Annotated in this window: 52 protein-coding genes, 2 tRNA genes and 2 pseudogenes (1 of these 56 cut by a window edge); 33 read left to right on the plus strand and 23 right to left on the minus strand. The window is 66.4% G+C overall.

Translation table 11 applies throughout. The features are described 5' to 3' along the window. Position 1: 1 nt before the first annotated feature. The 6 genes from DRB19_RS10565 to hemC all read right to left on the minus strand — a co-directional run bounded on the left by DRB19_RS10565 (position 2) and on the right by hemC (position 5,487). Positions 2-77, minus strand: a tRNA-Ala gene (locus DRB19_RS10565). A gap of 139 nt (positions 78-216) precedes the next feature. Beyond that, positions 217-292, minus strand: a tRNA-Thr gene (locus tag DRB19_RS10570). Positions 293-378: 86 nt separating this feature from the next. Then, complete coding sequence (locus tag DRB19_RS10575) at positions 379-2,019, minus strand: heme biosynthesis protein HemY (protein ID WP_114186011.1); 1,641 nt, start codon at positions 2,017-2,019, stop codon at positions 379-381. A gap of 17 nt (positions 2,020-2,036) precedes the next feature. Continuing rightward, on the minus strand, positions 2,037-3,671 hold the full coding sequence (locus tag DRB19_RS10580; protein WP_114186012.1) for a COG4223 family protein: 1,635 nt from the start codon (positions 3,669-3,671) through the stop codon (positions 2,037-2,039). Positions 3,672-3,862: 191 nt separating this feature from the next. Continuing rightward, positions 3,863-4,561, minus strand: a complete 699-nt coding sequence (locus DRB19_RS10585; RefSeq protein WP_114186013.1) for a uroporphyrinogen-III synthase — start codon at positions 4,559-4,561, stop codon at positions 3,863-3,865. Beyond that, positions 4,561-5,487 (minus strand): hydroxymethylbilane synthase, encoded by a 927-nt coding sequence (gene hemC / locus DRB19_RS10590; RefSeq protein WP_114186014.1) that lies wholly within the window; start codon positions 5,485-5,487, stop codon positions 4,561-4,563. The genes DRB19_RS10585 and hemC overlap by 1 nt, the downstream gene beginning before the upstream one ends. Positions 5,488-5,612: 125 nt before the next feature. Between hemC and tsaD the strand changes: the two genes are divergently transcribed. The 8 genes from tsaD to DRB19_RS31080 all read left to right on the plus strand — a co-directional run bounded on the left by tsaD (position 5,613) and on the right by DRB19_RS31080 (position 13,386). Beyond that, positions 5,613-6,668, plus strand: a complete 1,056-nt coding sequence (gene tsaD / locus DRB19_RS10595; protein WP_114186015.1) for a tRNA (adenosine(37)-N6)-threonylcarbamoyltransferase complex transferase subunit TsaD — start codon at positions 5,613-5,615, stop codon at positions 6,666-6,668. Then, positions 6,668-7,663 (plus strand): NAD(P)H-dependent glycerol-3-phosphate dehydrogenase, encoded by a 996-nt coding sequence (locus DRB19_RS10600; protein ID WP_114186016.1) that lies wholly within the window; start codon positions 6,668-6,670, stop codon positions 7,661-7,663. The genes tsaD and DRB19_RS10600 overlap by 1 nt, the downstream gene beginning before the upstream one ends. Positions 7,664-7,673: 10 nt before the next feature. Continuing rightward, the gene (locus DRB19_RS10605) at positions 7,674-8,087 is read left to right on the plus strand and encodes an EVE domain-containing protein (protein ID WP_114186017.1); all 414 of its coding nucleotides are present in this window, start codon (positions 7,674-7,676) and stop codon (positions 8,085-8,087) included. A 184-nt stretch (positions 8,088-8,271) separates the two neighbouring features. Then, positions 8,272-10,230: an acetate--CoA ligase gene (gene acs, locus DRB19_RS10610; RefSeq protein ID WP_114186018.1), complete on the plus strand. Its 1,959-nt coding sequence runs from the start codon at positions 8,272-8,274 to the stop codon at positions 10,228-10,230. Positions 10,231-10,461: 231 nt separating this feature from the next. After that, entirely contained in the window at positions 10,462-10,728 is a 267-nt protein-coding gene (locus tag DRB19_RS10615) for a DUF6356 family protein (protein WP_114186019.1), read from the plus strand. Between the two features lie 73 nt (positions 10,729-10,801). After that, a complete protein-coding gene (locus DRB19_RS10620) occupies positions 10,802-11,305 on the plus strand; it encodes a L,D-transpeptidase (RefSeq protein ID WP_114186020.1) in 504 nt (167 codons plus the stop codon). Between the two features lie 90 nt (positions 11,306-11,395). Then, positions 11,396-12,670: a HAMP domain-containing protein gene (locus DRB19_RS10625; RefSeq protein WP_114186021.1), complete on the plus strand. Its 1,275-nt coding sequence runs from the start codon at positions 11,396-11,398 to the stop codon at positions 12,668-12,670. A 146-nt stretch (positions 12,671-12,816) separates the two neighbouring features. Beyond that, positions 12,817-13,386 carry a methyl-accepting chemotaxis protein gene (locus DRB19_RS31080; RefSeq protein ID WP_245439410.1) on the plus strand — a complete coding sequence of 190 codons (570 nt, stop codon included), beginning with the start codon at positions 12,817-12,819 and terminating at the stop codon, positions 13,384-13,386. An 11-nt stretch (positions 13,387-13,397) separates the two neighbouring features. On the opposite strand, the gene DRB19_RS10635 is transcribed toward DRB19_RS31080, so the two are convergent. Beyond that, positions 13,398-14,414: a GlxA family transcriptional regulator gene (locus DRB19_RS10635; protein ID WP_114186023.1), complete on the minus strand. Its 1,017-nt coding sequence runs from the start codon at positions 14,412-14,414 to the stop codon at positions 13,398-13,400. Between the two features lie 152 nt (positions 14,415-14,566). Between DRB19_RS10635 and DRB19_RS10640 the strand changes: the two are divergent. After that, a pseudogene (locus DRB19_RS10640) lies at positions 14,567-15,618 on the plus strand (class I SAM-dependent methyltransferase). Positions 15,619-15,642: 24 nt separating this feature from the next. On the opposite strand, the gene DRB19_RS10645 reads toward DRB19_RS10640, so the two are convergent. Together DRB19_RS10645 and DRB19_RS10650 are read right to left on the minus strand one after the other, a co-directional pair. Further along, complete coding sequence (locus DRB19_RS10645) at positions 15,643-16,923, minus strand: class I SAM-dependent methyltransferase (RefSeq protein ID WP_114186024.1); 1,281 nt, start codon at positions 16,921-16,923, stop codon at positions 15,643-15,645. 100 nt (positions 16,924-17,023) lie between these two features. Beyond that, positions 17,024-17,260: a DUF1674 domain-containing protein gene (locus DRB19_RS10650; RefSeq protein ID WP_114186110.1), complete on the minus strand. Its 237-nt coding sequence runs from the start codon at positions 17,258-17,260 to the stop codon at positions 17,024-17,026. Positions 17,261-17,399: 139 nt separating this feature from the next. On the opposite strand from DRB19_RS10650, the gene htpX reads away from it, so the two are divergent. The 5 genes from htpX (at position 17,400) to DRB19_RS10675 (ending at position 23,935) form a co-directional block, all read left to right on the plus strand. Next, positions 17,400-18,323, plus strand: a complete 924-nt coding sequence (gene htpX / locus DRB19_RS10655) for a zinc metalloprotease HtpX (RefSeq protein WP_114186111.1) — start codon at positions 17,400-17,402, stop codon at positions 18,321-18,323. Between the two features lie 2 nt (positions 18,324-18,325). Beyond that, positions 18,326-19,639: an RsmB/NOP family class I SAM-dependent RNA methyltransferase gene (locus DRB19_RS10660; protein WP_245439394.1), complete on the plus strand. Its 1,314-nt coding sequence runs from the start codon at positions 18,326-18,328 to the stop codon at positions 19,637-19,639. 94 nt (positions 19,640-19,733) lie between these two features. After that, entirely contained in the window at positions 19,734-21,494 is a 1,761-nt protein-coding gene (locus tag DRB19_RS10665; RefSeq protein ID WP_114186025.1) for a heparinase II/III family protein, read from the plus strand. Positions 21,495-21,582: 88 nt separating this feature from the next. Beyond that, entirely contained in the window at positions 21,583-23,175 is a 1,593-nt protein-coding gene (gene purH / locus DRB19_RS10670) for a bifunctional phosphoribosylaminoimidazolecarboxamide formyltransferase/IMP cyclohydrolase (protein WP_114186026.1), read from the plus strand. Between the two features lie 439 nt (positions 23,176-23,614). Further along, positions 23,615-23,935, plus strand: coding sequence for a heavy metal-binding domain-containing protein (locus tag DRB19_RS10675; protein ID WP_114186027.1), 321 nt, complete (start codon positions 23,615-23,617; stop codon positions 23,933-23,935). 73 nt (positions 23,936-24,008) lie between these two features. On the opposite strand, the gene DRB19_RS10680 is transcribed toward DRB19_RS10675, so the two are convergent. Further along, positions 24,009-25,418, minus strand: coding sequence for an MFS transporter (locus DRB19_RS10680; RefSeq protein WP_114186028.1), 1,410 nt, complete (start codon positions 25,416-25,418; stop codon positions 24,009-24,011). 82 nt (positions 25,419-25,500) lie between these two features. Next, positions 25,501-30,321, minus strand: a complete 4,821-nt coding sequence (locus tag DRB19_RS10685) for an NAD-glutamate dehydrogenase (protein ID WP_114186029.1) — start codon at positions 30,319-30,321, stop codon at positions 25,501-25,503. Positions 30,322-30,799: 478 nt separating this feature from the next. Between DRB19_RS10685 and DRB19_RS10690 the strand changes: the two genes are divergently transcribed. Further along, positions 30,800-31,180 carry a DUF2794 domain-containing protein gene (locus DRB19_RS10690; protein ID WP_114186030.1) on the plus strand — a complete coding sequence of 127 codons (381 nt, stop codon included), beginning with the start codon at positions 30,800-30,802 and terminating at the stop codon, positions 31,178-31,180. Positions 31,181-31,225: 45 nt separating this feature from the next. Here DRB19_RS10690 and DRB19_RS10695 read toward each other — a convergent pair whose 3' ends face one another. The 4 genes from DRB19_RS10695 to DRB19_RS10710 form a co-directional block, all read right to left on the minus strand. Further along, on the minus strand, positions 31,226-31,762 hold the full coding sequence (locus tag DRB19_RS10695) for a GNAT family N-acetyltransferase (RefSeq protein WP_114186031.1): 537 nt from the start codon (positions 31,760-31,762) through the stop codon (positions 31,226-31,228). A 98-nt stretch (positions 31,763-31,860) separates the two neighbouring features. Next, a complete protein-coding gene (locus DRB19_RS10700) occupies positions 31,861-32,643 on the minus strand; it encodes a Bax inhibitor-1/YccA family protein (RefSeq protein ID WP_114186032.1) in 783 nt (260 codons plus the stop codon). Between the two features lie 227 nt (positions 32,644-32,870). Further along, the gene (locus DRB19_RS10705; protein ID WP_114186033.1) at positions 32,871-35,459 is read right to left on the minus strand and encodes an ABC transporter permease; all 2,589 of its coding nucleotides are present in this window, start codon (positions 35,457-35,459) and stop codon (positions 32,871-32,873) included. Between the two features lie 13 nt (positions 35,460-35,472). Further along, entirely contained in the window at positions 35,473-36,165 is a 693-nt protein-coding gene (locus tag DRB19_RS10710) for an ABC transporter ATP-binding protein (RefSeq protein WP_114186034.1), read from the minus strand. Between the two features lie 78 nt (positions 36,166-36,243). On the opposite strand from DRB19_RS10710, the gene DRB19_RS10715 reads away from it, so the two are divergent. The 7 genes and pseudogenes from DRB19_RS10715 (at position 36,244) to DRB19_RS10745 (ending at position 41,497) form a co-directional block, all read left to right on the plus strand. Next, on the plus strand, positions 36,244-36,906 hold the full coding sequence (locus tag DRB19_RS10715) for an arylesterase (protein WP_114186035.1): 663 nt from the start codon (positions 36,244-36,246) through the stop codon (positions 36,904-36,906). Positions 36,907-36,969: 63 nt separating this feature from the next. Next, the gene (locus DRB19_RS10720; RefSeq protein ID WP_114186036.1) at positions 36,970-38,016 is read left to right on the plus strand and encodes an NADP(H)-dependent aldo-keto reductase; all 1,047 of its coding nucleotides are present in this window, start codon (positions 36,970-36,972) and stop codon (positions 38,014-38,016) included. Positions 38,017-38,258: 242 nt separating this feature from the next. Next, entirely contained in the window at positions 38,259-38,795 is a 537-nt protein-coding gene (gene thpR, locus DRB19_RS10725; protein ID WP_114186037.1) for an RNA 2',3'-cyclic phosphodiesterase, read from the plus strand. Positions 38,796-38,832: 37 nt separating this feature from the next. Next, a complete protein-coding gene (locus DRB19_RS10730) occupies positions 38,833-39,432 on the plus strand; it encodes a histidine phosphatase family protein (protein ID WP_114186038.1) in 600 nt (199 codons plus the stop codon). 286 nt (positions 39,433-39,718) lie between these two features. Then, positions 39,719-40,728 (plus strand): annotated as a pseudogene (locus DRB19_RS10735) (YeiH family protein). A 33-nt stretch (positions 40,729-40,761) separates the two neighbouring features. Further along, positions 40,762-41,094 carry a 4a-hydroxytetrahydrobiopterin dehydratase gene (locus DRB19_RS10740; RefSeq protein ID WP_114186039.1) on the plus strand — a complete coding sequence of 111 codons (333 nt, stop codon included), beginning with the start codon at positions 40,762-40,764 and terminating at the stop codon, positions 41,092-41,094. Beyond that, positions 41,087-41,497: a GFA family protein gene (locus DRB19_RS10745; protein ID WP_114186040.1), complete on the plus strand. Its 411-nt coding sequence runs from the start codon at positions 41,087-41,089 to the stop codon at positions 41,495-41,497. The genes DRB19_RS10740 and DRB19_RS10745 overlap by 8 nt, the downstream gene beginning before the upstream one ends. A gap of 3 nt (positions 41,498-41,500) precedes the next feature. On the opposite strand, the gene DRB19_RS10750 is transcribed toward DRB19_RS10745, so the two are convergent. Further along, entirely contained in the window at positions 41,501-42,286 is a 786-nt protein-coding gene (locus DRB19_RS10750; protein WP_114186041.1) for an SDR family NAD(P)-dependent oxidoreductase, read from the minus strand. Between the two features lie 123 nt (positions 42,287-42,409). Here DRB19_RS10750 and DRB19_RS10755 point away from each other — a divergent pair, with 123 nt between their 5' ends. The 8 genes from DRB19_RS10755 to DRB19_RS10790 all read left to right on the plus strand — a co-directional run bounded on the left by DRB19_RS10755 (position 42,410) and on the right by DRB19_RS10790 (position 48,037). Then, entirely contained in the window at positions 42,410-42,754 is a 345-nt protein-coding gene (locus DRB19_RS10755) for a YkvA family protein (protein WP_245439411.1), read from the plus strand. 98 nt (positions 42,755-42,852) lie between these two features. Further along, positions 42,853-43,533 (plus strand): invasion associated locus B family protein, encoded by a 681-nt coding sequence (locus tag DRB19_RS10760; RefSeq protein WP_245439400.1) that lies wholly within the window; start codon positions 42,853-42,855, stop codon positions 43,531-43,533. A gap of 172 nt (positions 43,534-43,705) precedes the next feature. Continuing rightward, the gene (rlmN, locus tag DRB19_RS10765; protein ID WP_245439402.1) at positions 43,706-45,040 is read left to right on the plus strand and encodes a dual-specificity RNA methyltransferase RlmN; all 1,335 of its coding nucleotides are present in this window, start codon (positions 43,706-43,708) and stop codon (positions 45,038-45,040) included. A gap of 81 nt (positions 45,041-45,121) precedes the next feature. Next, positions 45,122-45,583 carry a hypothetical protein gene (locus DRB19_RS10770; protein WP_114186044.1) on the plus strand — a complete coding sequence of 154 codons (462 nt, stop codon included), beginning with the start codon at positions 45,122-45,124 and terminating at the stop codon, positions 45,581-45,583. After that, positions 45,580-45,993: a hypothetical protein gene (locus DRB19_RS10775; RefSeq protein WP_114186045.1), complete on the plus strand. Its 414-nt coding sequence runs from the start codon at positions 45,580-45,582 to the stop codon at positions 45,991-45,993. Before DRB19_RS10770 ends, DRB19_RS10775 begins: the two co-directional genes overlap by 4 nt. A gap of 104 nt (positions 45,994-46,097) precedes the next feature. Beyond that, a complete protein-coding gene (locus tag DRB19_RS10780; protein WP_114186046.1) occupies positions 46,098-47,024 on the plus strand; it encodes a DUF3829 domain-containing protein in 927 nt (308 codons plus the stop codon). A 96-nt stretch (positions 47,025-47,120) separates the two neighbouring features. Continuing rightward, positions 47,121-47,546 carry a hypothetical protein gene (locus tag DRB19_RS10785; RefSeq protein WP_114186047.1) on the plus strand — a complete coding sequence of 142 codons (426 nt, stop codon included), beginning with the start codon at positions 47,121-47,123 and terminating at the stop codon, positions 47,544-47,546. A 5-nt stretch (positions 47,547-47,551) separates the two neighbouring features. After that, on the plus strand, positions 47,552-48,037 hold the full coding sequence (locus tag DRB19_RS10790; protein ID WP_114186048.1) for a hypothetical protein: 486 nt from the start codon (positions 47,552-47,554) through the stop codon (positions 48,035-48,037). 157 nt (positions 48,038-48,194) lie between these two features. Here the strand turns inward: DRB19_RS10790 and DRB19_RS10795 are convergent, their stop codons facing one another. Further along, positions 48,195-48,836, minus strand: a complete 642-nt coding sequence (locus DRB19_RS10795; protein ID WP_114186049.1) for a LysE family translocator — start codon at positions 48,834-48,836, stop codon at positions 48,195-48,197. A 135-nt stretch (positions 48,837-48,971) separates the two neighbouring features. Here DRB19_RS10795 and DRB19_RS10800 point away from each other — a divergent pair, with 135 nt between their 5' ends. From DRB19_RS10800 to DRB19_RS10810, 3 genes are read left to right on the plus strand one after another with little or no spacing between them, the layout of a single operon-like run. Next, the gene (locus tag DRB19_RS10800) at positions 48,972-49,577 is read left to right on the plus strand and encodes a LemA family protein (protein ID WP_114186050.1); all 606 of its coding nucleotides are present in this window, start codon (positions 48,972-48,974) and stop codon (positions 49,575-49,577) included. A 4-nt stretch (positions 49,578-49,581) separates the two neighbouring features. Next, on the plus strand, positions 49,582-50,370 hold the full coding sequence (locus DRB19_RS10805; RefSeq protein WP_114186051.1) for a TPM domain-containing protein: 789 nt from the start codon (positions 49,582-49,584) through the stop codon (positions 50,368-50,370). A 4-nt stretch (positions 50,371-50,374) separates the two neighbouring features. After that, positions 50,375-50,983 (plus strand): TPM domain-containing protein, encoded by a 609-nt coding sequence (locus tag DRB19_RS10810; protein ID WP_114186052.1) that lies wholly within the window; start codon positions 50,375-50,377, stop codon positions 50,981-50,983. A 25-nt stretch (positions 50,984-51,008) separates the two neighbouring features. Here DRB19_RS10810 and DRB19_RS10815 read toward each other — a convergent pair whose 3' ends face one another. The 6 genes from DRB19_RS10815 to DRB19_RS10840 all read right to left on the minus strand — a co-directional run. Beyond that, on the minus strand, positions 51,009-51,764 hold the full coding sequence (locus tag DRB19_RS10815) for a DUF1223 domain-containing protein (RefSeq protein WP_114186053.1): 756 nt from the start codon (positions 51,762-51,764) through the stop codon (positions 51,009-51,011). Between the two features lie 9 nt (positions 51,765-51,773). Continuing rightward, the gene (locus DRB19_RS10820; protein ID WP_114186054.1) at positions 51,774-52,667 is read right to left on the minus strand and encodes a lipid A biosynthesis lauroyl acyltransferase; all 894 of its coding nucleotides are present in this window, start codon (positions 52,665-52,667) and stop codon (positions 51,774-51,776) included. A gap of 160 nt (positions 52,668-52,827) precedes the next feature. Then, the gene (locus tag DRB19_RS10825) at positions 52,828-53,850 is read right to left on the minus strand and encodes a zinc-binding dehydrogenase (protein ID WP_114186055.1); all 1,023 of its coding nucleotides are present in this window, start codon (positions 53,848-53,850) and stop codon (positions 52,828-52,830) included. Positions 53,851-54,166: 316 nt separating this feature from the next. Continuing rightward, entirely contained in the window at positions 54,167-54,913 is a 747-nt protein-coding gene (locus DRB19_RS10830; protein WP_114186056.1) for an SDR family NAD(P)-dependent oxidoreductase, read from the minus strand. After that, positions 54,910-56,184, minus strand: a complete 1,275-nt coding sequence (locus DRB19_RS10835; protein WP_114186057.1) for a beta-ketoacyl-ACP synthase — start codon at positions 56,182-56,184, stop codon at positions 54,910-54,912. The genes DRB19_RS10830 and DRB19_RS10835 overlap by 4 nt, the downstream gene beginning before the upstream one ends. Before the next feature lie 11 nt (positions 56,185-56,195). Beyond that, positions 56,196-56,320 carry the final stretch of a beta-ketoacyl-ACP synthase gene (locus DRB19_RS10840; RefSeq protein WP_114186058.1) on the minus strand. 1,000 nt of this gene lie beyond the right edge of the window, so only the last 125 of its 1,125 coding nucleotides appear in the window; its start codon lies off the right edge, out of view; it ends in the stop codon at positions 56,196-56,198.

The raw sequence follows: 56,320 nt of genomic DNA on the forward strand, positions 1-56,320 counted from the left end.
TTGGTGGAGCCAGGCGGAATCGAACCGCCGACCTCTTGAATGCCATTCAAGCGCTCTCCCAACTGAGCTATGGCCCCAACCTGGACAGAGCCGACTCAAATCTGAGTCGAACCTGTTTCTCTTCGTCGTGGTCACCTGGTGGTCACCGGAAGACTTGGCAAGCCTAAGGGACTTGTCTGATCGACGCTCAAATCCTTGTTTTGCAAGGAAAGTGAGTGGTGCCGCAAGAGGGATTCGAACCCCCGACCCCCTCATTACGAATGAGGTGCTCTACCAGCTGAGCTATTGCGGCATTGCGATCATGCGATCGAAGAGGGCGACCTCATAACCCCAAGCCCGGCGCATTGCAAGGGATGCCAGGCAGAAGACTCGCCGGGCTCATCGAAAAAGTCCGCGCCGGACCGGGGTCGCTTCCTCGAGCTTGGGGACGTCGGGCGGCGTGGCCGGAAAGACGACGGCGCCGCGCCGCGGCGCGCCTGTCGCATCCGTCGTCTCCCTCGCGCCCTGGCTGTCCTTGACGGCTTCATTCGCAGCCTCGGGCGGCATCCCGCTCGCCATGGCCTCGGTCAAGGCCTCCTTCTGGGGCTCGGGCTCCGCCAGGACCTCCGGCTCGTCGGGAGGCGGCGCGACGGTTGCGGCCGGTTCGATTCCGGGGGGCAACGTCACCGGCAAAATCTTCTGATCGTCGTCGACGTCCCCTGTGACATCATCGCTCATGGCGAGTTCCGGGGCCACGAGCACGTCCGGCGGGGCCTGCCAGACGAAGGCGTCGAGACGGCCCGTGACGGGCGACACAGGAGCCCATTTGTCGGACACCACCCCATCGGCAATCCAGGCGGGGTCACGCGGGGCGCGGGTCGCACGGGCGAGCCATTCGCGTCCGCGCCCGGTCGAGCCATGCTCCGCCTGTTCGAGGTCGGACATGAGCAGACAGACCCGCATGGTCGGGCGATCCGCCAGCAGCGGCTCGAGGGCGTCGCGGGCGCGGTCGAACTCACGCGCTTCGAGGGCGGCTCTCGCCACCGCGAGCCGCCCCTCGGGCGCGCCGTTTGAAAGCCGCATGAGCGTTTCGGCGCGCTTGAGCCGGTCGAGGCCCGAATCGCCCGGTCGCAGATTGAGATAAACGTCGGCTAGATCCGGATGCGGCTGGCTGCGCCACGCGGCCTCGACCACCTTGGCGGCCCGGCGCAGGTCGCCCCGATGGGACAGGTAGCGTCCGACGAGGGCCGCGGCCGGAACGAGATCGGGCGCGTACCTGACCGCATCCTGACCGCTTCTGAGAGCACCGTCCGGATCGCGCTCGGCCCGGTCGAGGGCATCGGCGGTGAGGAGCACCGCCCGGTGGCGCTTGGCCGTGGCCTTGTCGAGCAGCCCGAGGGACGCTCGGCGGTCGATGGATTCGAGCGCGCCGCGCCAATCCCGCTCGGCGCAACGCGCCTCGAGAACGGCATCGCTGGCCCAGGCGGCCGCCGGGGCGATCCGGACGGCCTCCGAGGCATATTCCCGCGCCGCCGTCGCGTCGCCGCGCCGGCGCGCCTCGACGAACAGGCCGCGAAGCCCGAGCACCCGGGTCTCGTTTTCGTCCATCATCTGGGAGAAGGCGGCTTCCGCCGCGGCGCGATTGCCTGAGACTTGGGCGGCCTGAGCCTTGAGAAGAAGCGTCAGCGGCTCGTGGCCCAGCAGGCGCTCGGCCTCGTTGGCATAGCGGCGCGCCGCGATGGGATCGCCCGCGCCGACCGCGATCATGCCACGCGATACCGCCTGATAGCCGCGGGAGCGGCGGCGCGCGCGATTCGCGAAGGTCAGCCGCGACGGGAGGCCCATGATGCCGGTCACCGCCGCCCACATCATGGCCAGCGCCAGGGCGATGCCCACGAGGGCGACGGCCGCCACGGCCACCGAGGTCCGCAGTTCATAGCCGCCGAAGGTCACCAGCACGGTGCCGGGCTGGTCGGCCAGCCAGACTGCGCCGAAAGCTGCTACGCACAGAAGACCGATAAAGACGAGAGCGCGCCACATCCTGGCCTGATCCTTACTTACTGCGTCGTACGGTTGAGAGCGGACAGGGCATCGGCCGCGATGGCCTGCGCGGCCGCATCGGCGTCTGCCCGGGCCTTGGCCTGGCGGCCCCAGTCCTCGGACATGCGCCGCGCCGGTTCCGGTAGGGCCTCCCAGGCCTTGGCCGCGTCGCCCACGTCGCCCCGCGCCAGCGCCTGCTCGATGCGCGCCACGAGACCTGAGGCGCTGGTGGAATCCGGCGCGTTCACGGGCCGGATCGTCACCACCTTGTCGGCCATGCGCAGCAGCCGGTCCGTCCAGTCGCCGGAGGCGGTGCGCTCGTCCCGCAACATGGCGGCGCTCAAGGGCTCGAAGCTTTGCGCAAGCTCCGCCGCGGTGGGCGCGCCTTGCTGCGCGAACGGCTCGATGGCCGTGACCCGCCCAGGATCAGCCTGCGCACCTCGCAGAGCCGCCAGAACCTCCGGGTAAGGCTCGCCGTCGCGCAGGGCGTCGCCGAGCCGCTCGGCCAGAACGACCCGCACGGTGGGACGGCCCGCTTCTGCACGCTCCGCAGCCTGCCGGGACAGGTCCTCAAGGCGCTTCTCCTGCTCGGAGGCGCGGCGGTCCTGATCCGCAAGACGACGGTCGAGTTCCGCCACCCGACCCTCGGACGCCTGCCGGGCTCCGGCGGCGGCCTGAATGTCGGACCGGATCTGCTGCAGGTCGGCCTGAAGCTGCTGCACCTGCTGAAGTCCTGTCTGGAGTTGCTGGACCTGCTGAAGGCTCGCCTGAACCTGATTGTCCAAGCCGGTGACGCGCTCCGTGAGCTGGCCCACGGCCGGATCGGTCTGCGGCCCGGCTGCCGGGGCCGGCCGGTTCAGCGCCTCCTCGGCTCGGGCGGTGGCCTGCTCGGCTGCTGCTTGCGCCGCCTGAACGCGCTGGTCGACGGAAGCCTGCGCGGTCTCGAGCGTCCTGATCCGCTGGTCGAGAGGCTGGATATTGACGCTGCCCTGGCCGCCGCCCTGCTGGCTCACGGCCGCGACGCGCTGCTCCAGCTGCGCAAGGCGTGAATCGTCCTGCGTTCGAGACGCTGGCCGCGCCTGCTGCAACCCATACATCAGCCCAGCCCCGACCAGCCCCCCGAGAAGTCCGGAGCCGATCATCGCCCCGACGCTGCTGCGGCGGGCCGGCTGCGCGGGAGGCGGGACGGGATTTTGCGCGGCGTCATGGCGGAACGCCTCCTCGGGAGGCGGCGGCTCCTGGGGCGGAGCGTCGTGGGACGTGGCGTCGCTCATGGAGATGCCCGGCGCAGGAATGTCCTGCGGCGGGGCGTCCTGCGCAAGGGTGTCGTCCTTCGGGAGATTGTCGTCCGTCGAAAGGGTATCTCGGAACGGGGTATCTAGCGGCGGGGGGCTCTGCGGCGAACCATCTTCCGGGAGGGTGCCGGCCGCAATCGAATCCGTGCCCAGCCCCGAATCGACAGAAACAGCCGGCTCCGCCGCGCCCGCCTCGGCGGCCCGCTCGGCTCCGGCGACTGGCGGATCCTCAGAGGCCGGGACGTCCGGCTTGGCTCCGGCATCGACCACCGTCGCCTTCAGGTCGATCGTCGCCGGCTCACGTGCGGATTTCTTGCGGGAGGACTTCGGAGCTTTGGGATCGGATGGATTCGTCACGGGTCACTCTTGGCGGATCGTTCTGGGGAAGGTCACCTTGGAAGGTCACATGGAATGCAAATGAGGCAAGCTTGGGCGCGGCGTTTCGTTCCCTCGGTCAGGCTGGTCCCTAAAAGCCGGCTGCTCGACTCAAAGCCCGGATCAGCAAAATCATCTTCGGGCAGGGATCGTAGCCGATGCGAACCCAAGCGTCACGGGAGACCGTCAAGCAGGTCGAGCAACGCCTCCTCGTCCGGCCTGCGGGACGGCACGGTCGTCACGCCAAGGCCCGCGAAGGCTGCCGCGACATCGGCCGACAGGCACAGATGCGGAAAATTTCCGACGGACGATGTCAATCCGGCCTCCCCTGCCAGCTGAAGAAAGATATCTGCGCTCCGGCGGGAATAATGGAGCGCGGCGCCGATTTGGCCAGTCCGGATCGCCTCAATGGCCTCAGGAACGAGGCAATCCAGCCCTTTGGCCTCATAGGCTTCCCATGAGACGACATGGAAGCCGGCATTGCGCAAAGACTCCGCAGGCTCGGCCTTGTGATGCCGGCCCGTCACGTGAAGAATCCTTCGGCCGATGCCGGGCAGGCCTCGAATCAGGCCGGACAGGGATCTTGCATCCCCGTCGGCTGCCGCGACGGTGCGGAACCCAGCCCGCTGCGCCGCCAAGGCCGTATGGGGTCCAACGACGAAAACGGGCCAGTGCTTATGTGCCATCGCGGTCAAAGCCTCGGCCGCATGAGCGCTGGTCACGATTAAGGCATCGAAGGGTCCGGCCGGCTGTGGCTCGCCTGTCGGAACGATACGGGTGGTAGGCGCGACGAGCGCCTCGTGGCCTCGTTGTGCGAGACGCTTGGCCGTGCGCTCCGAATCGTCCTGTGAGCGTGTGACGAGAACCCGCATCAGGCGTCTAGAAATCCAGGCGGCATGCGGGTGCGCAGTTCCGTTCCGGCCTCGCGCCCGAGGGACACGGCCTCCGACACGGCCCCGCGTCGGGAGACCTCCAACCGCTCAGAGCCGTCGGGACGCAACACGAGACCGCGAAACACCAACTCGTCACCGACAAGGTGGGCGTGGCCTGCAATGGGCGTGCGGCACGAACCGTCGAGGATCGTCAGGAAGGCCCTCTCGGCCGCGAGTGCATGACCGGTGGGCGCGTCGAGAATCGGCTCCACCGCCCGCATCACCCGCTCGTCGTCGGCCCGGACCGTAATGGCGATCGCGCCCTGCCCCACGGCCGGGAGAAAATCCTCCGTCTCGAGAACGGCGGTCACGTGCTCGGTCAGCCCCAGCCGCCGCAGGCCCGCCATGGCGAGCAGCGTCGCGTCCACCTCTCCGCGCTCGAGCTTGGCGAGCCGCGTCTGCACGTTGCCGCGCAAGAGCGTCACGTTGAGGTCGGGCCGCAGGCGCCGCAGCTCCGCCTGGCGCCGGAGCGACGCGGAGCCGACCACCGCGCCGCTCGGCAGATCGTGCAGGCCCTTGAAGCGGCGGCTGATGAAGGCGTCGCGCACATCCTCGCGCGGCAGGTAACCGGCGATCATGATGCCCTCGGGCAGGGTGGTCGGCAGGTCCTTGGCCGAGTGCACCGCGAGATCGATCGCACCTTCGAGAAGCGCGATGTCGAGCTCCTTGGTGAACAAGCCCTTGCCGCCGGCCTCCGAGAGGGGGCGGTCCTGAATGGCGTCGCCGGTCGTCTTGATCACGGCGAGCGGCAGTTGGTCGGGCGTCCACCCGTGAGACTTGGCGAAACGCTCCTGCGTCTCGTGGGCCTGGGCCAGCGCCAAGGGGCTGCCCCGCGTGCCGATGACCAGGGTGGATGTGTCGGCCATTCGGGCTGGGTTTCCTTTCAAAACGACAGAACGGTGTTTGATCTTGTGCGGCGGGGCGGACTATAGGGGGAGGACATGCGGGCCGTGAAGCCCGAAAGATCAGCCTTAAGGACGCCGCCACGATCATGCGCATTCTCGGCATTGAGACGACCTGTGACGAAACCGCCGCCGCCGTGGTGGGCGTTGGGTTCGACGGCAAGGGCGAAATCCTGTCCAACGAGGTGCTGAGCCAGATCGCCGAACACGCCCGCTACGGCGGCGTGGTGCCGGAAATCGCCGCCCGCGCCCATGTGGAGGTGATCGACCGGCTCGTGGCGCGGGCCCTGAAGAACGCCGGCTGCAGCATCCGGGACATCGACGGCATCGCGGCCGCCGCGGGTCCCGGCCTCATCGGCGGCGTGCTGATCGGCCTGACGACCGCCAAATCCCTGTCGCTGGTGACCCGCAAGCCCCTCATGGCGGTGAACCACCTGGAGGCCCATGCGCTCACCGCGCGCCTCACGGACGGGATCGGTTTCCCGTACCTCCTGCTGCTCGCATCCGGCGGCCACACCCAGCTCGTCGCCGTGCGCGGCGTCGGCGACTACGTGCGCCTCGGCACCACCATCGACGACGCCATCGGCGAGGCCTTCGACAAGGTCGCGAAGCTTCTCGGGCTTTCTTATCCAGGCGGGCCGCATGTGGAGCAGGAAGCTCAAAAGGGCAATCCGGAGCGTTTCAACCTGCCCCGGCCCATGCAGGGAAGACCTGAGCCGAACTTCTCCCTGTCAGGCCTGAAAACCGCCGTTCGCCTGGAGGCGGAGCGGATCGCGCCCCTGACCCAGAGCGACGTGTCGGATCTCTGCGCCAGCTTCCAGGCCGCCGTGGTCGACGTGGTGGTGGACCGCACCCGCGTGGCCCTGCGAGCCTTCCGCGAAACCGCCGGTCATCCCACCGCCCTCGTGGTGGCCGGAGGCGTGGCGGCCAACCAGGCCATGCGCCAGGCCCTTCAGCGGCTTGCGGTCGAGACGGGCCTGCGCCTCGTGGCGCCACCCCTGGCTCTCTGCGGCGACAACGGCGCGATGATCGCCTGGGCGGGTCTGGAGCGGATGCGACTCGGCCTCATCGACGACATTTCGGCCCCTGCCCGCGCCCGCTGGCCCCTCGATACGAGCCGCGACGAGGCCGGAGCCAAGGCCTGATGCCAGCACGAGCCGGTTTGATCGGCGTCGTCGGCGCCGGCGCGTGGGGAACCGCGCTTGCCAACGCGGCCGCCCTCGCCGGCAACGACGTGGTCCTGTGGATGCGCAGCTCCGAACAGGCCGAACGTCTTGCGGCCACCCGCGAGAACGAGCGTTTCCTGCCCGGAATTCGGCTCCATGACCACATCGAGCCGACGATCGATCTGTCCGATCTGGCGAAAGCCGATTTCGTGCTTCTCGTCACGCCGGCCCAGACGACCCGGGACATGGCCGCGGCGCTTGCGGCGGTGCTGCCGCCGAAAACCCCACTCGTCTTGTGCGCCAAGGGCATTGAGCGCCAGACCGGCTCCTTCCTGTGCGATGTGGTGGAGACCGTTCGTCCGGCCTCCCCGGCCGCCATTCTGTCCGGCCCGAGCTTCGCCCATGACGTGGCCCGGGGCCTGCCCACCGCCGTGACGCTGGCCTGCGGGGATCCGGCGCTCGCGGAAGACATCGCCACGGCGCTTTCTGGACCGACTTTGCGGGTTTATCACCGCACCGACGTGCGCGGCGTGGAGATCGGCGGCGCGGCCAAGAACGTGCTCGCCATCGCGTGCGGGGCCGTCGTGGGCCGCGGCCTCGGAGAGAGCGCTAAGGCGGCCCTGATCGCGCGCGGCTTCGCGGAACTGCTGCGGTTTGCCCGCGCCTACGGGGGCGAGGCCGAAACCCTGATGGGGCTCTCAGGCCTCGGCGATCTCGTTCTGACATGCTCGTCGGCGCAATCGCGCAACTTCGCCTTCGGGTTGAGGCTTGGCCAAGGTCTTTCTCCCGAAGAAGCCGCCGGCGGCAAGCTCGTGGAGGGCGCAACCACCGCCAGCGCCCTCGTGGCGCTCGCCCGCGCCGAGCACGTCGACATGCCGATCGCGCAAGCCGTCGAGCAGGTCCTCAGCGGCGCTTTTTCCATCGACCAGGCGGTCGATGCCCTCATGAACCGTCCCATCAAGTCAGAACACTGAGCAACCACCGATGGCCCATTGGCTCTACAAGTCCGAACCTTCCGTCTGGTCCTGGGACAACCAGGTCGCACAAGGCGCCCAGGGCACTTTCTGGAACGGCGTGCGCAACCACGTGGCCAAGCAGAACCTGATGGCGATGAAAATCGGCGAGCAGGGCTTCTTCTATCATTCCAACGAGGGCAAGGCGGTGGTCGGCATCGTGGAGGTGATCCGGGAATACTATCCGGACCACACGGACGAGACGGGCAAGTTCGGCATGGTGGACATCAAGGCCGTGAAGGCCTTGCCGAACCCGGTGACGCTCGATGCCATCAAGGGCGAGCCCGGGCTCAAGGACATGATCCTCGTCAACAACTCCCGGCTGTCGGTGCAGCCAGTCACCGAGGAGGAATGGGCCATCGTCTGCCGCATGGGCGGGCTTTGATGTGACGTGAGGGGAACGGAAGAGCGCCATCCTCCATACCAATCGCCTTTGGATCCGGGATCACGGTTCCGCGAACTCCTCCGAAAGCATCAACGACCAAAGTGCGAGCCCGAACCGCTTCCCGCCGCCGCCGTCTTTCCGTAAATCTAGAGACAACTAGTTACAAAGCTCTGGGAGAAGCGCCATGCAAGACAAGATCTACGACGTGTCACCGGAATGGAGCCGCCGCGCGCTTCTGGACGATGCGGGCTACCGGGCCAAGTACGAAGCCTCGGTGAAGGATCCGGACGCCTTTTGGGCCGAGGAAGCCAAGCGCATTCACTGGTTCAAGCAGCCCACCCGGATCAAGAACACCAATTTCGGCCCGGGCACCGTCGCCATCCGGTGGTTCGAGGACGGCACCACGAACGTGGCCTATAACTGCGTCGACCGGCACCTCGACACCCGGGGCGATCAGGTCGCCATCATCTGGGAAGGCGACGATCCGTCGGAGTCGAAGAGCATCACCTACCGCGAGTTGCACGACGAAGTGTGCCGCATGGCCAACGTCATGCGCAACCGCGGCGTCGAGAGGGGCGACCGGGTCACCATCTACATGCCGATGATTCCGGAAGCCGCCTATGCCATGCTGGCCTGCGCCCGGCTCGGCGCGGTCCACTCGGTGGTGTTCGGGGGCTTCTCGCCGGATTCGCTCGCCGGCCGCATTGAGGACGCGCAATCCAAATTCGTCATCACGGCGGACGAAGGCCTGCGCGGCGGCCGCAAGGTTCCCCTGAAGGTGAACGTGGACGCGGCCCTCGATCGCATCGGCTCCAAGCTGGTGGATCACGTGCTCGTGGTGCGCCGCACCGGAGCGGCCGTCAACATGGAGCCCGGCCGGGACGTCTATTACGACGAGGCGGCCGCCATGGTGTCGGGCGACTGCCCGGTCGAGGAGATGAATGCGGAGGATCCGCTCTTCATCCTCTACACCTCCGGCTCCACCGGAAAGCCCAAAGGCGTGATGCACACCACGGGCGGCTATCTGGTCTATACGTCGCTCACGCATCAATACGTGTTCGACTACCATGACGGCGACGTCTACTGGTGCACCGCCGACGTGGGCTGGGTGACGGGCCATTCCTACCTGCTCTACGGGCCGCTGGCGAACGGCGCGACCACCCTCATGTTCGAGGGCGTGCCCACCTATCCGTCGATCTCCCGCTTCTGGGAGGTGATCGACAAGCACAATGTGAGCATCTTCTACACGGCCCCCACGGCGATCCGCTCCCTGATGCAGGCGGGCGAGGACCCGGTGAAGAAGACCTCGCGCCGATCCTTGCGCATCCTGGGTTCGGTGGGCGAGCCCATCAACCCGGAAGCCTGGGAATGGTACTACCGGGTGGTGGGCGACGGCCGCTGCCCCATCGTTGACACCTGGTGGCAGACCGAGACCGGCGGCATCCTGATCACGCCGCTTCCCGGCGCGACCAAGCTCAAGCCCGGCTCCGCCACGCGGCCGTTCTTCGGCGTCAAGCCGCAGGTGGTGGATGCGGACGGCAAGGTGCTGGAGGGCAAGGCCGAGGGCAACCTGGTGATCGCCGATTCCTGGCCCGGGCAGATGCGCACGGTCTACGGCGACCATGAGCGCTTCGTGCAGACCTACTTCTCGACCTATCCGGGCAAGTACTTCACGGGCGACGGCTGCCGCCGGGACGAGGACGGCTATTACTGGATCACCGGCCGCGTCGACGACGTGCTCAACGTGTCTGGCCACCGCATGGGCACGGCGGAGGTGGAATCGGCCCTGGTGGCGCACCCGAAGGTGTCGGAAGCCGCCGTGGTCGGCTACCCGCACGACATCAAGGGCCAGGGCATCTACGCCTATGTCACCCTGATGGCGGGCGAGGAGCCCTCGGAGGAGTTGCGCAAGGAACTGGTCGCCTGGGTGCGCCGCGAGATCGGCCCGATCGCCTCGCCGGACCTGATCCAGTTCGCGCCGGGCCTGCCCAAGACCCGCTCGGGGAAAATCATGCGCCGCATCCTGCGCAAGATCGCCGAAGACGAAGCTGGCAATCTCGGCGACACCTCGACCCTCGCCGATCCAACCGTCGTCGACGACCTCGTCACCAACCGCCAGAACAAGCGCGTTCAGGCCGCCTGAGGACGTTGGCCTCATCCGCTTCGCGTCATGGCCGCACTTGTTGCGGCCATCCACGTCTTTGAGCCGAGCGCAAAAAAGGCGTGGATGCCCGGCACTAGGCCGGGCATGACGGTGGACGATTTCGAGATAAGGCGCTGACGAAGTTTGCCCGGCCTCCTCAGGTGGTGCCGCGGCGCACTTGAGCCACCTGGGCTTCACGCCTAACATGCGGGCCCTCAGATGGAGGGTTCCATGTCGTTGAAGCGGCTGTTCACCGAGCATCCCGAGTCGGTTGGCGAATCCTATTTCGAGCATATGGGCGTGGCCCTGAGTTTCGCTGGTCCTCTCATCAAGGCAGGACTTGCGGCCCTCGTTCACGCGTTCCTGCCGTTCCTGTGCACGAGCACCGCGAGCAGCACCGTGAAACAGCTCTACGCCCGCATGGTGAACCGCGTGCCCCGTTCCGCGCCGCAGTCCGCAGTCCTGGATGGCATGCCGTCCTGGGATCCGGTGATCTGAGGCCTCCCGCCGGAACCTTAGCGTTTCCTTTCGCGTCTCACTCCTGCGCAGCTTGGGTCAGGAGAGACGACACATGGGCCGGCGGGTACTCTTAGCGATCGCAATGAACGTCATCGCGGCGTGGGCCACAGGCGCGTCCGCCCGTGAGATTGTGCCTTTTCAGGCGGGCGTCACGCCCGGGACCATCGTCATCCGGACGGCGGAGCGGCGGCTCTATTACGTGCGCGGCGACGGAACCGCGCTGAGCTACCGGGTCGCCGTCGGAAAGCCCGGCAAGCAGTGGTTCGGCGAGGCGCGTATCGACGGCAAGTACGTGAGGCCCGCTTGGTCGCCACCCGCGGAGGTGAAACGAGACAACCCGCAGCTGCCCAACGTCATTCCCGGCGGCGCGCCCAACAACCCGATGGGCGCGCGGGCCCTGACCCTCGACCTCGACGAATACGCCATCCACGGCACCAACCGCCCAGGCTCCATAGGCACTTACGCGTCCTACGGCTGCATCCGCATGCTGAACGAGGACATCGTGGATCTTTACGATCAGGTCAGCGTGGGAACCCGCGTGGTGGTGACGCCCTGACAAAGGAATGAATCCCTGTTGACGCTAAGTCATCGTTAACAGGTTTGGCGACATTGTGCCCGCCTGTCGTAAAGGAAGGGATTCGGCACGATGTCGTTTTTTGCTCGGTTGCGATGGCCGTCCGTTCGGGTTCGCGTTGCCGCGCTGAGCGGCGTGATGGTGCTTGGCTTCGCGGTCATCGGTGGAGTCTTCCACGCGGGCCGAGGCGACGTGGAACGCGCCCTGGACACCCAGCAGATTTACAACGCATTGGCCGAGAAGGCCTATCAGTTCCGGGTTCAAGCCGATGCCCTGAAGGTCACCGCCCGCGAATGGACCGCCAGCCGCCTGGCCCATCACGGCCAGGCCTTCATGGACCAGCACCGTGCCCTCGCGGCCCAACTTGACCAGATGAACGCCGCGCCGGGCGCCGACCTGATCGCTGCGGACATCAAGGCACTCGGCCTGCGGTCAACGGCCCTCAGCGAGCAGGCGGCGGCTCTCGACAAGCTCTATAAGCAGGTTGGCTATCAGGCCGAGGACGGCGCGCGCGGAGCCCTGCTGTCGACCGCCGCTTCCCTTGAGAAGCTCGTCAGACCCCTTGCCAGTGGCGGCGAGCCGGATCCGCTGCGCCTCTGGGCCGCGACGCTGGGCATGTTCAACCAGGAGGCCCGCGCGCGCATCCTGATCGAAGACACCATCCTGGGCGCCTTCGAGGTCGAGCAGGGCCGCTTCACGCGCGCCGTGGGCCGCCTTGGCGGCGACACCGCCGAAGCGAAGCCCGCCATCCTGGCCGCCGGCGAAGCCTATCAGGCAGCGTTCAACACCTGGGCGGAGGTGGAAAAGAAGGTCTCCGGCGAGGGTGAGCGCTTGACGGGCCAGTTCGATCTTCTCGTGCCGGCCCTGGAACAGCTCCTCGCCAAGGTCCGGGCGGAGGCGCAGGCCACCAACACGCATCTGATCGCGTCGCAGCAGCATACCTTCACGCTCATCCTGTGGGCGATGGGCGGCGCCCTCGCGCTCGGCCTCGCCCTGACCCTGCTGGTCGGGCGCTCCATCGCGCTGCCGCTCACCCGGCTCCAACGGGCCATGCAGCGCCTCGCCGACGGGGACGCATCCACGGAAATCCCATCCACCAAAGAGTCCGACGAGATCGGCGCCATGGCCCGCACGGTGCTGGTGTTCCGCGACAATGCCCGCGAACGGGAACGGCTCACCGGGAGCGGGAGGGAATGGCCGCCCTGGAGACGGAGCGCGCCGGCACGATCGGCCGCGCCATCAGCGCCTTCGGAGCGACCGTCGACCAGATTCTGTCCGAGGTCCGGCAGGCCTCGGGCGACCTCGCGGCGGCGTCAGGCCAGCTCGAGGGCTCGGCCCATCACGTGACGCAGCAGGCGCAGGCCGCGGGCGACGCTTCGAGCCGGGCGTCCCTGAACGTCTCGACGGTGGCAAGCGCCGCCGAGGAACTCGATGCCTCGATCGCGGCGGTGGCCGCGCAGACGAGCGCCTCGGCCAAGGCTTCCGAGCGTGCAGTGGCGGAGGCCAGGGGGGCCTCGAGCAGCATGTCGAGCCTGTCGGCCGCGACGGCCCAGATCGGCGAGGTGGCGGGCCTGATCCGCTCCATCGCCGAGCAGACCAACCTGCTGGCGCTCAACGCCACCATCGAGGCCGCCCGCGCCGGCGAAGCCGGCAAGGGCTTTGCGGTCGTGGCGACCGAGGTCAAGGCGCTGGCGAACCAGACCACCCGGGCAACGGAAGACATCGCCCGGCAGATCGAGGCCGTGCAGGCAGCCTCCCGCGACACCCTGGGAGCCCTGCGCTCCGTACAGGGGACCGTCGAGCATCTGGCAGGGGCAGTCTCCACCGTGGCGGCCGCCGTTGAACAGCAGACCGCCGCCGTATCGGACATTGCCCGCAGCATCGCCCAGGTGTCGGACGAGGCTCAGGCAGGCGCATCGGCCATCCAGACCACGGGAACGGTCGCCACCCGTTCCCTCGAGACCGCCCAGGTCGTGGCCGATCTCTCGGTCGCGCTCGACCGGCAGGCGGAGCGTCTGGGGGCTGAAATCGGCCGATTCCTCGACAGCGTCAGGGCTGCCTAGGACTGAAAGGCTTACAGGAACGCAGGCAGGTGGAACTTGCGACGGTATTCGGCCGGCGTCATGGCGGTGAGCCGCTTGAAGAGACGGTGGAACGAGGTCGGATCGCTGTAGCCGATCTCGGCCCCGATGGCGTCCACGGCCATCTCCGTGGTCTCGAGCATCTGCTTGGCCTCCTCGATGCGCAGGGCCTGCACGTAGGCAATGGACGTGTAACCGGTCGCCGCCTTGAAACGACGGGCGAAGCTGCGGCACGGCAGGCCGGAGCGACGGGTGATTTCCGCCACGATGTGCGGACGCTCGTAATGACTTGCGACCCATGCCTGCTGGTTGCGGATGACGGCGTCGTTGTGCGTCACGTTCTGGATCATGGACGCGTAGGGAAGCTGTCCATCCCTGTGCCACTGATAGAGGAAAATCCGGGAGAGGCGGATCGCCTCCTGCGTGCCCACGTGCTTCGCCACGAGGTAGAGCACGAGATCCTGCCAGGAGGATGCCCCTCCGGACGAAACGATCCGGTGACCGGGGCCGGCCTGCACCAGGATGCGGTCCGCGCATAGGCGCACCTCCGGAAAAGCCTTTCTGAAGAGATCCGCGTAGCCCCAATGGGTCGTGGCCTCGCGCCCGTCGAGCAACCCGGCCTCTGCCAGCACCAGGGAGCCGCCGCACGCCGCATAGACGTGGGCTCCGCTGTCGTACATGCGGCACAACCACTCGATCAGCCCGCGGTCGAGACGCCTCAGGGCCGCCGGTGAATCGACCATCACGTTGGGCACGAAGACGAGATCCGTCGCCGTCACGTCCTCGGCGGCGTCCTGCGCCAGGATGGTGACCCCTGTCACGAGTTCGATTGGGCCCGCCTTGGCGGCCACGAGGCGCGGCAGGAACAGGGGCGCGTTGGGCGGCGGCTCTCCGGTCATGGCGTTCCACACCCGACCGGCCGCCCAGAGCGTGTCGAAGATGCCGTAGAAGATCGACGGATCCGATTCCGGAAACACCGTCAGGCTGACGCGAATGGGCTCGTTCCGCATGACCAGAACCCCGTTGGCAGAATCGCCTGCTCCTTGGCCGTTCCAGCCCTCAACGGCAGGGGAGAGTCGCCTGTAGATATCGAGGCATCAGTGCCTTCGGGTCAAGCCGGTGGAGCGTGGGCTCCCGGCCGGAGGTCATGCGGGAGGATGCAATGAACATCAACGAGGACAGGCTGAATGCTCTTCTGGGCACCGTAGTGACCGAGCTCGGGGCGGCGGCGACCTCGGCGCTGGTTCTGATCGGCGACAAGCTCAACCTCTACCGGGCTCTTGCGCAGGCTCCCGACGGCATGAGCGCGGCCGAACTCGCCGCGAAGACGGGCACCCACGAGCGTTATATCCGGGAATGGCTTTCGGCCCAGGCCGCCTCGGGCTACGTGACCTATGAGAAGGACACCCAGCGCTTTTCCCTGACGCCGGAGCAGGCTGCCGTTTTCGCCGACGAGGAAAGTCCGGTCTTCATGGCGGGCGGCTTCCAATCCATCTCGGCCATCTTCGCCGACGAGCCGCGTCACACGGACGCCTTCCGGTCGGGCCGCGGCATCGGTTGGGGCGAGCACTGCAACTGCCTGTTCTGCGGCACGGAGCGCTTCTTCCGGCCGGGCTACAAGGCGCATCTGGTGCCCGAGTGGCTGCCCGCCCTCGACGGCGTGGTGGAGCGTCTTGAGCGCGGAATTCGCGTGGCCGACGTGGGCTGCGGCCACGGCGCTTCGACGGCCATCATGGCGGAGGCCTTCCCGAATTCCGAATTCATCGGCTTCGACTTCCACGACGCGTCCATCGAGGCCGCCCGGACGAAAACGCGCGGAATTTCGAACGTCCGGTTCGAGGTGGCGCGGGCGCAGGACTTCGCAGGAGACGATTTCGGTCTCGTGACCATCTTCGATGCCCTTCACGACATGGGCGATCCGGTTGGGCCGCTTCCCACATCCGCAGCGCCCTCTCGGACGACGGCACCTTGATGGTGGTGGAGCCCATGGCGGGCGACAGCCTGGCCGAGAACCTTCATCCGGTGGGGCGGATCTACTACGCGTTTTCCACGAGCATCTGCGTTCCGGCCTCCCTGGGTCAGGAGGTGGGCGCGGCCTTGGGGGCGCAGGCCGGCGAAGCGCGCCTGCGGGACGTCATGCTCCAGGGCGGCTTTTCGAAGTTCCGCAAGGCGACCGCGACGCCCTTCAACATGGTGCTGGAGGCGCGGCCCTGAGGCGGGAGTGGAGAGCCGGCCGCGTCAGCCTTCTCGATACAGGTCGGCCCTGGATGGCGGCAGGCCCGATGGGCCGCGGTTGCGCTTCGACACCAGCGTCTGGTTGACGCCCACGGCCGCGCGCTCGAAGGCGAGCGAGCAGCCGGCGAGGTAGAGAAGCCACATGCGGGTCTTTTCCGGCCCCACCAGGGCCTCAGCCTCCTTCTGGCGAGCGTTGAGGTTCTCCCACCACAAGCGCGTGGTGCGCTGGTAATGCTCGCGCCACGCTTCCACGTCGTGCACCTCGAACCCGAAGCGTTCGAGATTTGCAACCGACATGCCCAGATGATCGAGTTCACCGCCAGGGAAGATGTAGCGGGTGAGCGCCTTGTACTCGGCCTTGCGCTTGCGGAACGCCCGGTCCGACCGCTTGGCGCGTCGGGCGATGGTGTGATGGAGATAGAGGCCGCGCGGCCGCAGGAGGCGGTGCACGGCGCGGAAGTATGTTGGGTGGTTGGCGATGCCCACATGCTCGAACATGCCGATGGATGAAATCTTGTCGAACTCGCCCTCCATCTGGGTGAAATCCTTCACCACCACCTCGACGCGGTCCTGCAAGCCTAAGCGCGCGATTTTCTGCCGCGCCAGGGCCGCCTGCTCCTCGGCGAGCGTGACGCCGGTGGCCTTCACGCCGTAATGCTGCGCCGCGTGGCAGATGAGAGCCCCCCAGCCGCAGCCGATGTCGAGAAGGCGCTCATTGGGTTTGAGCCGCAGCTTGCGGCAGATCATGTCGAGCTTGTCGGTCTGCGCGCGGGCAAGGTCGTCGTGCCATTCGGTGAAGTAGGCGCAGGTATAGACCATCTCCGGGTCGAGGAAGAGCCGGTAGAAGTCGTTCGACACGTCGTAATGATAAGCGACGTTCTGCTTGTTGGTGTTGGGATTCCCGTCGCGGGCATTGGGCTTGTCCTTCACGGGATCGAGCGGGCGCGGCATGTCGGCCGGGGCCCGGAAGAACTGGAAGGCGGTTTTCAGCGCCTTGAATTTGCTCACACCCTTAAGGCGCCGGCCTATCTTGCCCTGGGGGCGCTGCGCCGCGAGGTCGAAGATGGTGCCGTTCTTGAGATCGATCAGCCCCGCCACATAGGCGTTGAGGACCGTGTCGAGGGTCGGACGCCGGATCAGTCGTGCGATTACGCTCTCGCGGCGGATGGCGAGCCGCATTTCATAGGACGGAAGATCCTTTGGAATCGTCGAGCCGTCCCACAGCTCGAATCCGAATTGGAGATCGAGCGCCTTGTGCGCCTCGGTCAACAGATCCCGAAACATCTCCAGACGTACAGCCCCGCTCAACCGGCCCTCCCGTTTTGCGCGAGACTAAGCGGGGCCGGACAGGGACACAACCGTTAATGGCGGAAGTTGGAACAGGCTAGAAGTCGCTCGCGAGGCCCTTCACCTCCCAGTCCTCGTATCGGACCGGTTCCAGGCCGCCCCGGCCCCGGTGCTCCTTCTGCTTGGCGAGTTCGGCGGCGCGGGCGTCGATCTCTCGGCGGCGCTGAGCCGCCTCCTCGAGGGCGCGCTGGGCGGCTGGGGAAAGGGTTTTGCCGGGGGCCGCGCCCTCGGTTCCGTCGGGCAGGCTCGTGTCGGGTGTGTCGTTCGTGCTCATGAGGCGCCTTATGCCAGTTCCCAGGGCTTCGTTCGAGACCTTGGGCAAAACCTGAACCATTCCCACATAGAAGGTTGGCGGATAGATGCATCCGCGGCGGATGGTTTCATCCGCGAATGCTTACGAGGTGGAGACCCTGATGAACACCGTCAAGACCGCAATGCTGCTGGCGGCCCTGACTGCGCTCTTCGGCGTCGTCGGCTACATGCTCGGCGGCGCGACCGGCATGATGATCGCCCTTGGGCTGGGCGTGGTCACGAACCTTTTCGCGTATTGGAATTCTGACCGGCTCGCCCTGGCCGCGCACCACGCCGTCGAGGTGGACGAGCGAACGGCTCCCGAACTAGTCGGCATGGTGCGGGACTTGTCCCACCGGGCCGGCCTTCCGATGCCTCGGGTGTATCTCATCAACAATCCGCAGCCGAACGCCTTTGCGACCGGCCGCAACCCGGAGAACGCCGCCGTCGCGGCGACAACGGGCATTCTTCACATGCTCACCTACGACGAGCTTGCGGGCGTGATGGCGCACGAACTGGCGCACATCAAGAACCGCGACACCCTGATCATGACCGTGAGCGCCACCATCGCTGGCGCAATCACGACGCTGGCTCAGTTCGGCTTCCTGTTCGGGGGCCGGGGCGACGACAGGCCGAGCCCGGTCGCGATGCTGCTCACGGCCATCGTGGCTCCGCTGGCGGCCATGATCATCCAGATGGCGATCAGCCGCTCGCGGGAATACGACGCCGACCGGATGGGCGCGGAAATCTGCGGCCAACCCATGGCCCTGGCCTCCGCGCTGGCCAAGATCGCGGGCGGCGTCGCGCACATTCCCAACGGGGATGCGGAGCGCCACCCCGCCACCGCGTCGCTGTTCATCATCAATCCCCTGTCGGGCCATGGCATGGACAACCTGTTCTCGACCCATCCGGCGACGGAAAACCGCATCGCGGCCCTGCAGTCGCTGGCGCAGCAGATGGGCGCGCCTGCGAGAAGCGGCTTTGCTTCGCGGCCGGCATCGGGTAGCCCGTGGGGAACTGCTCCCCGCCGGGGGCCTTGGGGTTAAATGTGAATCAGACAGACTCAAATGCGGGCCTCGGGCCCCGCCGACTCGCCTGGAATGCCGTCACCGAGACCCTCAAGCGGCGCGTCCCCCTGGACGACATGCTGGACGAATACGCGCCGGCGGAGCAGCTGTCCGGGCGCGACGAGGCCCTTGCCCGGGCCATCGCCATCGTGACCATGCGCCGTCTCGGCACCATCGGCTGGGCCCTGCGCGAGCGCTTGGATAAGGGCCTGCGCGACGATCGCCTGCTGAATCTCCTGGCCATCGGGGCGGCGCAGATCCTGTTTCTCGACATTCCGGACCACGCGGCGGTCGACACCGCCGTGCAGCTGGCCCAGCAGGAACATAGGATCAAGCACGCAGGCGGCCTCATCAACGCGGTTTTGCGGCGTGTGGCGCGCGAGCGCAACGCGATTCTTAACGGCGCCGAGCCCTGGCTCGACACCCCCGATTGGCTCGAGGAGCGCTGGATCGCCCAGTATGGTGAGGGGATTGCCACCGAAATCGTGAAGGCGCACCGGTCCATGGCGTCCGTCGACCTGACCGTGAAGGAAGACCCGGGTGCCTGGGCGGAGCGTCTGGGCGGCGTTCTCCTGCCGACAGGCAGCGTGCGCCTCACGGAGCGCACGTCGATCCGGGATCTGCCGGGCTACGACGAAGGAGCCTGGTGGGTGCAGGACGCGGCCGCGTCCCTGCCGGCGCGCCTGCTCCATGCGAAGCCCGGCGAGCGGATCGCGGATCTGTGCGCCGCGCCCGGCGGCAAGACCGCCCAGCTGGCGGCGGCCGGCGCCGATGTGCTGGCGGTGGACCGTTCGGCGAAACGTCTGAAGCGTCTGAAGGAAAACCTCGCGCGCCTCGACCTGTCGGCCACGACCCGCGCCATCGACGCGGAAAAACTCGACGAGCCGCCCTTCGACGCCATCCTGCTCGATGCGCCGTGCTCGGCCACGGGCACGATCCGCCGGCATCCCGACGTGGTCTGGACCAAGAGCGGCGAGGACGTGCGGAAGCTCACGGGCCTTCAGGCGCGTCTTCTCGACAAGGCCGCGGCCCTGCTGAAACCCGGCGGCCGTCTGGTCTACTGCACCTGTTCCCTCGAACAGGACGAGGGCGAGCGGCAGGCGGAGGGGTTTCTGGCCCGCCATCCGGATTTCAAGCGCCAGCCGATCACGGCGTCCGAGATCGGCGGACTGACTGAGTGCCTGACGCCGGACGGCGACGTGAGGACCCTGCCCTGCCACCTCTCCCTGACCGATCACGACCGCAGCGGCCTCGACGGGTTCTTCATGGCGCGGTTCGTGAGAGGCGAATCTTAAAGAAACAGCCCGCCGCTTACCGGATGTTAACCTAAAAACGAGAACTCCTACTTAAGCTGCGGTCGAGGTCAGCATCAGGAGAGGAGCGCCACGCGTGGATTATGGGCCGGACCGCTGGCGGCTATATGGCCTCGCGTTGCGCGAGTCGGGCCGGGCCATGCGCGAGACCATGGTCTGGAGCGCGTCCAGGATGCTGTTCGGCGCGCCCGTTCCGGCGCGGCTGATCTTCGCGCCGCAGGACCTACGCACCGCCGATCCGACGATTGCGACCGACATCTATTCCGGCTTCTTCTCCTTTGCGGGCCGCGCCATCACGACGAGCGGCCGCTCACCCTTCAGCTTCACGCCGCCGAGCCGCGCCTGGGGCGAGGCGCTCTACGGGTTCGGCTGGCTGCGGCACCTGCGGGCTGCCGGCACCGCGCTGGCCCAAGCCAACGCCCGCTCCCTGGTAGACGAGTTCGTCACGTCGAAGCTCGGCGACCGGCGGCTGGCCTGCAGCACGCCCGTCATGGCCCGTCGCCTCATCTCCTTCATCAGCCAGTCGCCGCTGATCCTGGAAGGAGCGGACCACGCCTTCTACCAGCGTTTCCTACGAATTCTCGGCCAGGGCGTGCGCGACCTGGAACGGCGCGTCCGCGCCGGCGCCCTTCCCTATGACCGGCTCGTCGCCGCCATTGCGCTGTGCTATGCGGGGCTGTGCTGCGAGGGCCTGGACCGGACCCTTCGACGCGCAACGCGCCTTCTCGACCGTGAGCTGGAAAGCCAGATCCTCGCCGACGGCGGTCACGCGAGCCGCAATCCCCGCGTTCTCGTGGACCTTCTGTTCGAGCTCCTGCCCCTGCGCCAGATGTTCGCCAGCCGCGAAGTCGATACGCCCCAAGCCCTGCTTCACGCCATCGACCGTATGCTGCCGATGGTGCGCCTCTTTCGCCACGGGGACGGCACCCTGTCCCATTTCAACGGCATGGGCGTGACGGCGGCCGATCACCTGGCGACCCTTTTGACCTATGACGACATGCGCAGCCAGCCGATCCACCATGCGCCGCATTCCGGATACGAGCGCGTGGAAGCCGGCCGGTCGCTCCTGGTGGCCGATGTGGGCGCCAGCCCGCCGGCGCCTCTCTCGTCGGAGGCGACCGCCAGCTGCCTGTCCTTCGAGTTTTCGAGCGGCACGCAACGCATCGTGGTCAATTGCGGAACGCCGCACATCACCGCCGATGCGGTGCTCCAGGCCTCGCGCTCCACGGTGGCGCATTCCACCGCATCCATCGACGACGTCTCCTCCTGTCAGATCGTCGCCATCAAGGGCAACTGGCTCGACCGCCTCATGGCGCGCCATGTCCTGCGGCGGGTCGGGCCGGTGGTGATCAGCGGGCCCGAGCGGGTGACGGTGGAGCGCGGCGAACGCGAGCACGTGCAATCGCTCACGGCGAGCCATGACGGATACAAGGCCAGCCTCGGCCTCACCCATGAGCGGCGCTGGCAGCTCGCCCAAGATGGTGCCAGGCTCGAGGGCGAGGACGTGTTCTGGGGCGAAGGCGCCGGCAAGACCCGCGAGGCCATCATCCGTTTCCATCTCGCTCCCGGCGTCCGGGCGAGCCGCGCACAGGGCGGGCGCGTCGTCATGCTGATCCTGCCCAATCGCGAGGCCTGGCAGTTCTCGGCCGCGCCCGCCGAGGCTTTCGTCGAGGACAGCATTTTCCTCGCCTCCTCGGACGGCATGCGCCGCACCGAGCAGATCGTGCTGGCCTTTCGCCCGAGCGAGACGCCCTCGGTGCGCTGGCGCTTCGAGCGCCTGGCCCGCACGTTCAATCCTGGCGCGCCGCAGGCCCAGCCCGAACCTGGTCTGCTCTAACAACCGGCATATGCGTCCGGCGCGGTTCCCATCACCGCCCCGCCGTGCTATCGCGCCCGCACATCAAAACCCCTATGGAGCGGCCGCCATGCCGAGCGATCCGAAGCGCGTGACGCGCGCCCTGCTTTCCGTGTCCGACAAGGCAGGTCTCGTGGACTTCGCCCGCGCGCTCCATGAACGGGGGATCGAGCTGGTCTCTACGGGCGGCACCCACAGGACCCTGAGCGAGGCAGGCCTGCCCGTGAAGGACGTGAGCGACCTCACGGGCTTTCCGGAGATGATGGACGGGCGCGTCAAGACCCTCCATCCGGCGGTTCACGGGGGCCTGCTGAGCATCCGGGCCAATCCCGAGCACCAGGCTGCCATGCTGGCCCACGGCATCCAGCCCATCGACCTGCTGGTGGTGAACCTCTATCCGTTCGAGGCCACGGTCGCGGCCAACAAGCCCTACGACGACTGCATCGAGAACATCGACATCGGCGGTCCCGCCATGATCCGCGCGGCGGCTAAGAACCACGGCGACGTGGCTGTGGTGGTGGATGGCGCTGACTACACATCGGTGCTGGCGGATCTCGACGCCTATGAAGGCGCAGTCACGCTCACTCTGCGCCGCCGCCTGGCGCAAAAAGCCTATGCGCGCACCGCCGCCTACGACGCGGCGATTTCCAACTGGCTCGCCAACGAGCTCGGTGAGGAGGCCCCATCCTTCCGGGCGCTCGGCGGCTCCATCGCCGAGGTGCTGCGCTACGGCGAGAACCCGCACCAGGCCGCCGCTTTCTACCGGTCGCCCGAGAAGCGCCCCGGCGTCGCCACCGTGCGCCAGGTGCAGGGCAAGCAGCTCTCCTACAACAACATCAACGACACGGACGCCGCCTACGAGGCCGTGGGGGAATTCCCGCCGGAGCGCTCCGCCGCCATCGTGATCGTCAAGCACGCCAACCCGTGCGGCGTGGCCGAGGGTACGACCCTGCACGAGGCCTACGGGAAGGCGCTGCGCTGCGATCCGGTCTCGGCCTTCGGCGGCATCGTGGCTATGAACCGGCCGCTGGACGCGGAGGCCGCACGGGCCATCACCGAGATCTTCACCGAGGTCATCATCGCGCCGGACGCCTCCGAGGAGGCCATCGCCATCGTGGCTGCGAAGAAGAACCTACGCCTGCTGCTCGCGGGCGGCCTTCCCGACCCGCGCCAGGAAGGATTGACCTTCCGCACGGTCGCAGGGGGCTTCCTGGTGCAGGGCCGGGATAATGCGGTCGTCGACGCCATGGACCTGAAGGTCGTGACGAAGCGCGCCCCGAGCGACCGGGAACTGGACGACCTGCGCTTCGCCTTCCGGGTCGCCAAGCATGTGAAGTCGAACGCCATCGTGTATGCCCGGGATCTGGCGACGGTCGGCATCGGCGCTGGCCAGATGAGCCGCGTCGATTCCTCCCGCATCGCCGCCTGGAAGGCTGCGGAAGCCGCCAAGGTCGCAGGGCTTCCCGAGACCCTCGCCAGGGGTTCGGTCGTCGCCTCGGATGCTTTCTTCCCCTTCGCGGACGGCTTGCTGGCCGCCGCCGAAGCCGGAGCCACCGCGGTGATCCAGCCGGGCGGCTCCATGCGGGACGACGAGGTCATCAAGGCGGCGGACGAGGCGGGCCTTGCCATGGTGTTCACGGGATACCGGCACTTCCGCCACTGATGCCGCGAGCGCCGACGGTGCTCTCCTCCCCCTTGCGGGGAGGAGGTGGAGGTGGGGGTCGGACAGTCGGAACTCTGACCTTCGTTGTCGAGGCGCGAGGCTGCTACAGCCTCACCTCTCCTTGGAGGGAGAGGTCGAGCGAAAGCGAGGGTGAGGGGTTATGCCCTCTCCGGATAACCCACGCCCCTCACCCGGACCTCACGGTCCGACCTCTCCCCATGAGAGAGGTGATCAGTGCCTCACCTCATCCTCTCTCACCCGGTCACACCCCCCCACCCGGCTGCTCACGCAGCCACCCTCCCCGCAAGGGGGAGGGAACTGGCGTCGCGCCGTCTCCGAAACCGCATGACCTCACCTGCCTTGCCAATCGAACCACGGCCACTCTCTTCCGTCTGTGCTATCCGCCCCTACATCAGGATCATCTTCAAGGGAGATCCTGATGATCATCACGACCACGCCCACCGTCGAGGGCCGCCGCATCGCATCCTACCGGGGCATCGTTTCGGGGGAGGCCATCTTAGGCGCGAACGTGTTTCGCGACTTCTTCGCGTCGATCCGCGACGTGGTGGGCGGGCGCTCCGGGTCGTATGAGCGGGTTCTGCGCGACGGCCGCGACACCGCGCTTCGGGAGATGATCGACGAAGCCGAACGGCTCGGAGCCCACGCCATCGTGGGCGTGCAGCTCGATTACGGAGCGCTGGGGGCCAATGAGGGCATGATGATGGTGACGGCGAACGGCACTGCCGTCACGCTGGAATGATATCAGCCCCTGTTGCATTGGGCGCCGGCCTGGAGGGCTGAAACGCATAGGCGGTGGCGAAAGGGCTTTGCTCTCACACGCGTCTCACGCCACTGAGCAGCAGCCCGCCGGTCACGAAGAACAGGATCAGCACCGCCGGTCCGGCGGCCTGCGTCTGGAACAAGCCGGTGGCCACGGCGACCGCGAGGGGCGCGAGGAACGACGTGACCTTCCCCGATAAGGCGAGCAGGCCGAAATAGCGCCCCGCCTCGTGCACTGGGACGAGACGCGCGAGCATGCTCCGGGACGAGGCCTGAAGCGGCCCCGCGACGGAGCCGATCACGAGGCCCAAGGCCAGGAAGACCTTTTCGGGCGTGGTGCCGTACAATCCATCGCCGGGCTCGGGCGCCGCGGTCGGGATCGCGAACAGGACATGCTCGCGCCCAAGCGACAGCACCCCGATGCACACCAGGGCAAGAACCACGATCGATCCCAGGATCACCGATCTGGCGCCGGTACGGTCGTCGAGCCGTCCGCCGATCAGGGCTCCGGCCGTGCCGGTGACGGTGAGCAGGATGCCGAAGACGCCGAGCTCAGTCGCCTGCCAGCCAAAGACTCCCGCTCCATAGATGCCCCCGAAGGCGAACAAGGCCACGAGGGCGTCCTGATACACCATGTTGGCGAGGAGAAATCGAACCAGCCCCTTGTGCTGGCGCGCATCGGTGAGCGTGCTTCGCACCTGCGCCACCCCCCGTGTCACGGCCTGCCCCATGGAGAGCCGGGAGCGTGCGATATCCGGCGTGAAGAAGAAGAGCGGCAGGACGAAGACGAGAAACCACACCGCCGAGAAAGGCCCGCTGACGCGGTCGCCTTCACGGGATGCCGGATCGAGACCAAAGAGCGGATCAAGCCCTAGGACGGTTTTGCCGGTCTCCGGGTTGGCTGCCAGAAAGCCAAGCACGACCACGAGCGACACGAGGCCTCCCAGATAACCGATGGCCCATCCGGTGCCCGAGAGCCGGCCGAATTTCTCCGGCGGCACGAGATGCGGGATCATGGCGTTGTTGAACACCGCCGCGACCTCGACCGCCACCGTTCCGACCGCGAACCCGACGAGCCCGATAGCAATGGCGTACGGCGCGCCGGGCGCGGCGTTCCACAGGGCGAAGGATGCGCAGAACAGCACGAGGCCGCACGCGGCGATCCAGGGCTTCTTGGGTCCCGTGGCGTCCGCGATGGAGCCAAGGACCGGCGACAGGAAGGCGAGGACCAAGCCCGCGCCGGCGGTTGCAAACCCCCACAGGCTTTGCCCGGAGACCGGATCCGGCGCGAGGGCCGACGCGAAATAGGGCGCGAACACGAAGGTGGTGACGAGGGTGAAGAATGGCTGGCAGGCCCAGTCGAAGAAAAGCCAGCCGGCAATGGCCGAGCGTCGCGCAGACAGTTCCGGCGCAACGGCCCTGCCTCCAGTCGTCGATACTGCCTCAGGGGCCAAGGGATTCATCGCACCGCGCTCGCTCACCGGATCTCCCTGTCCTGCCCCCGCCTTGGCAAGGCCACGGAGATGACTTGCAGGCCCGGTTCTATCAGCCTTTGGCCAGATCGCCCAGAAGGCTTGCCGCGACGGTAACTTTCGAGAGGGTGAGCCCCGAGGACACGATGCCGTCGACCGCGCCCCTGATCCGGTTGACGTCCGAGCCGCGCCGCTCGCTCCACACCTGCACGGCGTCGGCCCCGGACGCATCCTGAGAGGCGATTTCCGCCGTCAGGTTGCGGTGCGCGGACGCGATGGCGTCGATGGCGCGATCGAGCGCCAGACGGTCGAAATAATCGCTGACCGTGATATCGCGCGCCATTCCGATGAGGGAGCCGAGCCGGAACGCAGCCTCGACGGCGAAATGAATGCGAGCGATCTCCGCGACGGGCCGGTTGGATTTCTGCGCCGTGAGGACGATGTCGGGAGCGGCCACGAGATCGGTTGTGGCCGCGAGGGAGCGGGCGAGCTCTTCCGGCGTCCCCTGGTCGACGAGCTCTTTCGTGCGCGCCGCCCAGGCTGCCAGAGCCTCGGGGGAGAGCGTCTCGTCGAGACCCTTCTCCACCTCGACGATCCCGGCCCGATAGGCGCCGACGATGTCGTCGAGGGAATGCGCGGTGAAGTCCACATGGCGGATGAACCAGACGATCCGGTTCATCAAAAGATCCTGCAGCTCGGCATACAGGCTCAGTTGCAGCTGGCCCGGGACGACGCCGTCCAGGGCGTCGATGGCCGCGTTCAGGTCGGTGAGGCCGAAGGAATCCCGGGTGGCCGCATAGGCCGCCGCGATGGTCGGCGCATCCGCGCCGGTCTCGTCCACGAGCCGGGCCACCATGGTCGGCCCGCCCCGGTTGATGATGGCGTTGGCAAGCTGCGTGGCGATGATTTCCCGGCGCAGGCGATGGTTCGCGATGGCGTCGGGGAAACGCTCGCGCATATCGGCCGGGAAATAGCGCTCCAGCTCCTTGCCCAAGTAAGGATCGTCCGGCACGGAGCTTTCCAAAAGCTCATCGTGCAGGGAGAGCTTGGCATAGGCGAGCAGCACGGCGAGCTCGGGCCGCGTCAGGGCCTCGCCCCTGCGGGCGCGCTCCGTCAGGGTCCCGTCGTCCGGCAGATACTCCACGGTGCGGTTGAGGCGCCCTTGCGCTTCCAGCATGTGCATCAGCCGGCGGGCGAAACCGATATCGCCGACGCCGCGGCGCTCGGAGAGCGACAGCGCCAGGGTCTGCAGGTAGTTGTTGCGCAGGACGAGCTTGGCGACCTCGTCGGTCATGTCGACCAGGAGCGCGTTGCGATCGTCCTCGCTCAGGCGTCCGTCGCGCTCGGGCACGCTCAGGGCGATCTTGATGTTCACCTCCACGTCGGAGGTATTCACGCCCGCCGAGTTATCGATGGCGTCCGTGTTGAGGCGAACCCCTGCACGCGCCGCCTCGATGCGCCCGCGCTGCGTCGCGCCCAGGTTGGCGCCTTCGCCGACCACCTTCGCCCGCACGTCCGCACCGGTGATGCGGATGGCGTCGTTCGCCCGGTCGCCCACCTGCTCGTCCGTCTCGGTGGAGGCGCGGATATAGGTGCCGATGCCGCCGAACCAGAGCAGGCCCACCGGCGCTTTGAGAATCGCGCTCATGACTTCGGCAGGCGTCGCCTCGGCCTTGTCGATGCCAAGCAGCTCGCGAATTTCGTTCGACAGCAGGATCGCCTTCGCGTTGCGCGGGAAGACGCCGCCGCCGGTGGAAAGAAGCGCCTTGTCGTAATCCTGCCAGCTGGAGCGGGGCAGACCGAACAGGCGCTCACGCTCCCTGAACGACGTCTCCGGATCGGGGTTCGGGTCGAGGAAGATGTCGCGGTGATCGAAGGCCGCCACGAGCTTCAGGGATCGCGACAGCAGCATGCCGTTGCCGAACACGTCGCCGGACATGTCGCCCACGCCCGCCACCGTGACGGGCTGGGTTTGGATGTCGATGTCGATCTCGCGGAAGTGGCGCTTCACCGCCTCCCACGCGCCGCGGGCCGTGATGCCCATCTTCTTGTGGTCGTAGCCCTGGCTGCCGCCGGACGCGAAGGCGTCCCCGAGCCAGTGGCCCTTTTCGATCGAAAGCTCGTTCGCCATGTCGGAGAAGGTCGCCGTGCCCTTGTCGGCCGCCACCACCAGATAGGGGTCGTCCCCGTCATGGCGGACGGTATCCGGCGGAGGCACCACCGCGTCGCCCACGATGTTGTCGGTGAGCTGCAGGAGCGTACGCACGAAGATGCGATAGCTCTCGGTTCCTTCCGCAAGCCACGCTTGCCGGTCGCCCGGGGGCGGCAGCTGCTTGGGCACGAAGCCGCCCTTCGCGCCCACGGGCACGATCACGGCGTTCTTCACCTGCTGGGCCTTTACGAGGCCTAGAACTTCGGTGCGGAAATCCTGCGGCCGGTCGGACCAGCGCAAACCGCCGCGCGCGACTTTTCCGAAGCGCAGATGCACCCCTTCGACCCGGGGTGAATAGACGAAGATCTCATAGAGAGGCTTGGGCAGCGGCAGGCCATCGACCTTGGCGCATTCGAACTTGAACGCGATGGTCTGGCGCGGAAGCCCGTTGCCTTCGAGCTGGAAGAAATTGGTGCGTACGGCCGCGTCGATGAGGTTGAGGAAGCGGCGCAGGATCCGGTCGTCGTCTAGGCTCGTGACACTCGTCAGCTGCTCCTCGATGGCGGTGCGGATCGCGGCTTCGGAGGCGGCCCGCTTCGCCTTGTCGTCGACCCGCGGGTCGAAGCGCACATAGAACAGCTCCACCAGCCGCGCCGCGATGGCGCTGTGCCGGGCGAGGGTCTCGGCGAGATAATCCTGAGCGTAGGTGACCTGGATCTGGCGCAGATACCGCCCGAACGCCCGCACCATGGCAACGTCGCGCCACCCAAGCCCCGCCTCCAGGACGAGGCGGTTGAAAGCGTCCGACTCGGCGAGGCCCCGGAACAGGGCGAGCAGGGCCGCCTCGATCAGATCCTGGATCTCGTCGATGCGGATGACGCCCCCGGAGGCGCGCTCGAGAGTCATGTCGTGGAGCCACACGCGCTCGGTTCCAAGCGCGACCCGGTAGGTCCGTTCGTTGACCACGCGGAAGCCGAGATTTTCCAGCAGCGGTACCCGCTCGGAGAGCGGCAATGCGGTGCCGCGCGAGAAGACTTTGAGGTGAACGCGGGTCTCGTCGTCGCCTTCGCGCCGGTAGAGATCCACCGCCCGGGGACGCTGCTCGGAGAGCTGCTCCAGGATGGCTACGTCCTGGATTGCCTGCTCGGCCCCGAAGGCCTCACGGTAGGCGGCGCTGAACGCCTCGGCGTAGCGGTTCGCCAGGGCCCGGGCGCGCGGACCGCCGATCGTGGCGTCGAGCTGATTGCGCACGGCGTCTGCCCAGGTGCGCACGATGCCGGCAATGCCCCGTTCCAGGACCTCGCGGGGCACCTGCGGCGTCGCGCCCTCGTCGCGCCCGATGATGAAATGGGTGCGCGAGAGCGGCCCCTCCGGATAGGACGGATAGGACGCGGAGACCCGGCCCTCGAAGACGCCCGCCAGGAATTCGCCGATGCGGCGGCGCGCGTCCGTGTCGTAGCGGTCCTTCGGCACGAACACGAGCACGGACACGAAGCGATCGAACTCGTCGACCCGCGCCAGCGCCCGCACCCGCGGCCGCTCGGACAGGTTCATGATGTCGATGGCGAACTCGTAGAGGGTTTCCTCTTCGATCTGGAACAGTTCGTCGCGCGGATAGCTTTCCAGCACATTGAGAAGGGCGCGGCCCGCATAGCTCGAGGGATCGAAACCCGCGCGGCCGATGACCTTCGCCACCTTGTGGCGCAGATACGGCACTTCGGCCGTTGTGTTGGTGTAGGCGCTCGCAGTGAATAGCCCGACGATGCGCAGCTCCCCTTCCAGCTGTCCGTTTCCGTCGAACAGCTTGACGCCCACATAATCGAGATGGGCGCGGCGGTGGACCCGTGACTTGACGTTCGCCTTGGCGATGATGAGCGCTTTCGGGCGCCCCAGGAACGCCCGGATTTCCGGCGTCATCGTCACCAGTTCGCGGCCCCTGCGGAGAACCCGCATGAGGGGATCGCGCAGAAGTCCGAGGCCGGAGCCCTCGACCGGGTCGGCCGCTGCGTCGCCGCTGGGGAGCCGGTACTCGCGAATGCCGAGGAACGTGAAATTGTCGCGCGCCATCCAGTCGAGGAAGGCGACTGCCTCCGTGATCTCGTCCTCCGGCAGAGGCGGCGGGTTGAGGCGGTAATTGTGCACGATCTCGGTCACGCGGGCGCGCATGCCGGGCCAATCGTGCACCGCCAGGGACACGTCCTTGTGGACGAGCCGGATGGTTTCCACGAGCCTTTCGCGGGCATGCGGATCGTCGATGCGCGGCAGGTGAATGTGGATGAAGCTCTCGCGCTTCACGCCCGGACGGGAATGAGCCGTGGCCTCTCCCACGAGGCGCACGAGAGCGCCGGTCCCGTCCCGCTCCACGGCCAGGATCGGGTGCGCCACGAGAAACGCCTCGTATCCCTCGTCGACGATCTCCGCGAGCGTCGAGTCGAGCAGGAACGGCATGTTGTCGTTGACGACTTCGAGGACGGTCACATCCCGGCGGCGGCCCTCGCGCTCGACTTCCAGATCGACGAGGCGGACGTCGGCCTCCCCGGTGCGCCGGGTCTTGAGATGCTCATAGGCCTCGGCCGACAGATCGGCGAGGGCCTTGGGCGAATAGGATGCGAGATCCTCCGGCGGCACTCGCCCGAAGAGGTCACGCAGGAAGCCCGGAGGAATGGCCCTGTGGCTCGCTTCCAGCACCGCGACCGCTTCAACCGTCAGTTCGCTTCCGCTGGTTGGCGTTTCCAGCTTCATGCGCGCATCCTTAGCTATGATCGTTGTTGGGAGCGTTGCCACAGACTTACACAACACGCAACCGTAGCCCGCCTTGTCTACACATGTAACGCGGCGGGCGCATGAAGGAACGACGGTTTAGGCTGTTTCGCCCCTGCCGGACGACATATCCGGTCCATTCCCGTTGCGGCAACCGGAGCCGTCGACAGGCAAAAGAAAAGCCGCCCGAAGGCGGCTATTGATAGCCTCAAGAATGAAGTGGCCCGACCCATTGGCCAACCCAGAGGGCTGGGGGGCTGACGTGTCCGAGTCGGTCAAGGAGCCGGGCCGTCGAGGCAACGCTCGAACTATCAATCTCCAGTGGGGCCACCACAGGGCACGATTACGGCAACAATAAGATTTGTCTCAAGGCCCGGCGGGTTATTCAGCCTTAACGGGTTGATCCAATACTCCGACGGACCCATCATCAAGGGATCAGTGATGGTTCACAGGAGACATTATGAGCGAAGGTGACATCGCAGAGCCGCTGCGCGGCGCCGGTCAGGGCTCGGCCCATATCGTGCCCTTTCCCGCCGCGCAAAAACGAGTTTCGTTCGACCGAGTGGAATTGCAGACCATTCTCAACCTCTATGGCCGCAAGGTCGCCGAAGGCGAGTGGCGCGATTACGCCATCGACTTCCTGGCCGACAAGGCGGTCTTCTCCATCTACCGACGCACCTCCGAGGTGCCCCTCTATCGGATCGAGAAGCATCCGAAGCTCGCCAAGAAGCAGGGAGCCTATTCGGTAATCGTCTCCACCGGGCTGATCCTGAAGCGCGGGCACGAACTTGGGCGCGTGCTCAACGTGCTCGACAAACCCCTGAAGGTCGTTTCGAACTAGGACTGTCCCTGCCCGATATTCGTTCGAGACATCGACGAGATGGGCTCAGTCGATCGGCCGCGTCGGCGGCTGCGCCATGCCGCACCCGAGGGGCCGCTGCATCAGCACGGTCGAGAGCCAGCGGCCGTGCTTGTAGCCGATGCCTTTGAGCACGCCGGCGGGTTCGAAGCCAAGGCTCCGGTGCAGCGCGATCGAGCCATGGGATTCCTCGTCGCCGATCACGGCGACCATGAGCCGAAAATCCCGTTTCTCGCACTCGTCGATCAGTGCCGTCAGCAATGTGCGGCCGACGCCATGCCCCATGGCGTCCGGCGCGACATAAATCGAATCTTCCACCGTGGAGCGATAGGCTGGCCGTGTCCGGTAGGCCCCCGCATAGGCATAGCCGAGAATGGCGCCATCCTGTTCAGCCACGAGATAGGGGTAGTCGCTCTCGATCAACGCCATCCGGCGTCGGGCCATTTCCGGCTCATCGGGCGGTTCGAGCTCGAACGACGCGGTGCCATAGGTCACCGCGTGGGCATAGATGGCCGCAATGGCGGAAAGATCGGAATCGACCGAAGGGCGGACAAGGAGGCTCATGGGACGCCTCGTAATGACAAGCCCCGACGAGCGCAATACTCAACAAAAAAGCCCCGGCTTCGGGCCGGGGCTTGAAAGGCTTGTTCGTTGTTCCGCCGTTACTCGTTGCGGTTGCCCACGAGGGCGAGCAGGAACTGGAACATGTTGATGAAGTCGAGGTACAGCGTCAGGGCGCCGAACACCGACACCTTGGCGGCCGCCTCACTGTCGTAGTTGCCGTACAGGTACATCTCCTTCAGCTTCTGCGTGTCGTAGGCGGTGAGGCCCGCGAAGATCAGAACGCCGATCACCGAGATGCCGAACTGCAGCGCGCTCGAGGCCACGAAGATGTTGACGATCGAGGCGAGGATCAGGCCGACAAGGCCCATGATCAGGAACGAGCCCATGCCGGACAGGCTGCGGTTCGTGGTGTAGCCCCACAGCGACAGCGCGCCGAAGGCGGCGGCCGTGATGAAGAACACCTGCACGACGCTCGCGCCGGTGTAGCGGATGAGCAGCGTCGAGAGCGAAGCGCCCATCACCGCCGCGAAGGCGAAGAAGGTCATGCGCGCCGACGACGCGGACATCCGGTCCATCCGGAACGAGAACAGGAAGATGAAGGCCAGCGGCGCCAGCGCCACCACCCACATCAGGGGCGTGCCGTAGAGGACGCGTCCGAACTCGGTCAGGTTGACGCCGCCCATGCGGGCGACGGCCTGCGCCGGGTCGCTGGTCACGGCCAGTTGGTTCACCCCAAGGGCGATCACAGCCGAGATCGCCAGGCCCAGGATCATGTTGTTGTAGACGCCGAGCATGAAGGCGCGCAGGCCCTGGTCGACCTGTGCTGCCGTCCGGGCAAAGCCGGTGCCAGAGGCGTATTGGTTTTGCTCATACGGTTGCATCGGAGTCCTTTCTCGCGGTGTCCCGTGATGTTCCAACAGAGGCTGGACATCAGCCTCCGACCGCCCTCCCGGGCGACAGATAGAATATGAGATGTCGCCACTGCTTGCGCAAGAGGCAGGGCCAAGCTCGAAGAAGCTTCCCTAACGGCAGGATTGCGAAAGGGAAACCACCTGTTGGGAGACCGGTTCCGGAGCGATGTGAAAACCGCTCCGGAACCGGCCCTACCTTAGAGATTGCGCAGGTACTGCGCCGGTTTCTGGCTCAGGATTCGCCAAGTTCCGGTCAATCCGAGGCCCACCGCCACGAACACCGCCAGACCCGAAGCCAGGACCGCGCCCGAGAGATCGAGGGCAAAGGTCAGGTTCATCACCCGGGTGATGATGAGGTACGACGCAAGGGTCCCGGCCAGGAGCCCAAAGACTGCCGTGGCCAACCCGAGAAGGCCGTATTCCAGCGCATAGGCCGAAAGCAGGCGGGCGCGGGTGGCTCCCAGGGTCTTCAGCACCACCGCGTCGTAGAGACGGGCCCGGTGACCGGCCGCAAGGGCCCCGGCCAGAACCAGAAGGCTTGCAATCAGCGCGATGGCGCTTGCGCCGCGGATCGCCATGACGAGCTGCGAGACCACGTCGTTGACCGCCTCCAGCGCGTCCTTGACCCGCACGCTCGTCACCATGGGAAAGCTTTGGGCCGCGCTGCGCAGGATCTTGGCGTCGGCCGCCGCATCCGAGCCGTTCGGATAGGTGACGGTGGCCAAGTGCGTGTGCGGCGCGCCCGCGAAGGCGTTCGGGGAGAACACCATCACGAAGTTGATCCCCATGGAGCGCCATTCCACATGGCGCAGGTTGGCGATGGTGGCCGTGATGTTGCGGCCGAGCACGTTGACGACGATCTCGTCGCCGATCTTGAGGCCCAACCCCTCGGCGACCCTCTGGTCGAAGGAAACGAGCGGCTTGCCGCGATAATCCTCAGGCCACCACTCCCCTTGCACGATCCTAGAGCCGTCCGGCGGCGCCTTGGCGTAGGTGATGCCGCGATCCCCATCCAGAACCCACGACACATCCTCCTGAGCCTTGATCTGGCTGACCGGCAAGCCTCGAAGCGAGACGAGCCTTCCGCGCATCATCGGCACGCGCTCGATCTGCGCGTCGGCCGATTGCTCTTTCAGGAAGCCTTCGAAGGCGTCGGCCTGAGCGTTGGGAATGTCCAGGAAGAAGAAGCTCGGTGCGCGCTCCGGCAGGGTCTGCTGCAGCTGTTTCGTGAGGTTGGAATCGATGAGCGCGAGCGTCACCAGAAGCGTGATCCCCAGCCCCAGGGATAGGACGAGCGAGGGCGTCAGCGCGCCGGGCCGGTGGATGTTGGCAAGCGCCAGGCGCGGGGCCGTGCTCCGGGGGCGCGGCATGCGCCGGGCGAGCGCCATGATGCCGGTCGCCACGAGGCGCAGCAGCACGAAGGAGGCGGCGGCCGCGCCCACGAACATCAGCGCGATCCTGCGGTCGTAGGCGGCCAGTACTGCAAGCGACACGAGCGCCGCGACCGAAAGCGCGAGCGCCGCCAGATAGCGCTTGCGCGGCCAGCGCCGCTCCGGGTCGACCTGATCCCGGAAGAGCCCGGAAACCGGCACGTCATGGGCGCGGCCGAGCGGCGCTAGCGCGAACACCAGGGCCGTGAGCACCCCATAGAGCAGCGCCACGCCAAGCTCCGTCCAGGCAAGCGTGGGCTGGATCGGGATCGGCAGGAGATGGCCGAAGAGGCCCGTGACGATGAACGGCAGCGCCGCCCCGACGCCAAGGCCGATGGCGATGCCGAGGGCTGCGATCATCATCACCTGGGTGAGGTAGAGCAGAACCACTTGGCCGCCCGGCGCGCCCAGGCTCTTCAGGGTGGCGATGGAGGCGCGCTTGCGGTCCACGAAGCCCCGCACCGCGTTGGCGACGCCCACGCCGCCGACGAGGAGCGCCGTCAGGCCAACCAAGGTGAGAAATTGCGTGAAGCGCTCGATGTTGCGGGCAAAACGCGGATCGGCGTTGAGGCGGGTGCGGATGTTCCAACCGGCTTCCGGCAGGACGCGGGCGGCCTCGGCCTCGATCTGTCCCAGCCCCTCCTCGGTGGAGAGGTCCTGGGGCAGGATAACCCGGTAGGTCCAGCGCACGAGGCTGCCGGGCTGGATGAGGTCTGTCGCACGCACCGCCTCCTGCGAGACCAAGAGGCGCGGACCGAAGCCGATGCCGCTGGCGATCTTGTCGGGTTCCGACACGAGGGTCGCGCGCAACTCGACGGTCGCGTTGCCCACGGTGACCCGGTCGCCGACCTTGAGGTCGAGGCGCGCCAGGAGGGCGAGATCGGCGGCCGCGCCGTACGCGCCGTTGCGCTCGGCAAGCAGATCGGCCGGGCTGAAGGGCGGGTCCGTCTCAAGGGTTCCGACACGCGGATAGCCCGCGTCCACGGCCTTGAGCTCGACCAGAGCCGAGCCCTTTTCGCCAGCCAGCGCCATGGCGCGCATGGACGCGATGGAGCTGACCTCGCCCTTGGAGGTGAGGTAGGCCCGCTCGGCTTCGTTCGCCTCCCGCTGAAGAAGGGAGAAAGCCATGTCGCCGCCGAGGATTCGACGGCCCTCGCGACCGATGCCATCGGTGAGCGAGCGCGACAGGGACGAGACTCCCGCAATCGCCGCGACGCCGAGCGCGATGCAGGCGAGAAAAATCCCGAAGCCTTTCAGGCCGCCGCGCAATTCGCGAAGAGCCAGCCGCAGCACGAGGGGAAGGGACGAGCCGGATGGGGAGCGACCCGGGACCGGGGCCGGAATGGTGCCGTGCATGGTTCGCCTCTTCTCAAGCGGCGGCGGTGGCCGCATCGGCCTCGACGCGGCCGGAGCGCAGGCGCACCGTCCGGTCGCACAGACGCGCGAGATTGAGATCGTGGGTGACGAGAACCAGAGTCGAGCCCCGGTCGCGCTTGAGGGCAAAGAGCAGGTCGATGATGGACTGGCCGGTATTCTCGTCGAGATTACCGGTGGGCTCGTCGGCAACCAGGATCGCCGGATTGGGCACGATGGCGCGGGCGATCGCCACGCGCTGCTGCTCGCCGCCGGAAAGCTGCGCCGGGTAATGGTGGAGGCGGTGGCCGAGGCCTACCGCCTGCAACTCGGCCTCCGCCCGCTCGAAGGCCTCGTCCTCCCCGGCAAGCTCCAGGGGCAGCGCCGCGTTTTCGAGCGCCGTCATGGTGGGCACGAGGTGGAAGGACTGGAACACGATGCCGATGCGGCGTCCGCGAAAGCGCGCCAAGGCATCCTCGTCGAGGGCGGCGAGATCCGTGCCGTCGACGACGACCCGGCCGGAATCGGGCCGCTCGAGGCCTGCCATGGTCATGAGGAGGGTAGACTTGCCGGATCCGGACGGACCCACGAGCCCCACGGCCTGCCCGCGACCCACCTCCAGGGAAACCCCTTTCAGAATATGCACCCGTGCGGCCCCGCGCCCGAGGCTCAAATCCACATCCTGCAGCGCAATGGCCTTGTCCTGCATGCCCTAACACCCGATCTGTTGGGAAGATTTCCGCCGAGACCCCTAAGCCTCGCTCGAACACATATGGGAAGCATATCGATGAAGCGCCAATCCGGCTCGTTCATGACGATCATATTTGCGTGTGCGGCCGCGCTGGCGGCCATGATCGTCCCCCTGGATGCGCCCCTGGCGCAGCAGAACCCCATTCGCCTCGTGGCGTTCGGCGACAGCCTGACGGCGGGATACGGGCTTTCGCAGGAAGCCGCCTTCCCGGCGGTGCTGGAAAGGGCCCTGAAGGCCAAAGGCTACAAGGTCGAGATCACCAACGCGGGCGTGTCCGGCGACACGGCGACCGCGGGCCTCGACCGCCTCGACTGGTCCGTTCCCGATGGGACCGACGGGGTGATCGTGGAGTTTGGCGCCAACGACATGCTGCGCGGGGTCGATCCGGCGGTTCCCCGCCGCGCCATCGAGACAATCGTGACGCGGCTGAAGGCGCGGGGCATTCCGGTGATGCTCGCGGGCATGTATGCGTCGCGCAACCTGGGGCCGGACTACATCCAGAAATTCGACGGGCTCTATCAGGACATTGCGAACAGGCACGGGCTTGTGCTCTATCCCTTCTTCCTGGACGGCGTCGCCGGCGAACGGTCCCTCAACCTCCAAGATGGCATCCATCCGACCGCCAAGGGGGTGGAGATCATCGTGGCGCGCATCCTTCCCACCGTCGAGAAATTTCTCGCCACCCTGTCCCAGCGCTGACGCCGTTCAGCGTCTTCCTCTCGCCTGAACGCGGCGGATGCTTTTCGCCGCGAGGAGCCCGCCATGGAATATCGCCGTCTCGGCCAAACGGATCTCAATGTCAGCCTCATCTGCCTCGGAACCATGACCTGGGGGCAGCAGAACACCGAGGCGGACGGCCACGCGCAGATGGACTACGCCCTCGACCAGGGCATCAACTTCTTCGACACGGCCGAGCTCTATTCGATCCCGCCCAAGCCTGAGACCCAAGGGTCGACCGAGCGAATCATCGGCTCGTGGTTCAAGTCGCGGGGCAAGCGCGACAAGGTCATCCTGGCGTCGAAAGTGGTGGGGCGCTCCGAGAACACCTGGTTCCGGGAGGACGGCTCCCCGGCCGAACTCTCCCGCGTCCAGATCGAGGAGGCGGTGAACAAGAGCCTGAAGCGGCTTCAGACGGATTACATCGACCTCTACCAGATCCACTGGCCCGACCGCCCCATGCCCTGGGGCTCGAACCCGACGATCTACCACCACAAGGAAGCGGATTTTCATCCGATCCAGGAAACCCTCGAGATCATGCGCGATCTCGTGAAGGCCGGAAAAATCCGCCACCTCGGTCTTTCCAACGAGAGTGCCTGGGGGGCGATGACGTTCCTCAAGGGAGCGGAAGCCGACCGGACCCTGCCGCGGGTCCAGACGATCCAGAACGCCTACAACCTCCTCAACCGCACCTACGAGGTGGCGTTGGCCGAGGTGAGCATGCGCGAAGGCGTGGGGCTTCTGGCCTATTCGCCGCTGGCGCAGGGCTACCTGTCTGGCAAATATCTCGATGGCGCACGCCCTGCCGGCGCCCGCACGACCCTGTTCAAGCGCGGCCAGCGCTATGAGACCCCGGGCGCCGAGGAGGCCATCCGCAAATACGTCGCGCTCGCCCGCGAGGTCGGCCTCGATCCCGCCCAGATGGCGCTGGCCTTCGTCAACGCTCAGCCCTTCGTGCATTCCACGATCATCGGCGCGACCACCATGGAGCAGCTGAAGACCGACATCGCGTCCGTGGACGTCAAAATCACGCCGGACCTGGAGGAGCGGATCAACGCGATCCACCTGAAGCACTGCAATCCCTGCCCCTAAACGCCCCGGCGGATCCCTCCTCCTTGCGCGGAGGGATCCGAGCGCGCCCAAGCCGAAGCGCTCGACCCCTCGGTCGTGCTCGCTGGCCGACCCGCTCCCAATCAACCTCCTGTGGACAGCGGCTCCTGCGGCATCCTCGATCCGGAACCAACTGGGTTGTTGATCGTCTGATTCTTCATCTTGTGGGCGCGGTCCTGCCGGTCCCATGATGTGTTCAGTTCCGCTAGGCCAGGAGGTGCGACATGCCACGCCTGTTCACCGGCATCGAGATCCCCGCCGATATCGGCCTTCAACTCTCGAGCTATCGCGGCGGGTTGCCCGGAGCGCGCTGGATCGATCCCGAGAATTACCACATCACCTTGCGGTTCATCGGCGACATCGACGAGCGCACCGCCGGCGACGTGTTCTCGATCCTGGGAGATAGCCGAAGGCGCGATCCGGTCACCATCACCATCGACAGCCTCGACACGTTCGGCGGTGGGCGGCCGCGGGCGGTTTTCGCCCGGGCCAACGGCAACGGCGTGCTGGCCGACCTGCAATCGGAGCAGGAGCGCCTGGTGCGCCGGATCGGCCTGCCGCCGGAAAAGCGCAAGTTCACGCCGCACGTGACCCTGGCCCGTCTGCGGGACGCCTCCCCGATCGACGTGGCGGATTATTTCGCCACCCGAGGGCGCTTCCCGAAGCTGACCTTCACGGCGCGCCGTTTCGTGCTGTACTCAGCCCGCGAATCGGTGGGCGGCGGTCCCTACGTGGTGGAGGCGGCCTACCCGCTCGGTTAGGCTCCGGCAGGCCTCGACGAAACGGCCAAGGTTGGCTATGCCTGCCGTTATGTCGTTGCTCATCTTCGTCACCCATCCCGAGGTTGTCATCGATCCGCTGGTGCCCGTTCCCCAGTGGCCCCTCAACGAGATCGGACGCGCCCGCATGGAGGGTTTCGCCGAGTCCCTCGTGGGCAGGAACGTATCCGCGGTCTACGCCTCCACCGAGCGCAAGGCCATGGATGGGGCGGAGATCGTCGCGGAGCACCTCGGCCTGCCCTACCGGACCGCGGAGGACCTGAGCGAGAACGACCGCTCGGCCACCGGCTATATCGCACCGCCGGAATTCTGGGAGGTCGTCCGGGAGGTCTTTGCAAACCCGACGAAGAGCATTCGCGGCTGGGAGCGGGCGATCGATGCGCAGACCCGGATCGTGGGAGCGGTGACGCGCATCGCCAGGGAGGAGCCGACCACCGGCGACATCGTCATCGTGTCCCATGGGGGCGTCGGCAGCCTGCTCACGGATCATCTCCAGAAGGTGGAGATCGGCCAGGGCAGCCGTCCGTCCCATCCTGGCGGCGGCTGCTACCTTGTCATTGAACGCCAGTCTTTCACGCTTGCGAGAGACTGGCGGGTGATTGAGGATGTCGCCCTTTAAACCGCCCCTCCCGAAGACAGGCCGGCCCGACGCCGCCTCATCCTGAGAGGCCGCCTCCGACCTCCTCCTGAGGAGCCACGCAGTGGCGTCTCGAAGGAAGGTCCAGAGAGTGCTGGAGACGCCCTCGTGCTTCGAGACGGCGCTGCGCACCTCCTCAGCATGAGGGCTGCGTGGGGCGCTTTTCCCTCTATGAGTCAGCCTCCCAGGGCGGGACAGGAGGTCTACTCAAGACTCCACAGAACCGACGTTTGGTGTAACAGATCGGCGGCCACAAAATCGGCCGGGGATGGGAATGACCAGCAGCAAGAGCATCGCGCGACTGGCGCCGGGACTGGCCCTTTGTGGCGCGATTACCCTTGTGGCCGTAGGCCTTCAGGCCCTGGAAGAGCATTGGGCGGGCCGGCCCTACCTTGAAGTCCTCGTCCTTGCGATCCTGTTCGGACCGCCTGGACGCCGGGCAGCCGCTGGATGCCCGGGATCGGCTTGAGCGCCAAGACGCTTCTGGAAGTCGCCGTGATGCTGCTCGGCGCCTCGATCAGCGTTCAGGCCATCGCCGAGGCGGGGCTTGATCTGGTTCTCGGCATCGCCCTGGTGGTGGCATTGGCGATCGGCGCGAGCTACGGCCTGTGCCGATTGCTGGGATTGCCTTATCGCATGGCCGTGCTGGTGGCCTGCGGCAACTCGATCTGCGGCAACTCCGCCATTGCGGCGGTGGCTCCGGTGATCGGCGCGCGGCCCGAGGATGTGGCGTCCTCCATCGCCTTCACGGCAATTCTCGGCGTCATCGTCGTGCTGTCCTTGCCGCTTCTGGTGCCGCTCCTTGGCCTTTCGGCTACGCAATACGGCGTGCTCGCGGGACTGACTGTCTATGCCGTGCCGCAGGTTCTTGCCGCCACGCTGCCGGTCGGAATGCTGAGCGCCCAGATCGGCACCCTCGTCAAGCTCGTGCGCGTCCTGATGCTGGGGCCGGTCGTGGTCGTGCTGTCTCTCTTGGCTGGCCGGCAGGCGGGAGCAAAGCCCCGCTTTTCCCTCAACCGGTTCGTGCCCTGGTTCATCATCGGCTTCGTGGGCCTCGCGGCCCTTCGTTCCCTCGGCCTCATCCCGGACGCCGCCTTGAGCGCCATCCTGCCCGCCGCCAAGGTCCTGACGATCCTGTCCATGGCGGCCTTGGGTCTCGGCGTGGACCTTAAGGCCCTCGGGCGGGTCGGCGGCCGGGTGACCCTTGCGGTAAGTCTTTCGCTCGTCGTCCTCATGGGGATCAGCCTCGCGCTCATTCGGCTGCTCGGCGTTCAATGAGGTCTTGAAACCGTCACGGCCGGGCCAATCACTATGGGAACGTCACGAAGAAAGATCCCCATGAAGACCTTGAGCCCCTCCGAACGCGCCGAAATCCTGCCCTCCCTCGACGGCTGGAGCCTTGTCGAGGACCGCGACGCCATCCGCAAGCGATTCGTCTTTGAGGATTTCAACGCCGCCTTCGGCTGGATGACCCGGGTGGCGCTGGCGGCCGAGACGATGAATCACCACCCGGAATGGTCCAACGTCTACCGCAGCGTCGACGTCACGCTTTCGAGCCACGACGCCCGGGGCCTGACCCGGCGCGACGTGGAACTGGCGCAGCGCATGGACCAGTTTGCCTCAGGAATCACGCGCGATGCATGACGCACCCCAGACCCGAACGCTCACGGGAGGCTGCGCTTGCGGCCAGCTCACGTTCCAGGCCCGCGGCGAACCGAAGCGCGTGGGGCTGTGCCACTGCATGACGTGCCGCAAGATCAGCGGCAGCGCCTTCAACGCCTTCGCGATCTTCCCGACCGATCAGGTGACGATCAACGGCGACATGAGGGGCTGGTCGGCCACGCCGGAAAGCGAGCGCTGCTTCTGTCCGGTCTGCGGCTCCCAGATCTTCGACCGGGATGCGGCGGACGAGATCGAGATCAAGCTCGGGGCCTTCGACGAGCCGAACCTGTTCACGCCCACCTACGAGGCCTGGACCAAGCGGCGCGAGACCTGGCTGTGCATGCCGGATCTTGACGCCTATCCGGAGAATGCCCGCAAGGTCTAGCCGTTATTTCGGCTGCATGCGCAAAGCGCCGTCGAGGCGGATGGCCTCGCCGTTGAGCATGTCGTTCTCAATGATGCTGCGCACGAGCTGGGCGTATTCCTGCGGACGGCCCAGGCGGGACGGGAACGGCACGTTGGCCTCGAGCGCCTTGCGGTAATCCTCCGCGATGCCCTCGAACAGGGGCGTGTGAAACAGCCCCGGCATGATCGTCATCACCCGGATGCCGAACCCTGAGAGGTCGCGCGCCACCGGCAGGGTGAGGCCGAGCACGCCGCCCTTGGAGGCCGCATAGGCCGCCTGTCCAATCTGCCCGTCCTGGGCGGCGACGGAAGCCGTGTTGACGATGACGCCGCGTCCGCCATCCGGCGTGATGATGTCGAGGGTCGCCATGGCGGCCGCGCATTTGGCGATCATCGCATAGGTGCCGATGAGGTTGATCTCGACGGCGCGCCGGAAGGACGCGACGTCGTGCGGGATCAGCTCGCCCGTCTCGCGCTTCTTGGTGACCGTGCGCCTGCCCGGCGCGATGCCGGCGCAGTTGACCAGGATGCGCTCAATGCCGTTCGCCCCGCGGGCCTGCGCCAGCGCCGCATCGATGGAAGCCTCATCGGTCACGTCGGCTTGACAGAAGACCCCGCCGATCTCGCGGGCAACCTCCTGGCCGCGTTCCGCGTTCATGTCCAGGAGCGCAACCTTCGCGCCACCGGCGGCCAGCATGCGGGCTGTGGCCTCGCCGAGGCCCGATGCGCCCCCGGTCACGATGGCTGCCATAGATTCGTCGAGCTTCATGGGTTTTCTCTCTGCCTCGTCGCCCGGATGTCTTAAACGATCCGGCCGCATATCGAAATCAGACTGTCGAAGGAGCCTTAGCCGATGAGCGAACCATTCACGAAGCCTTTCACCAAGGCCGAGATGGACGCCATGCGCAACGCCACCCGCGACGAGTCCGATCTCAAGCGCAAGTTCTGGGACAAGCTGAGGCGCGTGGGCGGCCGCATCCCCTTCGCGGAGGATCTGGTGGCGGCCTTCTACTGCGCCACCGATTCGTCGACCCCGAGCCGCGTGAAGATCATCCTCATGGGCGCGATCGCATATTTCATACTGCCCACCGATGCGGTGGCGGACATCCTGCCCCTGCTGGGCTTTGCCGACGACGCGGCGGTTCTGGCGGCCGCCATCACCCAGGTGGCGGGCTCCATCACGGACGCGCACCGGGCCAAGGCGCGCGAGACCTTGGGGAAATCCGACCCGGCCTAGATTCAAGCGGTGCCATTCGACGCATCGCCATTTGGGCCAAGCCACCTTAACGGAGATGGTGAAGAGTTTTTAACCATCTGGCTGTATGGTCCGGGTCCATGAAGATCGTATCTTTTCAGCGCGGCATCGCCGCGGGCATCATTTCCGCCGTTTTCGTCATCGGAACCGGGTCTGCCGTCTTGGCTCAGTCGCAGCGCCAGCAGCCAAGCCGGGCGGCTCCGGCCGCCAAGGCGACCACCCCGGCTAAGCCGGCCAGCCCTGGCAGGGCGGCGGCAGGCGCGGCCGTGGGCGCAGGCGCCGCAGCGGCAGCCGCGAAAGCAGCCCCCGCGGCCGGTCCCGGCGGCACGGCGCTTCTGGCCTACTATGCCGATTGGAACGTCTATACGGCCCAGACCGGCCGCTCGAAGATCTGCTACGCCCTGAGCCAGCCCAAGGACCGGATGCCGAAGAACCTCAACCGGGACCCGGCCTATCTGTTCGTGTCCTTCCGCCCGGCCGAGAACGTGCGCAACGAGGTCGCCTTCGTGCTCGGTTTCACCGCCAAGGACAACGGCCCGGCCGAGGCCATGGTCGGCAACGCCAAGTACGCCCTGCTCACCAAGGCCACGGATGCCTGGCTCAAGAACCCGGCCGAGGAAGGCCAGGCCATCGCCACCATGTCCCGCGGCCAGAGTGTGATCGTGAAGACCCAGTCCCTGCGCGGCAATCAGCTGACCGACCGCTATTCCCTGAGTGGCTTCAACCAGGCCCTTGAGCGCGCCCGCAAGGAATGCTCGTAAAAATCTCAACTTTCTGACGCAATCGTGTTATACATTGCGTCGATCCCAGAAGAGCGGAGACGCGAAGCCCTCAAGGCGGCGCGCCCGCTCTATTGTGTTTTTCAAAGCATGGTTTTTGAGAGGGGCCATCCCCACATCCTGGGACCGTGCTCAAAACGAAGGCGTGATTTCCATGGCGACGGTGCTCGACATCGCCAAGCGTAACCCCAACGCGGCCCCTGTGGCCGTGAGCGACGCGGCGCGCGTCGCAGGCAACGCGGCTATCGAAAAGACGGCCGAGCTGACCGTGGTCACAGGCGCTGCCCCCGGCGGCGCTTCCCTGGTCGGCCTCACCCGCGACCAGCTGAAGGATTCGCTTGCGGCCATCGGCGTGCCGGAGCGCGAGCTCAAGATGCGCGTCGCCCAGCTCTGGCACTGGATCTATTTCCGCGGCGCCCGCGACTTCGCCGAGATGTCCAATGTGGGCAAGGGGCTGAGGGCCAAGCTTGCCGAGGCCTATACCCTGGCCCGGCCGCAGGTCGTGTCCGAGCAGGTCTCCAAGGACGGCACCCGCAAGTGGCTGATCCGCATGTCCTCCACGGGCCCCTTCGACAAGGGCGCGGAGATCGAGTGCGTGTACATCCCGGAAGTCGACCGCGGCACGCTCTGCGTGTCGAGCCAGGTCGGCTGCACCCTCACCTGCTCGTTCTGCCACACGGGCACCCAGCGCCTGGTGCGCAACCTGACCTCCGCCGAGATCGTCGCACAGCTCATCGTGGCGCGCGACATGATCGGCGACTGGCCCGACGCCATGCCGCCCGAGGGCGCTTTCGTCCCCAATGACGGCGGGCGCTTCGTGTCCAACATCGTGTTCATGGGCATGGGCGAGCCGCTCTACAACCCGGACAACGTGATCGCCGCCATCGGCGTCCTGTCGGACAACGAGGGCCTCGGCCTCTCGCGCCGGCGCATCACCGTCTCCACCTCCGGCGTCGTGCCGCAGATGGAGCGGCTTGGGGCGGAAGCCAACACCATGCTGGCCATCTCGCTCCACGCGGTGCGGGATGAGCTGCGCGACGAGCTGGTGCCGATCAACCGCAAGTATGACATCAGGCAGCTCCTCGACGCCTGCCGGGCCTATCCGGGCCTGTCGAACGCCCGCCGGATCACCTTCGAGTACGTGATGCTCAAGGGCGTGAACGACTCGGATGCCGATGCGCGCGAACTCGTGCGCCTCCTCAAGGGCATTCCGGCCAAGATCAACCTGATCCCGTTCAATCCCTGGCCCGGCTCGAAATACGAGTGCTCGGACTGGGAGCGGATCGAGCGCTTTTCCGAGATCGTCTACCGGGCCGGCTACGCCTCCCCGGTCCGCACCCCCCGCGGCCGCGATATTCTCGCCGCCTGCGGCCAGCTCAAGAGCGAGACCGAAAAACTGCGCGCCCGCGCTCGCCTGATGCTCGAGCAGGGCATCGGGGCCGAGGGGGTTTATGCGCTGGGGACAGCGAGTAAGCCTTTGAAAGTCTGAGCCGCACCCGAACGAGGTCCGGCTTCTTTGCTTCGTGTATTTAACGTGATATCGTTCTCCGACCTCTCGTTGGAGAACATCATGCTGCGCATCGTAGGGGGTGTTTTCGCAGCCAGTCTGGCAGCTCCCTATCTGGCCTCGCTGTTCATTTTCGTTCTCATACCCGTGTTTGGCGCATCGACAGGCGCCAATCTCGTTCTCGGCCCGCTTCCACACATTGAGGAACTCCTCGATCTCCTCAAGTTCCTTGTGATCGGCACCCTCGGCACCGCGATATTCGGCCTTCCGATCCTTATTGCCGCCGCAAGCCTCGCCTTTCTGCTCCATATCCTGGACCTCCGGTCGAAGCTCCACGCCATCGCAAGCGGTGGCGGACTCGGCTGCCTGGCGGTTGTTCTGCTCTTTGTCAGAGATCGGGACGATGTGTGGGTTTTCCCCCTCGCAGGCGCTCTCTCCGGGGCGATCTGCGGTTGGATCTACTGGCGCATTGCCTACTCTGGAACACGATCCCACCCGCAGGACGAACCGGTGACCGGCCCATGAAACGGCAGCTTCAGGCCACACTCGCGGCCTGTGCCGCGGCGCCTTACCTCACGGCTCTGTTCATGCTGATCATCGATCTCCTTCGATGCAGCGAGCCTGAAGTCGAGAACGCTCTCGACTTCCTCATAGTCCTCCCGATAGGAACGTTCAGGCTTCCGTATTTCGGCCTGCCGCTGCTCTGCGTAGGGGGCTTGCTGGCTTTCAGCCTTCACGTTCTCAAGTGCGAGGCTTGGTGGCCTCCTGTTGTAAGCGGAGCCGTTCTCGGTTCATACTTCGGGGGATGGGTGTTATCCGAAATCTTCGTCAAGTTCCCGGGCCTCATCGTTACAGGTGGTCTCGCTGGAGCCGCCTGCGGCTGGATCTATTGGTGGATCGGCGTCCATGAGGAGAGCGCTGGCACTCTGCCGTAAGACATTGTCACCCCCGGCTCCTGTGTTGTAATAAAGTTGCAACAATTCGCTTTCGTCGCGATCGGCTTCGAAGCGTCCACAACTCAGCCGAAGAGACACCCATCATGCTCCGTATCTGGCTCTGCACCCTCCTGCTCCTGAGCGCCGGGACCCTCGCCAACGCCCAGACGCCGAATGCGGCTCCTCCGGCGCCGGCCGCGCAGGCGGAGGATGCCGCTCTCGAGGCTATCACCGCCAAGATGAATGCCTATGTGGCGCTGATGAACAAGACCCGTCAGGCGCTGCGGTCCATCGAGCGGTATGAAAGCTGGGTCGACATGAAGACAGGCCCTGTCAACAAGAACCGGGCTTTCGGCGTCTACGCACTGTTCGACGTCACGAATGAGATCGCGGCGGCGTCAGATGCCCTGAAGCAGGAGCCGAAGCTTGCCGCGCTCGATGCCGGCATGGGGGCTTACATCAAGGCCTATTCGGAACTTGCCCCTATCATCGACGAAGCCGACGGCTATTACGAGCGCAAGGATTTTCTCGACGACGACCTCAAGCGCGGACGCGAGATCCACGGGCGGCTCGTGCCCGCCATCAAGGCCTTTTTGGCCGCTCGCGACAAGGTCGAGCAAGACTTTCAATCCGAGAGGGCCGGTCTCGCCCAAAAGGAGCTTGCGGCCATCGAGCGGCGCGAAGGGCGCAAGGCCAACTGGCACCGCGCCAACCTGATGCTCGCCGCCCGCCGGATCGTCGACCGGCTGCCGAGCAATGAACGCCCCGTCGTCGACATGGCCGCCATCGAGGCGGACGTGACCTCCTTCGCGGACGCCTCACGGGATTTCGAGGAGTACAGGAAAACCGACCCCGAAGCCCTCAGGAGCCTGCAGAGCGGCCTGCGGTCCTACCTCGCCGCCGCGCGCGACTTCCGCGACACGCTCAAGCCCGCCAAGGGCGACGTCCGCCGGGCCGGCAGCCAAAAGATGCAGATCCTCGTCAGTTCCTACAATGCGCTGGCGGGATCGGCCAACAACGCGGCGAACTGACGGTCGATCAGGGCAAACAACAAGCGCCGTTTCCTCCTCGAAACCAAGGCTTTCGATACAACGGACTCTCAAGAATGCGGAGGCTGCGGGGATGTCATGATCCGTATGCTAGTGGCCTTGGTCGCCGCCAACGTAGCGGCCCCATTCCTGTTGTCGCTCTATATCCTCGCGAGAATTACGCTGGACGATCCGACCCTTGTCTTCTCCAGCATAGAATCGTCGCTTCTGGTTTCGCTCGCCATATTCTACGCCGGTCTTGGCGAAGTATTCCTAAGCGCTTTCCCGATATCGCTGCTGCTCGCCTTGGCCGAGCGATATTTTCGCTGGCGCGCTCCTTGGATCTATCTCGTGGCTGGAGCCATCACAGGAGTGGGCTTCACTCTTCTAACGAATGACTGGCATTTCCCTGGCAGTCCATTCAGACAACCTATTTTCCCGTTGACCGTTGTGATCGGCGCCGTCTGCGGCTGGATCTATTGGCGCATCGCGACTGGCGGGCGGACGAAAGCTCCCTTAGCTTAAGCGCCATGATCCGCTGGCTCCTGCTCATTCCGTTCGCGCTGCTGATCGCCATCGGTGCGAGCAGCTTCTTTCTCATGATGGCGTCGATCGTCGATCCGGTCATGGCGAGCCTGACGGGAGAGACGCTGTTCGTGGGCTTCTGGTCTTTCGTGGATTCTGTCTTCACGGCAGAGGACCCGGGCCCCATCGTCTCGGAAGCCTTCCTGGCCGTGGGCCGCATCGTGTTCACGCTGCTGGTCCTGCCGCCGCTTCTCATCGCGGTGATCAGCGAGGTGCTGGGGATGCGAAGCCTTGTCTGGTATGCGGGCTCCATAGGCGTTCTGACAGCGGCGGTGCCGTGGATCCTGCGCGGTGCGGCCCGGGTGGGCTCGCCCCTGGAGCTGCATGTGAGCCTCGTGCTCGGCCTCACGGGTGCGGTCGCCGGACTGGTCTATTGGGCCATCGCCGGGCAGGGCTCCCGCCGATCTCAGCAGACGGCCGACGGCCTCTGAGCCAAGAGAAGCGGAAGCAGCATGCCCCCATGCCGCTTCCGAAGTTTGGGAGGAACACCGGCTAAAACGATCTAACCAGCACCGGTACTTTGCATCGCCCGAGGGCGCGGATCAATTCAGCCAGTTGGCCAGTGGCCAGCCTAGGTCATCCGGCCGATCACCGCGTCGATGTCGCCAGGATCCTGAGCGCGAAGGCCGAGAATAGGCCTGCGAAGGTGTAGTCGATCCCCCGCATCAGCTTCGGCCGGTTGCGCAACAGCGCAATCACCCGATCGGCCCCGAGGATCATGGCGGCGCCCATGGGCGTAGTGAGCGCCACGAAGTACAGCCCGAGGAAGAGCAGCTTGTCGGGCGCATTCGGGTCGGCCGCGTCCACGAATTGCGGCAGGAAGGTCACGAAGAACAGCACCACCTTCGGGTTCGTCAGGTTGATGCCCACCCCGAGCATGAAGGTTTTCCAGAACGACACCTCCCGCTTGGCATCGTTCTTCACGTTCAAGGCAGAACCGTTGCGGACCGCGTCGAAGGCGAGCCAGAGCAGGTAGAGCGCTCCGACGATCTTGAGGATCGTGAACGCCGTGACCGACGCTGCCAGGAGGGCCGAAAGGCCGAGCGCCGCCAAGAGGGTATGGACGCAGCATCCCGTCATCGCGCCCAGCATGGAGGCCATGCCGGCCCTGCGCCCGCCCGCCATGGTCTTGGCGAGGAACAGGCTCATGTCGGGTCCCGGCGTGATGAACAGAACCGCGCAGGCGAGCGAATAGGTGAGCAGGGTGCTCGGATCGGGCAGAAAGGTCATGGGATTACCCTATGGGATCGCCCTATTATGCCCGAATCGCCGGGCGCTGGCGAGATGGGGCGACTTGTTGAGCAGGCAGGCTTGCCCCATTTGTTGAACCGGCAAAGGTTCCAACCGAAGCGTGAGATGACATTGATGATGGGTTTGCTGCCGCCGGCGCGGCTTCGCGTGGTCCTGATGGGGCTCGTTCTGGCGTTCGGGTTGTCCGCCTGCGGAATCAACAATGTGCCGACCCTCGAGGAGCAGGCCAAATCCGCCTGGAGCGAGGTGCAGAACCAGTACCAGCGCCGGGCCGACCTGATCCCCAATCTGGTGGAAACCGTGAAGGGCTTCGCCCAGCAGGAGCGCGAGGTGCTGACTCAGGTGACGGAAGCCCGCGCAAAGGCCACCCAGGTGCAGGTGGATGCATCGACCGTGACCGACCCTGAAAAATTCCGCCAGTTCCAGGAGGCGCAGAACCAGCTCTCCGGGGCCCTTGGCCGCCTGCTCGCCACCGTCGAGCGCTATCCTGAGCTGAAGTCGAACGCCAATTTCCTGGCCCTGCAATCGCAGCTCGAAGGAACGGAGAACCGGATCGCGGTGGCGCGGCGCGACTACATCGAATCGGTGCGGGCCTTCAACACCGAGATCCGCACGATCCCGGGCCGCTGGATCGCCGCCATCGTGTATCCGGAGGCCAAGCCCATGGAAACTTTCGCGGCCGTCTCCGGCTCCGACCGCCCGCCGGAAGTGAAATTCTAGTCATATGGCAGGAGCACGCGCCTTCCCCTCCCCCTCGGGGGGAGGCGTCCGCGTCAGCGGCGTCGCGCTTCTTCTGCTTGTCCTCTGCCTGCCTCTCGCAGCTCTCGCCCAGTCCTTCCCGCCGCTGACCGGCCGCGTGGTCGATGCGGCGAACCTTCTGAAGCCCGAGGAGAGAACGGCGCTCGACACCAAATTGAAAGCCTATGAGGACAAAACCACCGATCAGGTGGTGGTCGCGACCGTGCCGTCCCTCGACGGGCTTACCATCGAGGATTACGGCAACCGGCTCTTCCGGCACTGGCGGCTGGGCCAGCAGGACAAGGACAACGGCGCGCTTCTCCTCGTGGCCCCCAAGGAGCGCAAGGTGCGCATCGAGGTCGGCTACGGGCTGGAGGGCGCGCTGACCGATGCCCTGTCCAAGGTGATCATCACCACGGCGGTCGCGCCGCAATTCCAGAAGGGCAACTTCGCCGGCGGCATCAATGCGGGCGTCGACGCCATGCTGTCGATCCTGACGGGCGATGCGGAGGAATGGCATCGCCGCGCAAAGGTCCGGGATGACGAGACCGACGCCATCGATCCCGTGGTGGCCTTCGTCATCATGCTGATCCTGTTTTTCATCATTTCCCGCATGATGAGCGGCGGGTCCCGGCGGGTCCGGTCCGGTCGACGGGGCAGCCCGTGGATCATTCCCATGGGCGGCGGAATGGGCGGCGGCTGGTCCGGAGGGTCAGGCGGGTTCTCGGGTGGAGGCGGATCCTCGGGCGGCGGAGGAGCGTCAGGGAGCTGGTGACAGGATGATTTCAGTCGAAGATCAGATGCGTCTGGAAAATGCCATCCGCGAGGTGGAGGACCTCACCTCGGGCGAGGTGGTGGTGGTGATCGCCCAGCAGGCCAGCGGCTACCGGTCGATCCCGGTTCTCTGGGCGCTCCTCGGCGCCCTGCTCGCGCCCTGGCCGCTGATCTGGATCACCACGCTTGGGGCCTCGCGCATCTTCATGCTGCAGCTCGTGGTCGCCCTCATGTTGAGCGCCTTCCTGTCCTGGCCGAACCGGCGCTACGCCCTCGTGCCCCGCTTCATCAAGCATGCGCGGGCCCACGAGGCGGCCGCGCGGGAATTTTTGAGCCGCGGGCTGACCCGCACCCGGGAGAAGACCGGCGTGCTGATCTACCTCGCGCTCGCGGAGCACTATGCGGAGATCATCGCCGACAGCGGAATCGCCGACCGGGTGGACCCGGCCGTGTGGCAGGACATCATCGCCAAGCTGACGGGCGCCATCCGGGATGGGCGAATCGGCGACGGGCTGGAGGAGGCCGTCCGGCGGGCGGGCGCCATCCTGGCCGAGCATGCGCCGCCCCGGTTCGACGACATGGACGAACTGCCGAACAAGGTTTTTCTGATCTGACGATGCGCCGCCAGAAAGGCCCCGCTCAGAGGCCTTCGCTCTTGGCCGCTCCCAGGATCGCGCCAGGCTTGGTATGGTCGAGCGCCTGCAGCAGCACCACGTAGCCGTCCGCTCCGCCGCGGGCCTCATCGGACGGGACCTCGAACCGCGCGGTCCCGCCGCGCCACTCGCCCACCCGCTTCATGCCGCGCACAACGTTGGCGTAAGTGACGGTCCGGCCCCGGTTCTCGCCGCGTCCGATCGGCACCGCATGCTCCTTCAGGACGGGCAGCACCCACACTTCGGCGACGCGATCCGTCGTCTGGGCCGTTTCGTCGACCGAGATGGTGACGGTCCCACGGCTTTCCGAAAGGCCCACGTTCACCGGCAGCAGGCCTCCGGTCCCAGTCGTCTCCTGGATCGACTTCTCGATCTGCGCCCGGTCGGATCCGATGCACGGTTTCCGGCCGTTCACGATCATCTGTGGGGTGTAGACCTGTCGGTCCTGGCGGGCCTTGGCGTAGGCTTTCTGCCGGTCCGTGAAGGCCGCATGGGCCAGCGTGTCCTTCCAGCCGAGATAATCCCAGTAATTCACCGGAAGCGACAGGGCCACAATGTCGGGCCGGCGCGCGAGGTCGGCCAGAACGGCATCCGCCGGAGGGCAGGAGGAGCACCCCTGACTGGTGAACAGCTCGACCACCGCGCGGGGCGGGTCCGCAAGGGCCGGCTGCAGGAGGGCCGCGAGGGCAAGCGCCGCGAAGGAGAGTGTCAGGCGTGAAACCATGGTGCCCTTATGGAACATGAATCCTTCTCAAGAGGAACTCACTTTACCTTGAACGGTTGCAGGCGTTCGCCAACGGCGATGCATCCAGAGCCATTGCTCCGGATATTCCCGCACCCAGCCCTCCACCACCGAGGTCATGGCCTGCATGGCGCCCTGCACGTCGATCTGCCCCTCAGCATCCCGCGGGAGATCGAGCGCGGGGGTGAGTTGGAGCCGGAAGCGGTAATTAGGGAGCCGGATCACCCGCACCCCATGGACCGGGCAGTCAAACCGGCGCGCGAACTTGCCGAGGATTGGATTCACGAGGGCCGGACGGCCCATGAAATCCACCAGCACGCCCCGGGTGAAATGCTGGTCGATGAGCATGCCCAGATGCCCGCCCTTTTCCAGCGCGCCCTGCATGGCGAAGGCCGCCCCCTGTCGCGCCGCCTCCAGGGTCCCCATGGTCTCGCTGCGGATTTCGTGCAGCACGCGCGCCACCGCCGGGTCGTTGGGCGGGCGAAACACCGCTGTGGCGTCAAGGCCGAACCGGGCGGCGCAGATGGCGGGCAGCTCCCAATTGGCCAAGTGCGCCGAGAAAATGATCCCGGGCTTGCCGTCGTCCCTGAGGGAAAGGAAGTGCTCGATGCCGTCGACCTCGACCCGGCCCGGCTCGGTGCGGTCGGGATCGTAGTCGAACAGGGCGCCGAGATGGGGATACTCTCCGCCGGTGCGCCCGAGATTGTCCCACGCGGCCCGCGCCATCGCCCTGACGTCGGCTTCGGGCTTGCCCGGGTAGGCCGCCCGGATGTTGCGCAGGGCTGTCTTGTGGGCGGACAGAAGCGGACCGATCGTTCGCGCCAGGGCGGCCCCGACCGCGCCCGAGCGCTCGGGGCCGAGCGCCCGCGACAGGGCGAAAACGCCCCGCACGACCCCGACCATGACCGTTTCGGCCACGCGTGAGAGAAAGCCGCGAGAGCGTTGGGAGGGGTGAGCCACGAATGCGTCCTGGTTCGAGGAATGGAGCTTGAGCGGGACCGCGTCTTTCCTGGTCAGGCCCGGTTCGTCAAGGTGGGACGTACGCGGCAGCTTGTCGTGGTGATCAGAACGTGATCACCACCTTGCCGAAGACCTTGCGGCCCTCGAGACGCTCCAGGCCGTTCTGGAAATCGTCGAGCGGGAAGACCGAGTCGATCACGGGCGTCATGCCGGCCGCCATCTTGTCGAGAGACTGGCCGATATTCTCGATCCGGCAGCCGAAGGAGCCGAAGATTCGGTATTGCTGCTGGAAGAGCTGCATCAGGTTCATGGTGGTGGACACGCCCGACGTGGAGCCGCAGGTGACAAGGCGGCCGCCGCGCTTGAGGCAGAGCAGCGAGCCGTTCCAGGTATCCGCGCCCACATGCTCGAACACCACATCGACGCCTTTACGTTTGGTCAGGCGGCGCACCTCACCCTCGAACCGCTCGGTGCGGTAGTTGACGACATAGTCCGCGCCCAAGGCCTTCGCCTTCTCGCCCTTCTCGTCGTCGCCCACGGTCGTATAGACCGTGCAGCCGATGGCCTTCGCCATCTTGATCGCCGCCGTGCCGATGCCGGATCCGCCCGCGTGGACCAGGATCGACTCGCCCGGCTCCAGCTTCGCGTTGTCGAACAGCATGTGCTGCACGGTGCCGAAGCCGATGGGCGCGCAGGCCGCCTGCTCGAACGACACGCCCTGCGGCACCGGGATGACCAGCCGCTCGGGGCGGTTGATCAGCTCACGGGCGAAGCCGTCGATGTGAAAGCCCATGATGCCTGCGACGTTCTCGCAGAGATTGTCGCGGCCCTCTCGACAGGCCTTGCAGTGCCCGCAGGTCTCGGCCCCGTACATGGTCACCGGATCCCCTGCCTTGAAGCGGGTCACCCCTTCGCCCACCGCCACGATCTCGCCCGAGGCTTCCACGCCCACCGCCTGAGGCATCTTGCGCTTGGCGAACGCCATGCCGCGAAAGCCCCATACGTCGAGGTAATTCAGCGCCAGCGCCCGCACCCGGATCTGCACCTCGCCCGCCGGCGGCGGCGGCGGGGCCTCCATGTCGGTGATGCGAAGGTCACGGTCGCCGAAGAGCTGAAGGGCACGCATGAGGGAAATCCTGGTCGGCATCTTGGGTCGGGCAGACGCAAGACGAGGATGGCCGGGGTAGCCCGGGCCATAGGGATGGGAAACTGTTAGCGGCGGCTTAAAGCGGGGTTCGCCGGATGGCAAGTTCCAGCCTTGCTGTCGAAGCGTCATCCCGGACGGCAAGCCGATCCGGAATCGTCTGACGGAATGACGCCTGATCCTCAGCCGTCATTCCCTCGCAGGCGGGAACCCATAACCACCGGCGCCAATCCTGGAATTCGATGTGGTTATGGATCCCGGGCTCCGCTGAAGCGGCCCCAGATGACAGAGCTATGTCCTACCGATGCACGCCCAGCATCGAGGTCAGTCCGCCGTCGATGGGCAGAACCGCTCCGGTGATGTAGGCGGCGGGCTCGGACATGAGGAAGGCAGCCAAGCCCGCGATCTCCTCGGGTCTGGCGAAGCGGCCGGCCGGGATCTGCTTTTCCATGTTTTCGCGGTAGGCTGCGTAGGGCGTCATCATGTCCGTGTCGATGAAGCCGGGTGCGATCACGTTGACGGTGACGCCGCGCTTGGCCGTCTCGACGGAGAGCGTGCGGCAATAGGAGATCAGCGCGCCCTTGGAGGCCGCATAGGCGGCGTTGCCGGGATTGCCCTGGAGCGCCGCCACCGACCCGATGGCCACGATGCGCCCGGCCTTGCTGCGGATCATGCCCCGCATGAGCGCTTTGGCGATGCGGGTCATGGACCAGAAGTTCACCTGCATGGCAGCTTCGGCCTTGTCCTGCTGCATCATGGCGGCCAGCGCGTCATAGGGCTGGCCCGCATTGTGCACGAAGCCGAAGAAGCTCTCGCCTTCCAGCATCTCGCAGAACGCCTCAAGGGCCGTCTTGTCGGCGAGATCGACTGCATGCGCCTTGATGGTGCTGCCGGGGCTTGCCTGCATCAGGTCGTCGGCGAGTGCGACGGCGGCATCGCCCGAGGACCGATAGGTGAAATCCACGTCATGGCCTGCCGCCACAAGCGCCCGCACGATAGCCGCACCGACTCCCTTGGCTCCGCCGGTGACGAGGATGCGGGTCACGACTTGGGCTCCGCGCCGAACACCAGGCAGGTGTTCTGGCCGCCGAAGCCGAAGGAGTTGGACAGCACGTAAGAGACGTTCGCGTCCCGGGCCACGTTCGGCACCACGTCGAGGGGGATCGCCGGGTCCGGCACGGTGTGATTGATGGTGGGCGGAATGCGCCCATTCGCGATGGTCAGAAGCGACATCACGGCCTCGACCGCGCCCGCCGCCGTGAGCGTATGCCCGATCATCGACTTGTTGGACGAGATCGGAACCTCTTCCATGCGCTCGCCGAACACGGCCATGCAGCCCATGGATTCCATCTTGTCGTTTTCCGGCGTCGAGGTGCCGTGGGCGTTGATGTAGTCGATGTCGTCCGGCGACATGCCGGCGTCATCGAGCCCCGCCTTGATGGCCGCGATGATGGGCGTGCCGTCCGGACTGGAGCGGGTGCGGTGAAAGCCGTCGCCCTTCTCACCGCAGCCCAGCACATAGCCGAGGATCGTCGCGCCGCGCGCTTTCGCGGTCTCGGCGTTTTCCAGCACGAGCGCCGCGCCGCCCTCGCCCATGACGAAGCCGTCGCGGTTCTTGGAGAAGGGCTTCGAGGCCCCTTCCGGGTTCTCGTTCTGGGTCGAGAGCGCGGACAGAAGAGAGAAGCGGATGAGCGATTCCGGGTTCACCGAACCGTCCGTGCCAATGCACAAAGCCGCGTCCGCCTCGCCTCGGCGGATCGCCTCCACGCCGAGCTGGATCGCGGTGGCGCCCGACGAGCAAGCGGTCGAGAGGGAGATCGGCGAGCCCTTGGTGCCGAACCGATCAGCCACCCGGTCGGCCACCGTGCCGAAGATGAACAGGTCGTGCCAGGGCTTGAACTGACCGGTGGAGGCTGCCTGGAGCAGAGCTCCGTAGCTGACATCGCCGTTCTGACCGGAGGCCTCGGCGAGCGCCTGGCGCTGCGGCCATTCCATCTCGACCGGCGGAACGGCGATGAAAAGCGCGCCGGGGAAATCACTTTCAGCCAGACCCGACTGCCCCACCGCCTCCTCGGCGGCCAGCATGGCGAGGCGCTCGGACAGGAGGGGCGCCGAAAAGGGCTCGACCTCCACCGTGTCGATGGTGCCAGCAATCGTGGTGCGCAATCCCTCGGTGGGGAAGCGGTTGATGCGGTGGATGCCGGACTTGCCCGCAGTGAGCGCCGCCCAGGTATCGTGTTTGCCCTGCCCGAGGGACGTGACCACGCCCATGCCGGTTACGGCAACGAGCGGACGGCCTTGTTTGTCACGAGCCATGCTGTCCCTCCTCAAGCCTTGGTGAGCCGCACGGCCCCTTCGCCACGCCAATGTCCGACCGAGGTGACCAGCGCCTCGCCGGCCCGCCCTTCGGCGATCAGGGCCGCCGCCAGGCCAACGCCGATGGGGGCCTGCG

The organism is Microvirga aerophila (genome assembly GCF_003332305.1).
Lineage (GTDB): Bacteria > Pseudomonadota > Alphaproteobacteria > Rhizobiales > Beijerinckiaceae > Microvirga > Microvirga aerophila.

Bases quoted from the DNA above. Each gene is read 5' to 3' on its own strand.
- DRB19_RS10575 (WP_114186011.1), bottom strand. From the start codon at position 2,019: ATGTGGCGCGCTCTCGTCTTTATCGGTCTTCTGTGCGTAGCAGCTTTC.
- DRB19_RS10585 (WP_114186013.1), bottom strand. From the start codon at position 4,561: ATGCGGGTTCTCGTCACACGCTCACAGGACGATTCGGAGCGCACGGCC.
- hemC (WP_114186014.1), bottom strand. From the start codon at position 5,487: ATGGCCGACACATCCACCCTGGTCATCGGCACGCGGGGCAGCCCCTTG.
- tsaD (WP_114186015.1), top strand. From the start codon at position 5,613: ATGCGCATTCTCGGCATTGAGACGACCTGTGACGAAACCGCCGCCGCC.
- DRB19_RS10600 (WP_114186016.1), top strand. From the start codon at position 6,668: ATGCCAGCACGAGCCGGTTTGATCGGCGTCGTCGGCGCCGGCGCGTGG.
- DRB19_RS10605 (WP_114186017.1), top strand. From the start codon at position 7,674: ATGGCCCATTGGCTCTACAAGTCCGAACCTTCCGTCTGGTCCTGGGAC.
- acs (WP_114186018.1), top strand. From the start codon at position 8,272: ATGCAAGACAAGATCTACGACGTGTCACCGGAATGGAGCCGCCGCGCG.
- DRB19_RS10615 (WP_114186019.1), top strand. From the start codon at position 10,462: ATGTCGTTGAAGCGGCTGTTCACCGAGCATCCCGAGTCGGTTGGCGAA.
- DRB19_RS10620 (WP_114186020.1), top strand. From the start codon at position 10,802: ATGGGCCGGCGGGTACTCTTAGCGATCGCAATGAACGTCATCGCGGCG.
- DRB19_RS10625 (WP_114186021.1), top strand. From the start codon at position 11,396: ATGTCGTTTTTTGCTCGGTTGCGATGGCCGTCCGTTCGGGTTCGCGTT.
- DRB19_RS10635 (WP_114186023.1), bottom strand. From the start codon at position 14,414: ATGCGGAACGAGCCCATTCGCGTCAGCCTGACGGTGTTTCCGGAATCG.
- DRB19_RS10645 (WP_114186024.1), bottom strand. From the start codon at position 16,923: ATGTTTCGGGATCTGTTGACCGAGGCGCACAAGGCGCTCGATCTCCAA.
- DRB19_RS10650 (WP_114186110.1), bottom strand. From the start codon at position 17,260: ATGAGCACGAACGACACACCCGACACGAGCCTGCCCGACGGAACCGAG.
- htpX (WP_114186111.1), top strand. From the start codon at position 17,400: ATGAACACCGTCAAGACCGCAATGCTGCTGGCGGCCCTGACTGCGCTC.
- purH (WP_114186026.1), top strand. From the start codon at position 21,583: ATGCCGAGCGATCCGAAGCGCGTGACGCGCGCCCTGCTTTCCGTGTCC.
- DRB19_RS10675 (WP_114186027.1), top strand. From the start codon at position 23,615: ATGATCATCACGACCACGCCCACCGTCGAGGGCCGCCGCATCGCATCC.
- DRB19_RS10680 (WP_114186028.1), bottom strand. From the start codon at position 25,418: ATGAATCCCTTGGCCCCTGAGGCAGTATCGACGACTGGAGGCAGGGCC.
- DRB19_RS10685 (WP_114186029.1), bottom strand. From the start codon at position 30,321: ATGAAGCTGGAAACGCCAACCAGCGGAAGCGAACTGACGGTTGAAGCG.
- DRB19_RS10690 (WP_114186030.1), top strand. From the start codon at position 30,800: ATGAGCGAAGGTGACATCGCAGAGCCGCTGCGCGGCGCCGGTCAGGGC.
- DRB19_RS10695 (WP_114186031.1), bottom strand. From the start codon at position 31,762: ATGAGCCTCCTTGTCCGCCCTTCGGTCGATTCCGATCTTTCCGCCATT.
- DRB19_RS10700 (WP_114186032.1), bottom strand. From the start codon at position 32,643: ATGCAACCGTATGAGCAAAACCAATACGCCTCTGGCACCGGCTTTGCC.
- DRB19_RS10705 (WP_114186033.1), bottom strand. From the start codon at position 35,459: ATGCACGGCACCATTCCGGCCCCGGTCCCGGGTCGCTCCCCATCCGGC.
- DRB19_RS10710 (WP_114186034.1), bottom strand. From the start codon at position 36,165: ATGCAGGACAAGGCCATTGCGCTGCAGGATGTGGATTTGAGCCTCGGG.
- DRB19_RS10715 (WP_114186035.1), top strand. From the start codon at position 36,244: ATGAAGCGCCAATCCGGCTCGTTCATGACGATCATATTTGCGTGTGCG.
- DRB19_RS10720 (WP_114186036.1), top strand. From the start codon at position 36,970: ATGGAATATCGCCGTCTCGGCCAAACGGATCTCAATGTCAGCCTCATC.
- thpR (WP_114186037.1), top strand. From the start codon at position 38,259: ATGCCACGCCTGTTCACCGGCATCGAGATCCCCGCCGATATCGGCCTT.
- DRB19_RS10730 (WP_114186038.1), top strand. From the start codon at position 38,833: ATGCCTGCCGTTATGTCGTTGCTCATCTTCGTCACCCATCCCGAGGTT.
- DRB19_RS10740 (WP_114186039.1), top strand. From the start codon at position 40,762: ATGGGAACGTCACGAAGAAAGATCCCCATGAAGACCTTGAGCCCCTCC.
- DRB19_RS10745 (WP_114186040.1), top strand. From the start codon at position 41,087: ATGCATGACGCACCCCAGACCCGAACGCTCACGGGAGGCTGCGCTTGC.
- DRB19_RS10750 (WP_114186041.1), bottom strand. From the start codon at position 42,286: ATGAAGCTCGACGAATCTATGGCAGCCATCGTGACCGGGGGCGCATCG.
- DRB19_RS10755 (WP_245439411.1), top strand. From the start codon at position 42,410: ATGGACGCCATGCGCAACGCCACCCGCGACGAGTCCGATCTCAAGCGC.
- DRB19_RS10760 (WP_245439400.1), top strand. From the start codon at position 42,853: ATGAAGATCGTATCTTTTCAGCGCGGCATCGCCGCGGGCATCATTTCC.
- rlmN (WP_245439402.1), top strand. From the start codon at position 43,706: ATGGCGACGGTGCTCGACATCGCCAAGCGTAACCCCAACGCGGCCCCT.
- DRB19_RS10770 (WP_114186044.1), top strand. From the start codon at position 45,122: ATGCTGCGCATCGTAGGGGGTGTTTTCGCAGCCAGTCTGGCAGCTCCC.
- DRB19_RS10775 (WP_114186045.1), top strand. From the start codon at position 45,580: ATGAAACGGCAGCTTCAGGCCACACTCGCGGCCTGTGCCGCGGCGCCT.
- DRB19_RS10780 (WP_114186046.1), top strand. From the start codon at position 46,098: ATGCTCCGTATCTGGCTCTGCACCCTCCTGCTCCTGAGCGCCGGGACC.
- DRB19_RS10785 (WP_114186047.1), top strand. From the start codon at position 47,121: ATGATCCGTATGCTAGTGGCCTTGGTCGCCGCCAACGTAGCGGCCCCA.
- DRB19_RS10790 (WP_114186048.1), top strand. From the start codon at position 47,552: ATGATCCGCTGGCTCCTGCTCATTCCGTTCGCGCTGCTGATCGCCATC.
- DRB19_RS10795 (WP_114186049.1), bottom strand. From the start codon at position 48,836: ATGACCTTTCTGCCCGATCCGAGCACCCTGCTCACCTATTCGCTCGCC.
- DRB19_RS10800 (WP_114186050.1), top strand. From the start codon at position 48,972: ATGATGGGTTTGCTGCCGCCGGCGCGGCTTCGCGTGGTCCTGATGGGG.
- DRB19_RS10805 (WP_114186051.1), top strand. From the start codon at position 49,582: ATGGCAGGAGCACGCGCCTTCCCCTCCCCCTCGGGGGGAGGCGTCCGC.
- DRB19_RS10810 (WP_114186052.1), top strand. From the start codon at position 50,375: ATGATTTCAGTCGAAGATCAGATGCGTCTGGAAAATGCCATCCGCGAG.
- DRB19_RS10815 (WP_114186053.1), bottom strand. From the start codon at position 51,764: ATGTTCCATAAGGGCACCATGGTTTCACGCCTGACACTCTCCTTCGCG.
- DRB19_RS10820 (WP_114186054.1), bottom strand. From the start codon at position 52,667: ATGGTCGGGGTCGTGCGGGGCGTTTTCGCCCTGTCGCGGGCGCTCGGC.
- DRB19_RS10825 (WP_114186055.1), bottom strand. From the start codon at position 53,850: ATGCGTGCCCTTCAGCTCTTCGGCGACCGTGACCTTCGCATCACCGAC.
- DRB19_RS10835 (WP_114186057.1), bottom strand. From the start codon at position 56,184: ATGGCTCGTGACAAACAAGGCCGTCCGCTCGTTGCCGTAACCGGCATG.